Source organism: Rhizobium esperanzae (assembly GCF_002204185.1).
In the GTDB taxonomy this organism is placed as follows: Bacteria; Pseudomonadota; Alphaproteobacteria; order Rhizobiales; family Rhizobiaceae; genus Rhizobium; species Rhizobium esperanzae.
On the sequence record NZ_MXPU01000011.1, the window covers coordinates 54800 to 108733 of the forward strand.

Below are 53934 nucleotides of genomic sequence, written 5' to 3' on the forward strand. Positions count from 1 at the left end.
GACCTTGGAAGGGTCCCGGGCAATGGCGGTGACGGTGTGGCCGCGAGCTGACAATTCGGGCAGGATGCGGGAGCCGGCCTGACCGGAGGCTCCGATAAGTGCGATTTTCATGATCATATTCCTGGTTGGGGTTGATGTTTCATGCGTCTGCACAGAGCTCGTCGAGCGTTGCGACGAGCCGAGCCGGACCTTGATAAAGCGCCTCGCCGCTAAGGACGTGGGCCTCGCCGTTGATGCGAGCGACGAACTGAGGGACGCCGCGAATGCCGAGGATATTCATCTGACGCTGGGCATCTTCCACCCGCTCCAGCATGCGCTCCCTGAGAGCGGAGTCGTCCCGGAGCCTCTCGCCGAAGGTTTCGGCGGTCAGTTCGACGCCATATTCGCTGGCGACCTGCACGGCGACCGTCGCCACCTCCGGAACCCTGGAAGTGTCGCGCCCCTCGATATAACGGGCGATCTGGATCGCGTGCAGAAAACGAGGCTCGAGCTTCCTATCGTGTTCTCCAAGCGCGGTGAGCGCCAGCGTCGCGGGACCGGAGTCAAAAATGCCGTTCGGCGCGAGCAGGACGTTCTGATGATATTCCTTGGAGAAGCGCTGCCCCGTCAGAACCTCGATTCTCTGGTCGTTGCGCCATGCATGATCTGCGATCGACGAGATCGGCCTTGCTCCGACGAAAAGGCCGGAGGGAAGCACCCTGAGCCGATCTGAAAATTTATTGACAAGACCTGCCAGTGCGGGGGCGCTTGCGTAACACCAGCCGCAGAAAGGATCGAAGAAATATTGAAGCTCGATGTCGGTGGTCATTGCGATCTCCTTCGTGTCGAGGAGGATATACTGTTGCGTGGATCGCAGATAAACGTCACTGTGGTCGACAGAATGTTGCATCAATCGAGCGGATGAATGGACCGGATAGTCGCGGCGAAAGTGCTCTTGAAGACTGTCGAGCGCGGCAGCGCTTCTGCTGCAGCCGAAGAATTGGGCATGTCCCGAGCGATGGCCTCGCGCTACATCGCGGCCATGGAAGACTGGTCGGGAACACGGCTTCTCCACCGCACGACGCGACAGCTCAGCCTGACATCGGCGGGCGAACGCGTTCTCGACATGTGTCGGGAAATCGTCCGTGTTGCCGACGCGGTGAGGGAGGTCGCAAGCCATGCAGAGACTCCGCACGGTCTTCTCAGGGTGACGGCACCTGCCATCCTCGCCGAGGCGCAGCTCATTCCACTTCTTGCCGATTTTGCCGACGTCTATCCGCGCATCAAGGTGGATTTACAGATTTCCGATCGGACGATCGACCTCGTGCAGGACCGCATCGATCTGGCGATAAGGATCGCCAATCGCCTGGACCCATCCTTGATCGCAAAACGGCTGGGACAGTGCTCGTCGCTGCTCTACGCCTCGCCGCGCTATCTCGAGCAATACGGAATTCCCTCGGGACCGGAGGATCTCGGTAGCCACCGGTGCCTCACTTACACCCACCTTGGAGGGACGGAATGGTCGCTGAGAAATTTCGAATCTCAGATCGTTACTTCGGTGGAAGGAACCTTCCAGACCAATGACGCTGTTGCCCTGCGCCGTGCCGCTCTATCGGGTCTCGGCATCGCCATGCTGCCGCGTTTTGCCGCCGATCAGGAGGTTCGGACAGGCAATCTGGTGGTCGTCCTGCCGGCATGGCAGCCGGCCACGCTTGGAATCCATGCTCTTTATGTTTCCCGAAAGCACCTGCCGATGGCTGCGCGAGTCCTTATCGACTTCCTGGCAACGAGACTGCCGGACCTATAGGATTGGGTTTGGGTTAACTGGGCGTCGGCCTGTCCGGCACGAGCCTACCCAGGGTCCGTTCGCTGTTTATCACAGTGTTTTTATAGTGATCCGGCAAAACGTGACTGCCTTGCGCCATGGATTTTGGCATGCTCCCGGTGCAGATTGGCCAGCGGCCGCCTTGGCCTTCAGAAAATTGGAGAGGAACGAATGAATTGGAAAGCAGTAGCTGCCGCCGCAGCGATCGCAGGAATTGCCTTCGGATCGGTGACCGCCGCCGATGGCACCCATGATTCGCGCATTGCGCTGATGAAGAAGATCGGCGGTTCGGCGGGTGCCATGGCCGCCATCGCCAAGGGTGAGAAGCCCTATGACGCCGAGACGGTTAAGACAGCGCTGACGACGATTGCCGCAACGGCCAAGGTTTTCCCCGATCAGTTCAAGCCGGGCAGCGATATGAACGATTCCGAGGTCAGCCCGAAGGTTTGGGAAAACATGGATGACTTCAAGGCGCGCGCTGCAAAGCTTTCCACTGACGCCGAAACCGCGCTGGCTCAGCTTCCGGCCGATGCCACCGCCGTCGGCGCCACCCTAAACACCCTCGGCGCCAATTGCGGAGGCTGTCACAAGGCCTATCGTATCAAGGAGTGATAAGCCGGCCTGAGCAACTTCCGCCGGTGCGGATTGCCTTATGTGGGATCGACGGCGGTAACGTCGGCAAGAGGGGAGGCGGCGCATGGTCCGCAGGTTCATCCGGTTACTGCTCTGTCTGATCGGCGTCGCCGTTCTCGGCGGCGGCGCCTTCTACCTCGTTACCGCGCCCGATCCGCTGCCGGAGAGCCATTGGGCCGGTCTCGGCGCGCCGGATCCGGCAAACGGTGAGATGGTCTTCTGGGCGGGCGGCTGCGTCAGCTGTCATGCAGCACCCGGTTCCAAAGGCGATGCCAGGCTGACGCTGGCGGGCGGTCTGGCGCTGAAGAGCCCCTTCGGCACCTTCCACGTGCCGAACATTTCTCCGGATGAAAAGGCCGGCATCGGCGCCTGGACGCTCGCCGAGTTCGGCAATGCGATGAAGCGCGGCGTCGGCCCGGGCGGAGAGCATCTCTATCCGTCTTTTCCCTATGGCTCCTATTCCCGGATGAGCGACAAGGACGTCAACGATCTCTTCGCCTTCCTGAAGACCCTGCCGAAGAGCGCCAACGTCGCGCCCCCGCACGAACTGCCCTTTCCCTACAACATCCGACCTGCACTCGGCGGCTGGAAATTGCTCTATTTCAATGATCAGCCGCGGGTCGCGCTCGCCAAGAACGATGACAAGATCAAGCGCGGGCAATATCTCGTCGAAGGCCCCGGCCATTGCGGCGAGTGCCACACGCCGCGCAATGCGCTCGGCGGCTTCCAGGCAGATCAGTGGCTTGCCGGCGCGCCCAATCCGGAAGGCAGGGGCCGCATTCCCGATATCACCCCGGCGTCGAAAAGCATCGGCGGCTGGAGCGAGGCCGATATCGCCAGCTACCTCGAAACCGGCTTCACCCCCGATTTCGATTCCGTCGGCGGTTCGATGGTCGACGTGCAGCAGAACATCGCCCGCCTGCCGGCTGCCGACCGCGAGGCGATCGCCGCCTATCTCAAGGCCGTGCCGGGGCGTTAGCACCTTTGCAAAACCGACGCCTCTTTACAGGGAGGTGGGGCCCGGCATCAGATCATAAGGATGGCGCCAGCCGGGCATGTTGCTGATCCGGTCTTTCCAGGCTGCGATGGCCGGATAAGAGCTGTGATCGATCCCGGTTTCCTCCGGCATGAAGACGTAGCCTGCCAAGGAGAGGTCTGCGATTGTCAGCCGGTTGCCGACCATAAAGGCCCGGTGGGCAAGGTGGCCGTCGACAATTGCATAGGCAGCCTTGGCCCGCAGCCTCAAAAACTCGACGACCGGTGTCTCGCCGCTCTTCTGAAGGCCGTAGATGAACCGCAACGTCGCGTAATAGCTCGTGAATTTATGATTGTCGAAAAGGATCCAGCGCATGATCTCGCGCCGTTCTTCGGCTGTCTGCGCCCCAAACTGCCCCGTTACCTCTGACAAGTAGTCGAGGATGACCCCCGATTGGCTGATCTTCGTTTGCCCATGTTCGAGCACGGGTGCCTCGCCCTGTTCGTTGATGGTTTCTCGCCATTGTTCGGTTCGCGTTTCACCGCCGAGATAATCGACGAAAATGCTCTCCCACTCGATGCCGGCAAGGGCAAAGAAGAGGGCGACCTTGTAGGCGTTCCCCGAGAGAGCGAAGCAATGGAGTTTGAAGTCAGGCATGAAATCTCCTCATAACAACAAAGGCTTGACCCGCAACGCCGTTAAGCGATCGACTGCATGTAACGCATGCCGGTCACCGGCCTCGGCGTGAAATCCATCTGTTCGTAGAAGCGGTGGGCGAGCACATTGCCGGTCGCGGCGCTGACGGAGAGGTAGCCGCAGCCGGCATTGCGCGCCGTCTCGCGGGCGCGGTCGACGAGCAACTGGCCGGTGCCGTGGCCGCGATGGCCGTCGCGCACGAAGAGATGGTGCAGGTCCATGCCCCGTTTGCCTTCCTGCGCCCTGTAGAGCGGCACGAGAATCGCATAGCCGATCAGCCCTTCGCCGGTTTCGGCGACAAGCGCAGTGATCCACGGCAACGGGCCGAACAAGTCGCGCTCCAATTGCTCCGGCGTCGCGGCGGCCGCATCGCCGTGATGGGCAGCAAGCAGGGCGATCATCTCGTTGAGCTCGGGCAGATCGCGCGGCTTGGCGGCGCGGATCGTCACTACCGATGGGCGCATCAGTGAAATTTCGCTGTCTTCAATTTCGGTCATGGTCTCGCGTCCTTTGATAATCTGCCGTCAGGACGCTGCCGATACAACAAAGCCGCCTGACGGCGGCTTGTTGACAATATGATCTGTCCGGCCGCCCTTTACAGGTACAGCCAAAAATACGAGCGGCTCTGGTGCACGTTCTTGATCATGCAGCATCCATTGCCGCAAACGCGGCATTTGTCAATGGCGTGAGCGCATGACGCTGAAACATGTAGACCCTTGAAGCCGGCCGAGAACCTCAATAGGATACCCCCCTATGCTACACGAAGGTCTGCGATGTCTCACACCAGCCTGCAGAAGAAGAAGCTTGTTGCCCGCGTCAGCCGCCTGAAGGGGCAGCTGGAAGCGGTCGAGCGGGCGCTCGAGGCTGAACGCCCCTGCGGCGAAATCCTGCAACTGCTCGCCTCCATTCGGGGCGCGCTGACCGGGCTGACTGGCGAGGTTTTGGATGATCACCTGCGCGAGCACGTGCTCAATGCCGAGGACGACGGAGCCCGGGCCGAGGCGGTCGAAGAAATATCTGAAGTGCTGAGAACCTATATCCGCTGATGAGAGAAGGACCCTGGGAATGAATGCCGGGATCGGGAAAGTCGAAGTGAAAACCCTCGAACACGATCATGTGTTCCTCGGCGCCAATCATCTGCGCAACGAGCGGCGCATCTGGCTGGTGATTGCGCTGACGACGGTGATGATGGTGGCGGAAATCGCCGCCGGCACCGTCTACGGCTCCATGGCCCTCGTCGCTGATGGCTGGCATATGTCCACCCATGCCAGCGCTCTTTTGATTTCCGCGCTCGCCTATCTCTTTGCCCGCCGGCAGGCGCGCAATCCGCGCTTCACCTTCGGCACCGGCAAGCTGGGCGATCTCGCCGGCTTCGCCAGCGCCATTGTCCTTGCCCTGATCGCCTTGCTGATGGCCTGGGAGAGCCTGCTGCGCCTGTCCAATCCGGTGCCGATCGGCTTTGCCCAGGCGATCGCCGTCGCCGTTATCGGCCTTGCCGTCAATCTCGCCAGCGCCTCGCTGCTGGCGGGCGGCGGTCATGCCGCGCATGCTCATCATGCGCACGCGAATGGGCACCACGCGCATCACCATGGCCATGGCAGCCACGGCGACCATGCCCACCACGGCGAGACCGGCGACAACAATATCCGCGCCGCCTATCTGCATGTGATGGCCGATGCTCTCACGTCAGTGCTCGCCATCGCGGCACTCACCCTCGGCAGCCTCTATGGCTGGCTCTGGCTCGATCCCATCATGGGCATCGTTGGCGGCCTGGTGATCGCCAACTGGTCCTGGAGCCTGCTGAAATCATCTGGCGGCGTCCTTCTCGACCTCGTGCCCGAAGGCGAGACGCTGCCCAGCGAAATCCGCCAGGCGATCGAGACCGAGGAGGATCGGATCACCGATCTGCATGTCTGGCAGGTCGGCCCCGGCCATCATGCGGCAATCGTCGCCGTCGTCACCTCGCAGCCGCGTGACCCGGCCTTCTACAAGGGCCGGCTTTCAGCGCTGGAAGAATTGTCGCATGTGACGGTCGAGGTCACGCGCGCCGCCTGATCGGCTGCGGTGGAGCACGAAATCGCCGCCGCCCAACAAGGCTGCGGCGGCTGACAACAAGTTGCAGCGGCTGACGACAAGTTGCAGCGGGGACGAGATGCCGCCGCAATCGGTCCTTAGCTCTATTCTCCGAATCGTCGGAGGAATTCATGGATCTCAGCCTTACTCGCCGCACGCTGATCGGCACGGCACTCTGCCTGCCTGCTTTGGGCCTGTCCACGCTGGCGCTTGCGGCCAATGCACAGGAAACTGCCGGGGAGGGCGACGACAATATCGAGCGGCGGCTTGCCACGCTGGAAAAACGCATCGGCGGCCGTCTCGGCGTCTCGGTGCTCGACACCCAGACGAGCATTTCCTTCGGCTATCGCGGCGGCGAGACCTTTCCCATGTGCAGCACCTTCAAGGCGCTCGCCGCAGGCTTCGTCCTTGCCCGCGTCGACAAAGGGCAGGAGAGCCTTGACCGTCGGGTGACCTATGGCAGGGACAAACTCGTCGATTATTCGCCGCTCAGCGAAAAACACGCCGGCGCCGATGGCATGACGATCGCCGAACTCTGCGAGGCGGCGGTGACGGTCAGCGACAACACGGCCGGCAACCTGCTGCTCGAAAGCTTCGGCGGCCCACCGGCGCTGACCGACTGGTTGCGCTCGATCGGCGACGGCACGACGCGACTCGACCGCACCGAACCGACGCTGAACGAGGGCCGGAAGGACGATCCGCGCGACACGACCAGCCCGGATGCGATGCTCGACACGCTTGGCAACCTGACGCTCGGCTCGGTGCTTGCCGAACCCTCCTCGGACAGGCTGATCGCCTGGCTGGTGGCAAGCACCACAGGCAAGGAGCGGCTGAGAGCCGGCCTACCTCAGGACTGGAAGGTCGGCGACAAGACCGGCACCGGCCCGAACGGTTCGCTCGGCGACATCGCCGTCATCTGGCCCCCCGACCGCGGCCCGATCGTCGCCGCCGTCTACATCGCCGAAGCGACCGCGCCGGCGAAGGAGCTCAATCCGGTCTTTGCCGAGGTTGGGCGGATGATTGTCGAGATGGTTTGAGTGCAAGTGCTAAGGGCATGATCGACAGCCGTCCGTTTCGCGGGAAAGCCCCTCCCCACAAGGGGGAGGGGCTGCCCGTGGGATGCCCGTCGCATTTTCATTTCTGCCGATGCAGCTTGTGACTCCGTATTTTCGTTGTAAGGCCCGCCGCGGGTTAGTCCCTCCCCCTTGTGGGGAGGGTTGGGGAGGGGTTTTGCTTCCGCAAGGAGCGCACCTCCCCATCACGGCAGCGTATAAGCAATCACATAGTCGCCGGGCTTGGTGCCGACCGAGCCGTGGCCGCCGGCGACCATGACGACATATTGCTTGCTGTCGTCGGTCGTATAGGTCATCGGCGTTGCCTGGCCGCCGGCCGGAAGGCGTGCCCGCCAGAGCTCGCGTCCGTTCGTCACGTCGTAGGCGCGAAGATAATTGTCGACCGCCGCACCGAGGAAGGCGACGCCGCCTTTGGTCAGCATCGGCCCGCCGATGCCGGGCACGCCGACCTTGAAGGGCAGCGGCAGCGGCGTCATGTCGTGGACGGTGCCGTTCTTGTGCATATAGGCGATCTTGCCGGTGCGCAGGTCGACGCCGGCGACATAGCCCCATGGCGGCGCCTGGCAGGGGATCTGCATCGGCCCGAGGAAGGGGCCCATGAAGACGCCGTAAGGGGCGCCGTCATTGCGGTTCAGCCCCTGTTCGCTGCCCTTCTCGTCCTGGCCTCGCGGCGGAATGTCGGCGGCCGGCACCAGGCGCGAGGTGAAGGCGAGATAGGTCGGCATGCCGAACATGATCTGCCGCTCGGGATCGACCGCCACCGAGCCCCAGTTGAAAGTGCCGAAATTGCCGGGATAGACGATCGTCCCTTTCAGCGACGGCGGCGTGTAGCGGCCCTCATAGCGATAGCGGTGGAAATCGATGCGGCAGAGGAGCTGGTCGAACAGCGACACGCCCCACATGTCCTTTTCCTTGAGCGGCTCGGGCGAGAAGGTGAGGTCGGAGATCGGCTGCGTCGGCGACGTATGATCGCCCGTAACCGCGCCGCCGGGCGCCGGAATTTCCTTGAGCGGGATGATCGGCTCGCCGCTGCGCCGGTCGAGCACATAGAGATCGCCCTGCTTGGTGGGGCCGACGAGGGCGGGAACCACGCTGCCGTCAGGCTTGGTCAGGTCGATGAGCGCCGGCTGCGCCGGCACGTCCATGTCCCAGAGGTCGTGATGCACCGTCTGGCGCACCCAGCGCAGTTGGCCGCTGGCGATATCGAGCGCGACGATCGAGGAAGAGAATTTCTCGACATTGTCGCTGCGATTGATGCCGAGCTGATCGGGCACCTGGTTGCCGAGCGGGATGTAGACCATGCCGAGCGCCTCGTCGACGCTGAAGACCGACCAGCTGTTCGGCGAGTTGGTCGTGTAGGTATGGCCTGAGGCGATCGGCGTCGTCACGTCGGGATTGCCGGAATCCCAATTCCAGATCAGGGCGCCGGTCTTGATGTCGAAGGCGCGGATGACGCCGGATTGTTCCTCGGTGGAATAATTGTCGTTCACCGCCCCGCCGACGATGATCTTGCCGGCCACCGCCACCGGCGGCGAGGTGGAATAATAATAGCCAGCCGGGTTGAAGCGCATGCCGATTTCCAGATGCAGCACGCCCTGATCGGCAAAGCCGGTGCAGACCTTGCCGTCGGCCGCATCGAGGGCGATCAGCCGGGCGTCCGAGGTCGGCAGGTAGACGCGCTCGGCGCAGGGCTGGCCGGCGGCGACATCAGGATCGGCGTAATAGGTGACGCCGCGGCAGGTCTGGTGCTGCCGGTTGGGGTTCATGCCGGAATTGGCGTCGTATTTCCATTTCTCCTTGCCGGTCTTGGCGTCGAGCGCGATCGCCCAGTTATGTGGCGTGCAGAGATAGAGCGTGTCCTTCACCTTGAGCGGCGTCACCTGATAGGTCGTCTCGCTGATATCTTCCGGCCGCTTGACGTCGCCGGTCTGGTATCGCCACGCTTCCGTCAGCGTCGAGACGTTCTCGACATTGATCTGATCGAGCGGCGAGTAGCGCTGGCCGAAGGGCGTGCGGCCATATTGGTGCCATTCGCTATCCGGCACGCTGCCGCCGAAGGCCGGATTGGCGGCGACCGCATCCTTCGGCAGATCGCCGGCCAGATCATGCGGATCCGTCGTCATCGAATAGACAGCGACGAGGATGGCGAGAATGACGGGCACGGCGAGCGGCCAGGGATTGGCGCCGTAGACGATGCCGGTTGGGCTGCGAAAGCCGAGCGGCCGGCGGATCCAGGGCGTCAGCAGCCAGAGCCCGAGAAGAATGATCACCCCGCCGCGCGGGCCCAACTGCCACCAGTCGAATCCCACCTCCCAGATCGCCCAGGCGAGTGCGGCGACGACGAGCACCGCATAGACCCAGAGCGCCACCGCCTTGCGCATCAGCAGCAGCGCTGCGGTGATGAGGAACATCAGGCCGGCAAACAGATAGAAGACGCTGCCGCCGAGCATGACGAGCCAGAGCCCGCCGCCGCCGAGCGCAACCCCGATGATGATGAAGAGAATGGAGGTGATGACGAGCGCCATAAGGCTGTCTCCCGCGTGGGTTAGCCGGGTGGGGAACGGCGGGAAAAGGCCCGCCGGTCAGGCAGATAGAGCGAGGGAGATGCCTTTCAACGGCCGCATTTGCCGCAGCCGGGCATCACGGTACGGTTGTATTGAAGCCGCTTACGTCCCGCAGAAAGTCTGCAGCACCCGTTCCTCCGGCTTCGGCGGCTCCATATAGGCGGCGAAATCCGGCTGGTCTTCGTAGGGCTTCGACAGCACGGTGAGCAGCGCCTCGAACAGCGAGAAGTCGCCGTTCTCGACCGCCGCCTCGATCGCCTGTTCGACCCGGTGATTGCGGGGAATGAAGGCTGGGTTGACGCGGCGCATAGCGCCGGCGCGTTCGACCGACGTCTGCGGATCGCGCGACAGTCTCTCGCGCCACTGCATGAGCCAAGGGCGACAGGCCTCCGGCTCCTGGAAGCTCCGGGCAAAGGCAGGCTCTGCATCGTCGTTGCCGGCAAGATCGGAGAGTCGCCGGAAGGCCAGGGTGAAATCGGCGCCCTGTGCCTGCATCAGTGAGAGCAGCGCTTGAACCAGCTCGAGATCGCCATCCTCTTGCCCTGCAAGGCCGATCTTTGCCCGCATGCCGGCCAGCCAATGCGCCTGGAACCGCTCGCCATAGGCGCGGATCACCGCATTGGCCTTGTCGACCGCCTTGTCCGGTTCGGTATCGATCAGCGGCAATAGCGTTTCGCCGAGCCGCGCAAGGTTCCACTGGCCGATGGCCGGCTGATTGGCATAGGCATAACGGCCGTGCTGGTCGATCGACGAGAAGACGGTTGCCGGATTATAGGCATCCATGAAGGCGCAGGGACCGAAATCGATCGTCTCGCCGGAGATCGTCATATTGTCGGTGTTCATCACGCCATGGATGAAGCCAACATGCAGCCAACGGGCAATCAGCGCAGCCTGGCGCTCCGAAACTGCCTCGAACAGTCGGAGATAGGGTGCCTCGGTCTCCTTCAGCGCGGGATAGTGCCGCTCGATCACGTAATCGGCGAGCGCCCGAACACCATCCGTGTCGCCCCGTGCCGCGAAATACTGGAAGGTGCCGACCCTGATATGGCTTGCCGCGACCCGGGTGAAGACCGCGCCCGGCAGCACTTTTTCGCGGTAGACCGGTTCGCCCGTGGTCACCGCCGCCAGCGCCCGCGTTGCGGGAATGCCGAGCGCGAACATCGCCTCGCTGATGATATATTCTCTGAGCACCGGCCCGATTGCGGCCCGGCCGTCGCCGCGACGCGAAAAAGGTGTCGGCCCCGCGCCCTTCAGCTGGATGTCGAAGCGCTTGCCGTCGCGGTCGACCACTTCGCCGAGCAGGATCGCCCGCCCGTCGCCGAGCTGCGGCGAGAAGCCGCCGAATTGGTGCCCGGCATAGGCCATCGCCAACGGCTCGGCCCCTTCGGGAACGAGATTGCCGGAAAAGATCGCCGCGCCGTCGCGGCGCAGTGCCTCGACGTCGAGCCCGAGCTCGGCGGCCAGCGGCTCATTGAGCTTGATCAGCCATGGCTCGGCCACCGGCGTCGGCGTTTGCGGCGCAAAGAAGCGCTCGGGCAAGCCGACATAGCTGTTGTCGAACGGAAAGGCCGCACCGGACCGGATTTTCTGCGGGGTTGAGGTCATTGTTCATAGGTAGGGCTGGGGTGCCCCGCGCGCAAGCAGGTCTTGCGCGCCGGATCCATCGGCCGTCACGCAGATCGCGCCGATGCAAGGAATCGTGATCCGCTTTTACCTCTCGTCAAAGCTGCTTTGCCATAAAGGACATAGCCCCGCCATGATCTCGGGCGTATAGCAGATCGTCTCCCCTTGGCCTTGCGCCATGTCATCCCCGCGGCCTTGCTGCTTCCTCTGCTCCGCCGCGCCACCGCGAGTGATTCCGCACGATGTCGGATCAGATTTACCAGGCGCCGATGGTTCGGCGCGCTGCGCCCAATTTTCGGGTGATCGCGATGATCGTCGCGAGTGCGATGCTGATGGAAAATATCGACGCGACCGTGCTGGCGACCGCGCTGCCCACCATGGCGCGCGATTTCGCCGTCAGCGCCCCGGCCATGTCGATCTCACTGACCTCCTATCTCCTCAGCCTGGCGATCTTCATTCCGGCCAGCGGCCGGATCGCCGACAGTTTCGGTTCGCGCACCGTCTTCCGCGCCGCCATCGCGGTCTTCGTCATCGGCTCCATCCTCTGTGCGCTGGCACCGACGCTGCCCTTCCTGGTGCTGGCCCGGCTGCTGCAGGGCATGGGCGGCGCGATGATGATGCCGGTCGGCCGGCTGGTGCTGATGCGCAGCGTCGCCCGCAAGGATATGGTCAGCGCCATGTCCTGGCTGCTGGTGCCGGCGCTGATCGGTCCGATCGTCGGTCCGCCGCTCGGCGGCTTCATCGTCACCTATCTCGACTGGCGCTGGATCTTCTACATCAACGTGCCGATCGGCATCATCGGCATGATCTTCGTCTCGATCTACATCGACGAGGTGAAAGGCAAGGCGACCGGCCCCTTCGATACGGTCGGCTTCATGCTCTCGGGCATTTCGCTTGGCTCGCTGCTCTTCGGCTTCGAAATGTCGAGCCATGACGGCGAGGCCGCCTTCTCGCTCTTCCTGATCGCGGTCGGCCTGTTCTTCGGCATCGGCTATTTGAGGCATGCCCGCAGGCATTCCTCGCCGATCATGGATTTTTCACTGATGAAGGTGCCGAGTTTCGGCACCTCTGTTATCGCCGGTTCGCTGACGCGCATCACCCAGGGCGCCCAACCTTTCCTGCTGCCGCTGCTGTTCCAGATCGGCTTCGGCCTTTCCGCCGCCGCAGCCGGCCAGATCGTCATTGCCACCGCGCTCGGCGCGCTCGCCATGAAGCCGATGGCGCGGTTCGTCTTCAGCCGGCTCGGCTTCCGCAGAAGCCTCGTCCTCAACGGCATCCTCGGCACGGCCGGCTATGCCCTCTGCGCCGCCTTTCGGCCGGATTGGCCGATGCCGCTGATCTTCGTCGTCCTGGTGCTCAGCGCCTTTTTCCTGTCGTTCCAGTTCACCGCCTACAACACCATCGCCTATGACGAGATCGAAAAGGAGCGGATGAGCTCGGCCACCAGCTTCTACACCACCTTCCAGCAGCTGATGTTGTCGCTCGGAATCTGCATCGGGGCCTTGGCGCTGCACGGTTCCATGGCCTTGTCAGGCACCGAAACGCCTGATCTCGGCGATTTCTCCGCCGCCTTCGTCGTCGTCACCCTCATCTCGATCACAGCGACCGTCTGGAACCTGCGTTTCTCGCCGACAGCAGGCGAGGAGATCAGCGGCTATAAGGCCAGACGGACGAAGGTTCCTGGAGAAACAAAGGCTTGACGCGCGTCGCTTGAATCAAATTCTGCGCGTCGCACTCAGTCCGTGTTCTCCATGTCGGCCGCCATGTCCGCGAGCTTGCGCACGGTGTTGAGATTGCGCGAGGTTCCGGGCTTCAGCGCCGGCAGCTTCAGCTTCGAGCGGCCGGATCCATTCGGATAATGCACATAGATCTCCCGGCCGGTGAGCTTCGCCTCCTCGCCATCGGGCGCCACCATTTTATCAAGCGCATCGGCGGGCGGCTTTTCGGGCAGGAAATAGACGAGCAGGAAGTTCGGCTTGGCGTCCGGGAAGGGCGCGTTGGCGGCAATCGCGTCGAGCTCTTTCCGGCTGCGCACCATCACGCCCGGGCGCTTGCCCATCTTCTGCCCGAGCGCCTCGTCGAGCTTTTCCTCAACGGTTTTCTCGGCTTCATCCGAGCGGAACAGCACATTGCCGCTCTGATAGGTTTTCACGTCGGTAAAGCCGAGACCTTCGCAGATCGCCTTGAGTTCAGCCATCGGCAGCGAGCCGGTGCCGCCGACATTAACGGCGCGGAGGAGGGCGATATAGACGGGCATTTCTGTCTCCCTTGACCTTGTGCCGTGTGGCACCCCCCTCTGCCCTGCCGGGCATCTCCCCCTCAGTTGGGGAGATTGGCTGGGGACGATGGCTTCCCCAAACAATCAACGTTCAGCACGGCGAAACACTAGATGGACGGCAAGGTTAAGCCACTTGTGATCTCCCCCCTTGTGGGGGAGATGCCCGGAAGGGCAGAGGCGAGCGCCACACGGCACGCCTCACCCATTCAGCCCCACCAAATCCACTCCCTCACATCTTTCCCGCCACCTTGATCGCAAACGCATACTCGAACGCAATCTCCTCCAGCCGCTGGAACCGCCCCGACGCCCCGCCATGGCCGGCGTCCATATTGGTCTTCAGCAGGATCGGCGCTTCGCCCGTTGTCTTGTCGCGCAGTTTCGCCACCCATTTGGCCGGCTCCCAATAGGTGACGCGCGGGTCTGTCAGGCCGCCGAGCGCCAGGATCGGCGGGTAGGGTTTTGCGCCGACATTGTCATAGGGCGAATAGACGGCGATCTGCTCGTATTCTTCGCGGCTTTCGATCGGATTGCCCCATTCCGGCCATTCCGGCGGCGTCAGCGGCAGGGTGTCGTCGAGCATGGTGTTGAGCACGTCGACGAAGGGAACGGCGGCGATGATGCCGGCGAACTTTTCCGGCGCCATGTTGGCAACAGCGCCCATCAGCATGCCGCCGGCCGAGCCGCCCTCGGCGATGATCTTCGCGTAAGAGGTGAACCTCTGTTGATTCAGATAGTCGGCCGCGGCGACGAAGTCCTTGAAGCTGTTTGTCTTCTTGTCCATCTTGCCGTCTTCGTACCAGGCAAAGCCCTTGTCCTTGCCGCCGCGGATGTGAGCGATGGCATAGACGAAGCCGCGGTCGGCGAGCGACAGGCAATTGGTGTTGAAACCGGCCGGAATAGTGATGCCGTAGGCGCCGTAGCCGTAAAGCAGGCAGGGGGCGCTGCCGTCGAGCGGCGTATCCCTACGATAGAGCAGGGTGACCGGCACCGTCTCGCCGTCCCATGCCGGGGCGAAGACGCGGCGGGTGACGTAGTCGTCGGGATTGTGGCCCGACGGCACCTCCTGCGTCTTCAAGAGCGTGCGCTCGCGCGTCACCATGTTGTAATCATAGAGCTGCGACGGCGTCGTCATCGAGGAATAGGAGAAGCGGATGACATCCGTGTCGTATTCCGCCGCGCCCGAAAGCCCCAGCGAATAAGCTTCCTCGGCAAAGGCGATCGCATGTTCCTCGCCGGTCTTCCGGTCGCGGATCATGATCCGCGGCAGCCCGTCCTTGCGCTCCAGCCAGAGGAGATGGCGGGCATAGGCCATGTGGCTGATGATGAGCGTGCCGGGCTTGTGAGCGACGACTTCGCGCCAGTTCTCCTTGCCCGGATTGTCCACCGGCGCTTCCATGATCTTGAAATCCTTGGCGCCGCCGTCATTCGTCAGGATGTAGAAGACGTCGCCGCCCTCGGTCAGCGAATATTCGATGCCTTCCTCGCGCGCCGCCACCAGCTTCGGCTCGGCCGTCAGATCTTTGGTCGACAGCAGCCGGTATTCGCTGGTCTCGTGATCGTGGATGTCGATATAGACGAAGTCATCAAGCAGCGAGCCGCCGACGCCCATGAAGAAGCCGGCATCGGCTTCCTCATAGACCAGCCGGTCTTCCGATTGCGGCCGGCCGACAATGTGGTGGAACACCTTCGATGGCCGGTGGTTCTCGTCGAGCGCCGAATAGAAGAAGCTCTTGCCGTCTGGCGCCCAGACGCCGCCGCCGCCGGTATTCTCGATCACGTCGTCGAGGTCCTGGCCGGTCGAGAGGTCGCGGACTTTCAGCGTGAAGAATTCCGAGCCCTTATCGTCATAGCCCCAGATGCCGCGGCTGTGGTCGGTGGAATGGTCGAGGCCGGCGAGACGGAAATAGGCTTTGCCGGACGCTTCCTTGTCGCCGTCGAGCAGCACGGTGCGGATCGCCTCGTCGGCAACGTCGCCGTCGCGAGGAATGCGGAAATAGCGCGGCTGTTCGCCGCCGGTCACGTAGGATGTGCCATAGGCATAGGCGCCGTCCTTCACCGGCACCGAGCTGTCGTCTTCCTTGATGCGGCCGCGCATCTCGGCAAACAGCGCCTTCTGCAGCGGCCTGGTGTCCTCCATCGCCGCATTCATATAGGCGTTTTCGGCTTCGAGATGCCGGCGGATCTCGGGCTCGAGGATCGAGGGATCCTTGAACATCGCCTGCCAGTTGTCGGCGCGCAGCCAGGCGTAATCGTCCGTGCGGGTAATGCCGTGGCGCGTATCGGAGAGGGGCTTCTTCGGTGCGGCGGGCGGTGTCGGCAGGTTCTTGAAAACGGACAAGGAATTGGCTCCGGTGGGAATGTCGGGTTGGCAACAGATAGAGGCGCACCGCCGCCGGATCAAGCGCCAAGGGACGAGGTGACCGTCCACAGTCGAGGAGGCGGCACCGCCTGGCTTGCCTTGATGTCACCACAATATTTAAGGAGGTCCGCTATCACAGAGCGAATTTTGCACGTGCCCAGCCCCCGGCAAGCCGCCGGCGGCAGGATGAAGACTGTACAACAGTAAGGGATTTCCTCCGCAATGCCGAAACGTCTGCTCCTGTTTGTATCCCTGGCCGGCTTGGCTGCCCCCGCGTTTGCCGTCGACCCGGCCATCAAGAAGCAGCTGGAAAAACTCGATCCCTCCACCCGCCTGGAACAGAGCTGCGACGCGGAAGCGATGAGCCGGATCAACAATGACAGCACTGGCTTCAAGCCCGACAAGGTGATCGCCTATACGTTCAAGGATCCGATCGCCGGCAACAATTCGCTGCAGGCGCCGGGCGCGGTCTTCCGCAGCAAGGGCGACTGGTACCATCTTTCCTACAATTGCATCACCGGCCCACAGCATATCAATGTGCGCGAACTCGACTATCAGATCGGCGAGAAGGTGCCGCGCGAGAAGTGGGACAAGTATTATCTCTACGATTGATGCGGTTTCCCGCCGGCGGCGGTGACATCCGGCCACATGGCGTGTGGCAAGGCTAGCGGCTAGAGTCGCGGCGCTCGAATCGTAAAGTTGATGACATGAACCGCATCCTGCTCACATCGGCGTTCCTTCTGGCCGCGATCTCGGCCGCATCGGCGGACGAGTTGTCGTTGGCGCTGCCGGCTGCTCCGCTCTCGAAGGCGCCGGCGATCAAACTTGTCGAGCCGCATCTGCATATCGCCCGTTCCAACATAGCGGGCCATGCCCGCATCGCGCTCACCTTCGACGCCTGCATGGGGCATGCGGACGAACGCATCGTTTCGACTCTGGTGCGCGAGCGCATTCCGGCAACGATCTTCGTCACCGCCCGCTGGCTGAAGCGTAACCCGCAAGCCCTTGCCGTCTTCCTGCAGAATCCCGATCTCTTCGAGCTCGAAAACCATGGCGAGAACCATATTCCAGCCGTCGATACGCCAACGCTCGTCTATGGCATAGCCTCGGCCGGCTCGCCGCAGGCGGTAAAGCAGGAGGTCGAAGGCGGGGCCGCTGCCATGGTCGCATCCGGCATTCCCGCGCCTCACTGGTTCCGCGGATCCACGGCCAAATACGATCTTTCCGCCATCGGCGAGATACGCACCATGGGCTATCGCATCGCCGGCTACTCGGTAAACGGCGACGGTGGCTCGTTGCTCGGCGCAGCGATCACCGAAAAACGCATCGCCTCCGCCAAGGACGGCGATGTCGTCATCTCCCACATCAATCAGCCCACCCATGCGGCGGGCGAGGGAGTGGCAAAGGCGCTGATCGATCTGAAAGCCAAGGGCACGGAATTCGTTCGTCTGCGGGACGTCGAGGATATGGGCGACGATCGGACGACGGAGTAGTTCTGCGGCCACGGCACGACAGCAAACGCAAGGCCCCTACCGCAACTCATCCGCAGCCCGCACTGCATCCTCTCCGAACCGCCGCAACCCCGGCCCCTCCCTGTCGAGCGCGAAATCCTCGAACCAGTCGCGATGGATCCCGGCAATCATTGCACCGATCATCTGGGCTGCGAGATAGGAAAAGGTGATGCCGTTGCCGCCGTAGCCATAGGCGGCGAACACATGAGCCACACCAGGCATCGGGCCGATCAGCGGCAGGCCGTCGGCCGTCTCTCCGAAGGTTCCACCCCATGCATGGGCGACGCGGGTATCGGCTGCCGGCCATAACCGCTTCATCTTCTCCCGAATCGCACTTATCTTGGCCGGCAGCTTGTGATTTCGCCCCGCGGGATCCGTCGTGCCGTCATCCTCGCCGCCGGCGACGATGCGGTTGTCCGCGGTTGTGCGCATGTAGAGATAGGGGTGGCTGTTCTCCCAGATCAGCGTCCTGTCGCGCCAGAGCCGCGCCGGGTCCTGAGGCACCGTGGCAAGCGCCCAGCTCGAACTGACGCGGTGCAGCTTCGGCATGTTAAGCCCCGGCATCGAATAGCCGGTCGCCAGCACCGCATGTCGGGCTTCGATGGCGTGGCCCCCAGCCGTCTCTGTCGTGACGCGATCGCCTTCGCTGTGCAGCGCGGTCACCGAAGCGCTGACGAGCTGCGCTCCACGCCGCACGGCCATCGCGATCAGCGCCCAGGTGAGCAGCAGCGGATCGGCCTCCGCCGAACCCGGCGAATAGATCGCGCCGTCGCGATCGAGCTCGAACTGGGTGAAGAGATCGGGATGTTCGAGATAGACACCGGGAAGACCCGCCCGGCGGCGCAGCTGGCGCTCCTCCTGCAGGTCCCGCGCACCTTCCTGATTGGCGGCGAGATAGAGCGTGTTGCGCGCCCGGAAGCCGCAGACGATGCCGTTTGCGGCGATCAGCTTGGAAAGGCCGGCGACGGCAGCGGCGCTGCGGCGATAGATGCCGGCCGCTCGTTCGAAGCCGTAATAGGTCTCGAGCTCGCTGAGCGTGCTGTCGATTTCCCATTGCAGCATCGCGGTGCTGGCGGCTGTGCTGCCGAAGCCCGGCTCCTCCCGGTCGATGATAACAACGGAAAAGCCACGCGCCGTCAGATGATCTGCGATCAGCGCGCCGGTGATGCCGCCGCCGATCACCGCGACATCGGTCGAAAAGCTCTGCGCCATCGGCCGCCATTGCGGAAGTATGGCATTCTTCCCCCAGAACGAACGGCCACTGACCACCTGGTCATGATCGGATTCGTCGAGATCGAGATCGGACGCCACTTATGTCTCCTCGCTTGATCACTTCGGCAATTGCGGCTGCGGTTTTTCCTCGATCAGCAGTTCCTCGATGATGGTCATGACGATCAGCGACAGCGGCAGCGCCAGCATTGCGCCGACGGCGCCCCACATCCAGGTCCAGAACAGGATGGCGAGAAAGACGATAAAGGGATTGATTTCCAGCCGCCGGCCCATGACCGCCGGAAAGATCAGGTTCTCCATGACGAGATGCACCGTGAAGAAGGCCGCCGCCGGCACCAGACCGACGATGAAGCCGTCATAGGTGATGATGCCGGCAATGGCGACGGAAAGCGTCATCAGCGTGATGCCGAGATAGGGAATGAAGCTCGACAGGAAGGCGAAGAAGCCCCAGAGCACCGGCGCCGACAATCCGCCTGCATAGGCGATGATCGTCATGACGACGCCAAGCCCGACATAGATCAGCGAGGCGGTGGCGAAATAGAAGCCGAGCACCTGCTCGACCGCGTTGATGACACGGATCGCCGCCAGCCGTTGTGGGCGGGTGCGGAAGGTCATGATGATCGTCTTGCGAAGATTGACCCGGCTGGCAAGGAAGAGCAGCAGCGCGGCGAAGAAGATTAGCCCCTGTACCAACGCCGGCGTCAGGCTTGTCGTTACCACATGCAGCACGTTACCGGTGTTTTCGAGCAGCGCGCCGATTGACATTGGCCCGCTTTCAAACGTCGCCGGCGTGATGTGCAGCCATTCGATGCGCTCCAGATAGGGCATGATGCGGCTGATCATCCGCTCGACGAAAGCCGGGGCTTCGTTGGCAAGCGTCGCCAGCGGATCGGCAAGCGAGCTGACCAGCAGGACGATGACCAAGGCGACGCTGCTTGACAGAAGGAAGGCGTTGGCAAGCCTTGGCACGCCCATTTTGCTCAGGTTTTCAGCGGCGAGGCCGAGAATCATGCCGACGACGACGGCAAGGGTGACGGGAATGAGGATCAGCGACATCGTGTAGACGGCGGCAAGGCCGAGGATGGCGAAGATGCCGATGATCGCCCAGGCCATGCTGATGTCGAGCCCGTCCTTCTCAAGCCGATGCACGGGCGGAGACGGCAGTTCCTCCGCCGTCTCCTGCAACGACTGAGCCCAGGCGCTGGTTTGGCGTTCGCCGATGGCGATCTTCTTTGCGTGTTTGCGGATGCCGTTGGCGATGCCCATGCGGTGAGGTCCCCGAAGCCCCATTGCTTCGCCACAAAAACGCGCCGATGCGGTTCCGGTTCCGCCGGCCTGCGGCGCTATCGCAAAGACATCGGTCCGCCTGCGGGCAAGGGCGCTGAAGCATCCGCCCTTTCATCGGCTCGCGCCGATTTGATCCTGCCGCTGGAACAAGCTCGCAGTTGCCGGCGTTCGACTTCGGAAGGAGAGTGCTCATGATTGCAGATCCCGATGAGACGAAAACCACCGAGACCTATTCGACCGATCCCCCCTATGCGGACGAGGCGAGGCTGAAAGCCGCCGATCAGCGGCGTTGGTGGGTTTGGACCGTTCTTGTGGCGGGCGCGGCAGTTCTCATCATTGCCGGCGTGAGCGTTGCGATCTGGCCCAATCCCAGCAACAATGATCCGACGGCAACGGCTTCGACCAAGCCTGATCCGATCAATACGCAGCCCTCCGGTCCCGCCGCCTTCAACAACGACCCGGCCTCCGGCCCTGCACGGCCGCCCGAAGCGACAGACCGGTCGCCAACGCCGAGCGGAAACGGCGGCGGACCGACGCAGGTGACGACGCCCTCAGGAACCGAGAAGGTCCAATAGTGCAGGGTCAGGCCGAAAGCGTCAGGCCAATGCCCCAGGGATCCTTGAGGAAAACGCCGCCATCGCGCTTCTCGCTGTTGATCTCCAGAGCGTCGAACCTGGAGACCGCCGCGTCGAGCATCGCCTTGTCGTTGAAACGGATCCGGTAATCCGACAGCCCGGTCATATTGTCGGCGCGGGCAGTGGCGCCCCGGCTGTTCCAGATGTTGGCTGCGAGATGGTGGTGATAGCCGCCGGTGGCAAAGAAGCTCGCGCCGGGATAACGGGCCATCAGCTTGAGGTCGAGCACGTCCCGATAGAAGGCGTCGGCCTGCGGGATATCGCCCACCTGCAGGTGCAGATGGCCGATCGCTGTTCCCTCAGCCATGCCGTCCCAGCGATCCTCCGATGCGCTATTATAGAGCGCCTGCAGGTCAAGGCGCTGCGTCGCCATTTCGACCATGCCGTCCTCAAGGAATTTCCATCCCTTGTGCGGCCGGTCGGCATAGATTTCGATGCCGTTGCCCTCGGGGTCGGACAGATAGATCGCCTCGCTGACGAGATGGTCCGAGGCGCCGTCGAGCACGACGTTGTTGTGGGCGGCGTGGCGCAGCCATCGCGCCAGTTCGGTGCGGTCGGGCACCAGGAACGCGGTGTGGAAAAGGCCTGCGGCATTGCGTGGCGCGACTGCCGCGTCCTTTGCCGTCGTCAGCGTCAGCAGCGGCTGCCCCCCGACACCCAACACTTCGCCGCTGGTCGTCTTCTCGATGACTTTCAGGCCGAGCATCGACTGATAGAAGCCGGACACGAGACCGAGGTCGGTAACGACGAGATGCGACTGGTCGATATAGGCAGGCCGCGTCAGCGCATAGGATGTTTCTCTCGTCATCAATGGGTCTCCTGCCTTGGCAGTTGAAGGCGTACCGGCGGCGGCGGCAACCATGCCGCCTGTAGCAAATCCGAGGAGGTGTCGCCGGTTCATGCGCCTGGTCTCCTCGGTGCCGTACTTGATCTCTATATGGCCCATCCCGATTGTTCACAGAAGGCTTGTTTTTGAGGATGAAGCGTTGAGCAGATGTTGACGATGACCTGCACCGGCTTGATCGCAGTCAATGCGTGCATATCTTCATCAGAGCAAGCTTATGCATCTCGGTCATGGAGGGAGCCATGTACAGGAAAATCATCGTGGCGATCGCGCTCGGCAGGCTCGACAGGGGAGAGAACATTCTCCGCAAGGCCGCCTCGCTGCTCGACACGGGCGGCCAGATCGTCGCGCTCAACGTCGTCGAGGATGTACCGACCTATGTCGCGATCGAACTGCCGGCCAATATGCTCGAGGACGCGATGAAGGACGGCCGCGACAAGCTGGAAGCGCTGGTCGCCGCAACCGGGGTCGCGGCAACGATCGACATCCGCAACGGCCCGCCGGCCAAGGCCATCATCGCGGCCGCCGAAAGCCACGGCGCCGACCTGATCATCCTCGCCTCGCATATTCCGGACTTTTCCAACTACTTTATCGGTGCCACGGCCGACCGCGTCGTGCGGCACGCCAAGTGCTCCGTGCTGGTCGAGCGGCAGAAGATCTGAATCCGTGCCGCCGTCGAGGGGGCGGGGCCTGTGCGGTCTGTCACGAAGATTTACTGCCCGCACGATGCGCCGCAGTTGCGCCCTCGCCGGTTCGGTGCGACCATCGCGATCGGGTACGAAACGGGTTGACGTGCATGGCCGAGTTCAACGGTATTCGCTGGGCTTACGACAGATATGAGCTGATCGCCGATGGCATCGTCCATGGCGTCGGCCTCGTGCTGGCGCTGATCGGCGCCACCGTGCTGATCTTCTACGCCACGGTCTGGAGCACCTACGGCGCGCTCGCCGCCGCCTGGATCTATGGCGTTGGACTGGTGCTGACGCTTGCCATCTCCTTTTCCTACAACGTCTGGCCGGTCTCGCGCACCAAATGGTTCCTGCGCCGGTTCGATCATTCGGCGATCTTCATCCTGATCGCCGCCACCTATACGCCATTCCTAGAACGCGGCGCCGACGATCCGCTGCTCTCCTTTATGCTGGTGGCGATATGGCTGTTCGCTGCCGTCGGCATCGTCCTGAAATGCGCCTTTCCAGGGCGATACGACCGTCTCGCCATCCTGCTTTACCTCGCCATGGGCTGGAGCGGCGTGCTGGTGGCGGGGCCTGTCGCCGCGCGCATTCCCTCCGCTTCGATGCTGCTGATCGTCATCGGCGGCGTCATCTATTCGCTCGGCGTCATCTTCCATGTCTGGGAGAAACTGCGTTTCCAGAACGCCATCTGGCACGGTTTCGTCGTCATTGCAGCGGCCGTGCATTATTCCGCCGTCTTCACCTGTTTCAGCCTGCCGACGCCAGAGTTCTGAGCTGCGGCATCCCCGAGGCCGACCCGCAAGCCTTTCTCTGCTGTATCAGCCGTTTACATCTTTTGAACCGCGGCGTATGCCAACCCGCGCAGTCAATCCGAACCGGGCCACCATGACAGACGCCATCCTTCTCCGCGACGCCACCGAAGCCGATCTTCCCGCCATCCGAGATATCTACAATCATGCCGTCGAGCACACGACGGCGATCTGGAACGAAACGCTCGTCGATCTCGAAAACCGACGAGAATGGCTGAGCGCGCGCAAGGTCCGCGGCTTTCCGGTCATTGTCGCCGAGAAGTCGGGCAAGGTGGCGGGCTACGCCTCCTATGGCGACTGGCGCGCCTTCGAGGGCTATCGCCACACGGTCGAACATTCCGTCTATGTCGACAAGGATCATCGCGGTGCCGGCATCGGCGAGGCCCTGATGCGCGGATTGATCGCGCGTGCGGCGGCCGCCAATATCCATGTGATGATCGCCGGCATCGAGGCCGACAACGCTGCTTCGATCCGGCTGCACGAAAAGCTCGGCTTCCGCGTCGCCGGCAGATTTTCAGAGGTCGGCACCAAGTTCGGCCGCTGGCTGGATCTGACCTGCATGGAACTCCGTCTGCCCGGCGAGGCCGATTGACCTGCCTGCTCGGGGCAAGGCCGACGGCCTGCCGGGGAAAGGAGGATGAGCGCTCGCCGGACGGAGTGAACCGGCAAATCATTGCCGGAGCGGTCACTATCTTTTTATTGTATTCTGAGCTGTGTAGAAAAGAGAGGCCGCCTGCTTCGCGAGAGGCGGCGTGATAAGCGTCATGGAGATCAACAGTTCAATGGCAATGCATCGATCGCCGCTCGGCCTCCTTGCCCTCATTCTTCTCGCCTCCGCTCCGATCTCCACACGCGCTGCCGATTGCAGCAGCACGGCCTCGCCGAAGCTCGACTGGCAGGAATGCACGAAGAAAAACCTGATGCTGCAGGGCAGTGATCTCCAAGGCGCCAACCTCTTCAGCACTGATTTCTCACTGACCGATCTCAGCGGTTCGAATTTCAAATCCGCCAACCTGGAAAAGGCGAGCTTGGTGCGTGCCTCGCTTGAGGGGTCACATGCCGAAGGGGCCAACTTCGCCAAAGTGGAGGCCTATCGCGCCAGCTTTGCCAACATTGCCGCCGAAGGCGCTTCCTTTGCCGGCGCCGAGCTGCAGCGGGCCAATTTTGCCGGCGCCCGGCTCTCCGACGCGAGCTTCGAAAAGGCCGAACTCGGCCGCGCCGATTTCGACAAGGCGGTGCTGACGGGGGTGAAATTCTCTTTCGCCAATCTCTCCCGCGCCGATCTCTCCAGCGCCGTCTTCGAAGGCCCGGCAACGTTCGAGCGCGCCTTCATGTTCTTGACCCGCATCGAAGGCCTGGACCTCTCGGCTGCCGCCGGGCTCGAACAGGCGCAGATTGACCTGGCCTGCGGCGATGCCTCGACCAAGCTGCCGTCCGGCCTCTCGACGCCGGCAACTTGGCCATGCCCTGCCGAGCACGAGTGATTTGTCGGGCTTTGCAGTTCACGCGGGCCGGATGATCGGGCTGCGATCAATGCCGGATTGAGCTAGTGGAGTTTGAACTCGCCCATGACGCGGCGCCATTCGTTCGGTCCGATCAGTCGCTGATGGGTGTAGCGAACCGAGTGCAGCGGCCCGTCGAGCGTGGACTGCCAGAAATCGAGAAACTTGTGCATCTCCGGACAGTCCGGGGCGAGGTCGTAATCCTGCCAGACATAGGTCTGCAGCACGGATTCAAAATCAGGAATGCGATAGAGGATATGGGCGGTGGTCAGTCCATAGCCGTTCAGCTGACGCTCCAGATCTGATGAAAATTGCATGCTTCATCTCCGTTTCATGACGCTCGAAAGGTGGCGCAAAATTTTGCGGCCATCAACGGATTTCCGAACGCGTCCACCCTGTTTATTGTTCCTTTACATGATGTTAGCAGCAACTTCGAGTGAGTGCTAATTTTTTTATGGCGCCCTCTTGAAATGGAAAAAGCGCAAAACCAGATCATTGCGCGCAGAACGCTCGATCGAGGTTTTGCACCCGCCCGGACTGGTCATCCGGTCCGGCCAGGGGAACAACATCATTATTGTTTGTCCATTGGAGGAAGACATGTCGTTCCGACCGCTTCATGACCGCATTCTCGTCCGCCGCGTCGATTCCGAGGAAAAGACCAAGGGCGGCATCATCATTCCCGACACTGCCAAGGAAAAGCCGCAGGAAGGCGAAGTCATCGCCGTCGGCCCAGGTGCCCGCAACGATGCCGGCCAGATCCAGGCGCTCGACGTCAAGGTCGGCGATCGCATCTTGTTCGGCAAGTGGTCCGGCACCGAGATCAAGATCAACGGCGAAGACCTGCTGATCATGAAGGAAAGCGATGTCATGGGCATTATTGAAGCCCAGGCCGCCGAAAAGATCGCCGCCTGAGGCGATTTCCGCGCATTAGTCAAAAAAGCTGCCTATTGAAGGAGTTACAGAATGGCTGCGAAAGAAGTCAAATTTCATAGCGATGCCCGTGAACGCATGCTGCGTGGGGTCGATGTGCTGGCCAATGCAGTGAAGGTGACGCTGGGTCCGAAGGGCCGCAACGTCGTGATCGATAAGTCCTTCGGCGCGCCGCGTATCACCAAGGACGGCGTTTCCGTCGCCAAGGAAATCGAACTTGAAGACAAGTTCGAGAACATGGGTGCCCAGATGCTGCGCGAAGTGGCATCAAAGACCAATGATCTCGCCGGCGACGGCACCACGACTGCGACGGTTCTCGCCCAGGCTATCGTCAAGGAAGGCGCCAAAGCTGTTGCCTCGGGCATGAACCCGATGGATCTGAAGCGCGGCATCGATCTCGCCGTCGACGCCGTCGTCAAGGAGTTGAAGAACAACGCCCGTAAGATCTCCAACAATTCCGAAATTGCCCAGGTCGGTACGATCTCCGCCAATGGTGATTCCGAGATCGGTCGTTACCTCGCGGAAGCTATGGAGAAGGTCGGCAACGAAGGCGTCATCACCGTTGAAGAAGCCAAGACCGCCGAAACCGAACTCGAAGTCGTCGAAGGCATGCAGTTCGACCGCGGCTACCTCAGCCCCTACTTCGTCACCAATCAGGACAAGATGCGGGTCGAACTGGAGGATCCCTATATCCTCATTCACGAGAAAAAGCTGTCGAACCTGCAGTCGATGCTTCCGGTTCTCGAAGCTGTCGTCCAATCCGGCAAGCCGCTTCTGATCATCGCCGAAGATGTCGAAGGCGAAGCCCTTGCCACGCTTGTCGTCAACAAGCTGCGCGGCGGCCTGAAGATCGCTGCCGTCAAGGCGCCCGGCTTCGGCGACCGCCGCAAGGCCATGCTCGAAGACATCGCCATCCTGACCGGCGGCACCGTCATCTCCGAAGACCTCGGCATCAAGCTCGAGAATGTGACGCTCAACATGCTCGGCCGGGCCAAGAAGGTGGCGATCGAGAAGGAAAACACCACCATCATCGATGGTGCCGGTTCGAAGGCGGAACTTGACGGTCGCACCGCTCAGATCCGCGCCCAGATCGAAGAGACCACTTCCGACTACGACCGCGAGAAGCTGCAGGAACGTCTTGCCAAGCTCGCCGGCGGCGTTGCCGTCATCCGCGTCGGCGGCTCGACGGAAGTCGAAGTGAAGGAAAAGAAGGATCGCGTCGACGACGCGCTGCATGCAACAAGGGCGGCGGTCGAAGAAGGCATTCTGCCTGGCGGTGGCGTGGCGCTGCTGCGCGCGGTCAAGGCGCTCGACGCGATCAAGACTGCCAATGACGACCAGCGCGTCGGCGTCGACATCGTTCGCCGGGCGATCGAGGCACCGGTTCGCCAGATCGCCGAAAACGCCGGTGCGGAGGGCTCCATCATCGTCGGCAAGCTCCGCGCGAAGAGCGAATTCTCCTATGGCTGGAACGCCCAGACAGGCGAATATGGCGACCTCTACGCGCAGGGCGTCATCGATCCGGCCAAGGTCGTTCGCACCGCACTGCAGGACGCAGCTTCGGTTGCCGGCCTGCTGGTGACGACAGAGGCGATGATCGCCGAGAAGCCGAAGAAGGAAGCTGCCCCGGCCGTGCCGGCCGGCGCCGGCATGGACTTCTAAGCGATCGCTCGGCCCGCTCTGCCATCGGGGCGGGCCGTTCTACGCACTATCGAATTAACAAGTTCCATCGGTCGACATCAATGGAGCCAAGCTATGAGAAAGGAACACATCAGCAATTCCGTACAGCAGAATGCCGTGGCAGCCATAAGCGCGGCGCATCTGCTTCATCCGGCGAAGCATTTCGGTCACCCGCGTGACGTGCTTGCCGCCGCCGAGATCGACAACGACGAGAAGCGGGCAATTCTCGCTTCATGGGCATCCGATATCTTCGCAGTCGAATCCGTACCAGCGCTCCGCCTTTACCCCGGTGCCGAAAGAGCTGTATCCTATGACGAGATCCTTGAAGCGCTGAAGGCTTTGGATAATGGCGATCGACCGCCCGCGAGGCAGGATACGTCCGCGTCCCTGAGTTGCCATAGGATCCGCCGTCGAAAACCGCCCGCACGCCGACTGCCCGGGCTTGGCTTGTGCAGTTACTGGAAAGGAGGACGGCGTCGACCGCTGTTCGAAACCTGACCCTCGTCTGACCCGCCGTGTGCCTCTCGAGGACGCGGGCATGATTTTTGCCGACGGCTCTTTGCTCAACTGAGGAGGTTTTGCCGATGAAGATCGCTCAGATTGCACCGCTCGCCGAGAGCGTTCCGCCGAAGCTCTACGGGGGAACGGAGCGGATCGTTTCCTACCTTACTGAAGAACTCGTCGCACAGGGGCACGAGGTCACGCTCTTTGCCAGCGGCGATTCCGTCACCCGGGCGAGACTCGTGGCGTGTGCGGACGTCGCCTTGCGGCTCAATCCGGCGGTCAGGGACCATCTGCCACATCAGGTCGTGATGCTGGAGGAGATCCGACAGCGGGCGCACGAGTTCGACGTGCTGCATTTCCACATCGACCTGCTGCATTTCCCGCTGATCCGCGATTTTGCCGATCGGACGGTGACAACGCTGCACGGGCGACTCGACTTGCCGGATCTCAAGCCGTTCTACGGCACGTTCCCCGATATTCCACTGGTGTCGATCTCCAATGATCAGCGCCGTCCGATGCCTCCGGTCGACTGGCGCGGAACAGTCTATCATGGTCTGCCGGCCGATCTTCTTCCCTTCACGGCGGATCCAAGGGGCAATTACCTTGCCTTCCTTGGTCGTATTTCGCCAGAAAAACGCCCGGACCGCGCCATTCAGATCGCGGCAAAGGTCGGAATGCCGTTGAAGATCGCCGCCAAGATCGATAATGTCGACAGGGCCTATTGGGAAACCGTCATCGAGCCGATGGTCAAGAGCCATCCTAATGTAGAATTTATCGGCGAGATCGACGAACGTGAGAAAGCTGACTTCCTGGGAAATGCAGGCGCTCTGCTCTTCCCGATCGACTGGCCGGAGCCATTCGGGCTGGTGATGATCGAAGCCATGGCCTGCGGCACACCGGTCATTGCTTTCGGCTGTGGCTCGGTTCCCGAGGTCATTGACAACGGCATCTCCGGCATCCTCGTCGACAGCGTCACCGAGGCGGCCGAAAACGTCGAATGGGCACTCCGCCTCGATCGGCAGAAGGTGCGTGCCGCGTTTGAAAAGCGCTTCACCGCACAGCGAATGGCGTGCGATTATCTCGACATCTATCGCAACCTGCCGGGCGTTCGCATCAAAGCCGCGCCGATCCGCCGGTCGAATGGTCAAGCGCTCGACCTGCAGGCTGTCGCCTGAGGCAAGGAGGAGACCATGTCGAACCTGTCTGCGGACAGCAACCCCGCCACAGCATCGTCGGGCCTGGCGGTGCCTGTCGCTCAGTTCTTCATTCCGGCCGCCGCATCGCTGCAGGAGCGCCGGCCGCGTACCTTGAAGCACGGCGATACTTTCGCCGTCTTCGACCATAATGGCGATGCTCTTTCCGGTCCCGGCAGTCCGGAAGGCCTTTTCCACCAGGACACCCGTCATCTCTCGCATCTTTATCTGACGATCAACGAACAGCGGCCGATGCTTCTGTCGTCGACGCTGCGGGATGACAATGCCACGCTGACCTGCGATCTCACCAATCCTGATCAGTTCGATGAGAAGGGAAGGCTGGTTCTGGGCCATGACGTGATTCATCTGCGCAGATCGCGCTTTCTCTGGAATGCCTGTTGTTATGAACGGCTGGCCGTGAGGAATTATGACGAGCGGCGGCAACATGTTCGCATTCAGATCTCTTTCGGGGCCGATTTCGCCGATCTTTTCGAAGTCCGCGGCACCGCAAGAGCAAGAAGAGGGCGCCATCTTCCCGCCGTCGTGGAACAGGATTGGATCCTGCTTTCCTATGTTGGCCTGGACGATCGCAAGCGGTCGACGCGCCTTTCCTTCATGCCGGAACCGGCCGAGATTCGTAGCGACATTGTTACTTACGACCTCCAGCTGGAGCCGCACGAGACCAAATCGCTCTTCATGCAGATCGGCTGCGACCATACCTCCGCCGAACGGCTGAGCCGCCTTTCCTTCTTCCTGACCTTGCGGGATGCCCGACGTGCGTTGCGTGCCTCCTCCTCACGCGCGGCGTCGGTCACAACCTCCAACGAGATCTTCAACGAAGTCGCGCGACGCAGCGCCTCCGACCTCTACATGCTGATCACCGACAAGCCGGAAGGCCCCTATCCTTATGCCGGTATTCCCTGGTTCAGCACCGTTTTCGGCCGCGACGCCCTGATCACGGCGCTTCAGACACTTTGGCTCGATCCGGAGATCGCTCGCGGGGTTCTCGGTCATCTTGCCGCCAATCAGGCGACGAACGTCGATCCCGCTTCAGACGCCGAGCCCGGCAAGATCCTGCACGAAGTCCGTTGCGGCGAAATGGCCGAACTCGGCGAGGTTCCATTCCGGCGTTACTACGGCAGCATCGACTCGACGCCGCTCTTCGTGATGCTGGCCGGCGACTATCTTAAACGAACCGGTGATCTTGCGACCATCGATCGCATCCTGCCTCATGTCGAAGCGGCACTGACCTGGATCGACGAACACGGCGATCGCGATGGTGACGGCTTCGTCGAATACGGGCGGCTGACGGAAGAAGGACTGATCAATCAGGCGTGGAAGGATAGCAACGACTCGGTCTTCCATGCCGATGGCACGTTGGCCCGAGGCCCGATCGCGATCGCCGAAGTCCAAGCCTATGTCTACGGCGCTTGGCAAAGTGCTGCCGAAATCTTCCGGTGGAGGGGCAAGCCGGAACGCGCGGCGAGCTTTCTTGCGCGCGCGGAAGGACTGCGCCGCGCCTTCGACATGAGCTTCTTCGATGAGGAACTTGGCACCTATGTATTGGCTCTCGACGGTGATAAACGGCCTTGCCGGGTCCGATCCTCCAATGCCGGCCATGCTCTGTTCACCGGTATTGCTTATCCTGAACGGGTCGCACAGGTGACCCGCACCCTTATGAGTGCTTCGTCCTTCTGTGGCTGGGGCATCCGGACCATTCCCTCGACCGAAGCACGTTATAATCCTATGAGCTATCACAATGGCTCGATCTGGCCGCATGACAATGCCATGATTGCCAGTGGTCTTGCCCGCTATGGCTATCGCGCCGAAGCCGCACGAATCTTCGAGGGGCTGTTTGCCGCTGCGACCTATATCGACCTGCGGCGGCTTCCCGAACTCCTCTGCGGCCTGCCACGTCAACGCGCACGCGGACCGACCTCTTATCCGGTTGCCTGCTCGCCGCAAGCATGGGCAGCAGCAGCCCCTTTGTCGCTGCTGCAATCCTGCCTCGGCCTCGACTTCGATCCGAATAGTTTGCAGATCAGCTTCAGCGTGCCGCGGCTTCCCTCGTTTCTCGACGAGGTGATCTTGCGGCGTCTGCTGATCGGCAATTGCTCGGCTGACGTGGCCATCCGTCGGTCTCGACACCAGGTTGTGGTCGATGTCATCAATCGACAGGGCAATGTCAGCGTGCTCACCACGGCCTGATGAAGGACGGTGCAGGCAAGGCGGATCAACCGCCTTTCTAATCCGGTTCCTCTTCGTCCGACCTCAGCAGGTCAACAAGCGCAGCAACCCTGCCGGTCGGTAGATGCCGGCCTTCACCCACCAGGGCCTCGTCGTTGTTGGCCCATGCAAACGCCTCGGCAAGCTCGGCTTGGGTTGCACCTGTCGCGACGATCTCGGCCACAAGCGTTTTGTCGGCGGGCCCAAGGACGGCGACGACATCGTGTAAAGTCAGTGTCATAACCATTGCTCCTCGCTCAAGCTCCAAAACATATGGTGGCGTCTTCGAAAAGATCAAATTTTTTCGCTGAGAAATTCGATCCCCTTGAAACTGTAAGGCACTGAATTATATCAGTATTGTGGATCGCCCAAAAGGGATCGACAGAAAGTCCAGGAGACGCCGGTCGCTCTTGGCGTCTCCTTGTGTCCATGTTGCTTGCAAGGAGGATATGGCTATGAGGACAAACCTCGATTTCTCTCCCCTGTTCCGGTCGAGCATCGGCTTCGAGCGGATGTTGAACGCGCTTGAGGCTGCAGGCCGCGCCGAGACAATCGACAACTGGCCGCCCTACGATATCGTCAAAACCGGTGAAGATGATTACCGGATTGCCATGGCAGTGGCCGGCTTCTCGCAGGACGAGCTGGTGATCACCCAAGAGCAGAACATGCTCATCGTGTCCGGGCACAAGGACAACGGCGAAGATGTTCAATACCTGCATCGCGGCATTGCCGGGCGCTCGTTCCAGCGTCGGTTCGAACTGGCCGACCACGTAAAGGTGGTCGATGCCGGGCTTGTCAACGGTCTGCTGACCATCGATCTCAAGCGCGAAATTCCCGAAGAGATGAAGCCGTGCCAGATCGAGATCAAGGCCGACGAGGTGCTGCCCAAGGCCGAGACAAAGCAGATCGAAGGTGAGAAGCAGGTAGCGGCCTAAGCGTCCAATAGCAGGGACGGGGCGCCAGGCGCCGACTGGCGCCAACCGTGCGAAAGAACCACCAGAAAGGAGTAGAGCCATGAGTGTTCGTGATTTGATTCCCTGGGGCCGCAACAACGGCAATCAGATGCCGAGTCTCCTTCGCGATGACGAGCGCGATCCTTTCCTGTCGCTCCACCGCGAGGTCAACCGGCTGTTCGATGATGTTTTCCGCGGCTTCGGCTCCGGCCTGCCGTCGCTTCGCGGCGCCAGCAGCTTTGGCGCCGGCTGGCCGAGCGTCGAGATCTCCGACACCGACCAGCAAATCAAGGTGACGGCCGAAGTACCCGGTCTTGAGGAAAAGGACATCGAGGTCTTCCTCAATGACGGCGTGCTCACGCTGAAGGGTGAGAAGCGTTCGGAAACCGAAGACAAGGAAAAGCAGTTTTCGGAGCGCTACTATGGCCGCTTCGAACGACGCATTCCGCTCGGCACCGAGGTCAAGGAAGACCAGGTCGACGCCACCTTTAAGAACGGCGTTCTGACCGTCACTCTGCCTAAGACCGAAAAGGCGCAGTCACAGGTCAAGCGCATCGCCATCAGAAGCTGACGAACGCGGCGGCCGGCCACTTGGCTGGCCGTCGCTCATCCTTCACCAGGTTGGGGAGGATAAACGATGAAGATTATCGGACGTATACATCGCGAAAACACAGCATCGATCTCCCGCTTCTGCGCCTCGAGCGACAATCGGCGCAGACATCTTCCTTTCACAGTTCCGCAGTTCCAAGGGAACAGCGCCTCCCGCATCTCATTTCTGGCTTCCCACTACACGATCACCGAGCTTTGCGGCGATGGTGATTTCAACGCTGCCGCCGCAACCGTCTTCTGCCCGCAGGAGGCGGCCATTGATGATGCAACCAACTAAGAAGGAGAAATGATCGATGCTGAAGTCTCTGTCTTCCAACAACCGGACGGCTTTCGATATCGTCAATATCGTTGCCGGTCTTGGCCTTCTGATCTCGCCATGGCTGTTCGGTTTCGCCGCTGAGACCTATGCCGCCTGGAATGCGTGGATCGTTGGCGCGGCCATCACCCTGATCGCCGTTGCCGCTCTCTACGCTTTCTATGAGGCCGAGGAATGGTGCAACCTGGTCCTGGGGCTATGGGCTGTGATAGCTCCGTGGCTCCTCGGCTTTTCAGCCGTGACAGCGGCCATGTGGGCGCATGTGATTGCCGGCCTGGTCGTTGCTGCCCTCGCAGCGGGCAGCATCTGGTTCAGTCATAACCATCCGTTGTCGGCCGCATGACTGAGTGCGAACGGGCTCGGGTGTCCGGGCCCGTTCTCCTTATCTCTTCGCCAGCCACTCCTGGAGGAAAGGCTTGGCGGCCGATCAGACTGGTTGACGGCGCGACGCGGTGATCGCCATTGACGGATGCGCGGCGCCACGGGCGGCAGATTGCCGATCATTGCCTCAGCGCCTATTCCCCCGGCTCGAACACCATGGCATGGCCGTTGATGCAGTAGCGCAGGCCGGTCGGCGGCGGGCCGTCGGGAAAGACGTGGCCGAGATGGGCGTCGCAGGTGCCGCAGCGGATTTCAGTGCGCACCATGCCGTAGCTCGTGTCGCGATGCTCGGTCACGGCATCGGGAGAGACCGCTTCGAAATAGCTCGGCCAGCCGCAGCCGGCGTCGAATTTCGTGTCGGAGCGGAAAAGCGGCGCGTTGCAGCCGACGCAGCGGTAGAGCCCCGTCTCGAAGGAATCCCAGTAGGGGCCGGTGAAGGCGCGTTCGGTGCCGTGCTGGCGAGTGATGCGGTATTGCTCGGGCGTGAGCTGCTCTTTCCATTCGGCGTCTGACTTATGGATCTTGGCGGTGGTTGCAGTTTCGGACATGACGTGCTCCTTTCGCCGAGGGGCGGTTCCGTTTCGCGAGAAATGTGGTGCGCCATCTTTGTTTCATCAAGCCTCCGGCGCCGGGCCGCGGGGATCGCGGCATGCAGCTATCAGGGAAGACGTCTGCTTTTACATCTATTAAGGGTTTTCTGTTAGGGTTAATGTTACGTGCATTGAGGAGCCATTGGTGTTTGAAGCCGCAATCGTCCTGCTCTACGGCCTCGTCGCCGTGACCGCCATGGCCGCCACGCTGCTGGAGGGCTGGGCCAATCATGCCGGTTTGACGTTCCATCGTCTCGCCGGACTTCTCGCCTGCCTGCTCTGGCCGCTGACGCTTCTGCTGTTCATCCTGCACGGTTCGGTCGTTCGGCTGCTGACGCGTCTCTCCCGCTCGCCGGCCTGATCACGGCAACTCTCTCAGCCCATGCTATTGGGGTCTTAACCTGTTTTACGCCGAACTTATGCACAGGAAGCTGTGAGTAAAGCTTGGGCTAAAGTCCTATAATTCTTCATCAGCCATTTTTTCTCAAGAAAAACGACAAATAATAATTGGCCTTTCGGCCAAACGATGGTATTTGAAAATGCAAGTAGAATTCTGATTGTGAACTACAATCGTACTGCTTCCAAGTCCCTCAGTTTTGATTTTTCAATGTCTAACTGGGGCCATCGCCTGGAGCAAGACGGTAGTGGTTTTCGGTCAGGCAGTATAAGAACAGGTCTCGGACTTCGGAATCTAGGGGTGGATTTCACGTTTTTCGAAACAGAAGATTGCTTCCTGTGCTTTTGCTGTTCGCTTCTACGAGGCGGGTCTTTGGCGTGACAGTCAAAGATCGTTTGAGCATGCTAACAGGAGAAAAAATATGACGGATATGGCGACCGGCAATGGGCCGGAGCTGCTTGTGGAACTGACGGCCGACATCGTCGCGGCTTATGTCAGCAACCATGTTGTCCCGGTCAGCGACCTGGCAAATCTGATTTCCGACGTGCATTCGGCACTGAGCAACACGTCCGTACCGCAGCCCGCTGCGGCTGTCGTCGAAAAGCAGAAGCCTGCAGTCTCTGTCCGCAAGTCCGTACAGGACGAGCAGATTACGTGCCTGGAATGCGGCGGCAACTTCAAATCCCTCAAGCGTCACCTCATGACGCATCACAGTCTCTCGCCGGAAGAATACCGTGAGAAGTGGGACCTGCCGACCGACTACCCGATGGTAGCGCCCGCCTATGCCGAAGCGCGTTCGCGCCTGGCGAAGGAGATGGGCCTGGGTCAGCGCCGCAAGCGCGGCCGCGGCTGAGCTTATCGAAGCAGTCAAGGACAAAAGCCGGGTCTTGTGCCCGGCTTTTCTGTCTGTACCGCAAACATGATGCCGAAAACCGGAAGCGTTTCCCGGCGCTGTCTGTCCCGGCCTGCTAAAGGAAAGCACGATTCAGGCTTTGGTCCGAACGGCCCAGAGTTCATCCTGTTCTGAATGAGGATAATAATCTCCCTGACTATTCCGCCGCTATCTCAAGTCATGCACGGGGGAGACGGGATATTATCAGGAAGCCTCTCTTACGCTTGGGAGGGCGGCGTAGAATGTATTCCTATACTATAAGAAAGTGTTAATATAGTCGATTGGCCGTTTCCGCAAATGCGCACTCGGCCGCGTCGCCGACCGAATCAATCGCGTTCAGGCCGCGGCGCGGACTTTCGCCTCTTCCCGGATTCGCTTCACCATCGAGCGCAGCCCGTTCGAACGCTGCGACGACAGGTTCTCCACCAGACCGATCTTCGAGAAGATCTCGAAGGCATCGAGCGCAGCGATCTCGGAAGCCGGCTTGCCGGAATAGGTGGCAAGCACGATGGCGACGAGGCCGCGCACGATATGCGCGTCGGAATCGCCCTCGAAACTCATGATTGGGTTTTCCGGATCGCCCGACGTATGCGTCACCAGCCACACCTGGCTGGCGCAGCCCATCACCTTGTTCTCCGAGGTGCGTTTTTCCTCGGCGAGTTCGGGCAGCGCCTTGCCGAGCTCGATGACATAGCGGTAGCGGTCTTCCCAATCGTCCAGGAAGGCGAAGTCATCGATGATCTGGTCGAGGGATGCCATAAAAAGCCTTTCACCTTTTGGCATGCTGGCAAAACGACACGGCAATTTTGCGTCCGGACATGCTCTAGGACTGCATATAGGTGATAGATCTGCAGATTTGAACCACTAAAGCGAGCCGTCTTAGTGACGCCGCGCTCCAGCTTTTATTTTTACGCATGTCGTTATCGAAAACCACTGCACATTCTTGTGCGACATGCTCTCAAAAAGAAACGCCGTGAGGATGGGCATCCTCACGGCGCAGCAATCTGCTGAATTAAACAGGGCAGGCACGTCAGGCATGGGACATTTCCGCGTCATGCGGACCACCGATGCAAGCTGTAGAATTCTCGTGAGACGCGTCCGGAACGTTGCTTATGCGCGGCGGGCCGGTTGCCCGCGCAAATTCGTCAGATCGCCGGCTTCGGCGTCGGCAGCGGGATCGCGCCGGTTACCACGGTCCCGGCTTCATCGTCGACCGGCGGACGATAAGGCATCGGCTGGTTGAGCACAGCCTTTGCCTCGCGGTCCTTCTCCTGAACGGAAGGAGAGGCGAGGGAGGGGGCGGCGGCTGCCACCCGGTTCGCCGGTTCGGCGGGGCTTGCGGTCGTCGTCGGTTCGTCGGTGAATTGGCTGTCGAGAAGTTCGTAAGCGACGCGGGCGCCCTCGCGGGCCCGGTAGCCGAGCGCCGTCAGGGTCTCGGCGCCTTTGACGCAGACCTCCGGCTTTTCCGAGCACATGCCGGTGAGATAGTCATAGGCGCCGCTCGCGGCCGTGAAGGCGTCGGAGAGCTGCAATTGCGGGCCGCCGGCGAGCTTGTCGGATCCCTCCGTGCTGAAGACGGAAAGAAGCACGAGCACAAGGCCAAACCAGAAGGATCCTTTGATCAGAAACCACATTGTCGTTGCCCATCCTGTTTTCCCGTCCGGTTCTTTTCGCCGAATCAGGCCGGTTGTCCGGTGTGCTTTCACCCTATCGGCAAGTTGCGAATGCCGCTTTTCGAAACTCGTGCGCATTTGCGGCAAATTTAATTCAAATTTTAGCGAAGCCCATTTGAGCGGCATTTAAGTCGAATGTGAGCGATTGCCGTTAAGCATCAGGGCAGCACCTGCCTGCAATTGCAGGGCTTTTGCCGGCTCGCCTTGCCACAGGAGTTAACGCGATGCTGAAATATGAAGGAAATCCGCCGCTTACCGGCCATTAACCACAAAAAGCAAAGGGGCGCACGGATGCTCCAAAACGGGAATTTCTGCCCTTTCTGGCTGTGAACAGCGCCTTTGCCTTATCCTTTCCTTAAGTCGCGGGGGCCTATTGTCCGGATCGACAGACAGCCTCTTTGGGCGGGTATTGCGTGCGAGTATTGAGTGACATTGGCGGCTGGGCGACGACCCTCGTAGACCGGGCGGCGACAAGCTGGCTTTCCCGGACGGGTGGCGGCGAAGCCGTGCGCCAGCGCGAGCTTGCGATTCTGCGCCGCCTCGTGCTGCTCTCCTCGGCCGCTCTCGTCGCCGCGCCTGTTGGCCTTTCGGCGGTCACCAGCCCGGCCGTCGCGCTGCCGGCCGGCGTCGCCATGGTCTGCGCCGCCTTTCTCTTTTCCGCCGTCGGCAGCATCGCGTTGGCCCGCCAGGGCTCGTCCGCCGGCGTTGCCACACAGTCGGCCGAGGATTTCTTCCTCGCCGTCACCCCCGGCCTCGTCTTCTTCCTGGATCCGCACGGCAGCGTCGCCACCATAGGCGGCCGCGACCGGCGCGATTTCCTTGCCTGGATGCGCGATCCGAAGGGCAGGGGCTTCCTGGAGCAGGTGCATGTCTCCGACCGTATCCTGTTCTTGCAGGCGCTCGATGAGCTCAGGCGCGGCGAAGATGCTGCAAGCGTCGATCTGCGCCTCGATCGGCCTTCGGTCTCGCGCGATCAGCGCCAGTTCGCCTATCTGAGAATGGACATGACGGCGCGACGCGATGCCGATGGCGAGCTTGCCGCCGTCATCGCCCAACTGCGCGATGTCTCCGTCGAGCAGCAGCTGCGGGCCGAAGCCCAGAACCGTGCGGCCGACGCCGAATCGGCAAATGATGCCAAGTCGCGCTTCCTCGCCGCGGTCAGCCACGAGCTGCGCACGCCGCTGAACGCTATCCTCGGCTTCTCCGATATTCTGATCGGCGAATATTTCGGCAAGTTCGAAAACGATCGCCAGCGTGAATATGTCGGGCTCGTCCGCGAATCCGGCGCGCATCTGCTCTCCGTCGTCAATACCATGCTCGACATGAGCAAGATCGAAGCGGGGCGCTACGAGCTGATTCTCGACGCCTTCGATATCTCGAGCTCCGTCAGATCCTGCGAATCGATGCTGGCATTGCAAGCCAAGACCAAGGGCGTCACGCTGACGAGCCGGATTCAGCGCGGGCTTGGCGAGATCGTCGCCGATCAGCGCGCCATCCAGCAGATCCTCATCAATCTCGTCGGCAATGCCGTGAAATTCACCGAAGCCGGCGGCGTCGTCTCGGTCGATGCGGCGGCGCGTGACGGCATTCTGAAGCTGACGGTCAGCGATACCGGCATCGGCATTGCCGCCGACAAGCTGGCGATGCTCGGCCAGCCTTTCGTCCAGATCCAGAACGATTACACCCGCCGCTTCGAGGGCAGCGGTCTCGGCCTCTCGCTGGTCAAGGGGCTGGTGGCGCTGCATGGCGGCAATTTTGCCATTGCCAGCCAGCCGGGCGAAGGTACGATCATCACCGTCGAGATCGCGGTGGATGGCTCGGGCGCCCGGCGCGCCGAAAATGCCGGCCATGGCGCAACCGTCGAATTTCCGCCGCGGCTGAAGGACGCGGTCGGTACCGGAGCAGTATTGGAAGAGGGGCTTTTCGATGGCCGCGCGCAAGCGAAAATCGCCTAAGGGAAAGAAGCGGCGGCAGCAGCCGGGCCTTATCGTGTCGGGTGCGGCCGCTCTCGGCGGCCTCGGCCTGCAGGGTGCATCCGTGCTGGGTGGTATCGGGCTGCAGGGCGCATCCGCGCTCGGCGGCGTCATCGGCCGCAATCCGTCGGTCGCCGGCGGCGCGATCGCCTTCTTCGTCATCTTCTCCTTCGTTGCGGCCAACGCCCTCTGGTATCAGCCTGGCTTGCATCCGCACCCGATTTTCCGCACCCGCGACCCGCAGTCTCCAAACGTGCTCGGTGCGCGCCGGGCGGCCGACGAACAGCCGGCTGATGTCACCACCTTCCGGATCGAACGGCCGGAGGATGCCGCCGCCACCACCAGCGGGACGCCGGCGCCGGCCGCAGCCGCTCCGCAGCCGAGCCAGCTGGTCATGGACATTCAGCAGCAGCTGGTGCGCCGCGGCCTCTATAACGGCACCGCCGACGGCATCATCGGCCCCCGCACCAGCGCTGCCATCCTGTTCTTCCAGGAGACCGTCGGCATGGCCCAGACTGGGGAAGCGACGCCGGAGGTGCTGGCGGCGCTGAAAACCGAAGCTGCCGGCCCCTCGACCGTGCCGGTGGAAAAACCGCGTGAGGATGTCACCTCGAAGGCGGCGGCGGAAGACCCGGTCGCCGCCGCGATCCGCAGCGCCGAAAAGACCGTCAAGACGGCGCCATCAGCCGCAAAGCAGCTTCCATCAAGCGAACTCACCACTGTCGACCTGGTGCTGAAGATCCAGAAGGGTCTGTCCAACATGGCCTATGCCAATGTCGGCGTCGACGGTGTTGCCGGCGAGCAGACCCGCGCCGCCATCCGCCATTTCCAGAAGCACTACAATCTGCCTGAAAACGGCGAGCCAAACGAGGCGGTGCTGAAGAAACTCAAGGAAATCGGCGCGATCTGAGACATATCGCGCAGCCCGAGGCTACAACCTAAGTCTAAGACGCTGGTGCCGTTTGCAACTTATTAACCATGTTGATCGAAGCTTTGCCGATTGAGGCGGGGGAGCGTCGGTCATGCATGCGCTGAAGACGATGGACGATCTGGCCGGAGAACCGGCAGTCGAAGCGGAAGGCCCGGATCGCACCGCCTTGCGCCACATCCTGCAGCGCCTTGCCGAGGAGGCCTCGACGCTCGGCATCGATCTCGTCGATATTGCCGGCGCCATTCAGGACATGGCGGCGATGTCGGCCCGCCATGCCTCCGCCTTCGATCATGTCACCAGCACCGCGCTTTCGATTGCCGAAACCAACCGTTCGGTCGCCTTGTCGCTGCGCGAGACAGACCGGACGGCCGCCGAAGCCCGCCAGATGCTCAAGGAATCGGCCGACCGCCTGTCCGGCTCCGTTGCCGAGATCGGCCATATGGTTCAGGCTTCAAATGTCATCGGCGCCGAAATCGCCGGCTTCTCGAAATCGCTTGCCGATGTCGACAAGATTGCCGAGGAGATCAGCACGATAGCCCGCCAGACCAACCTCCTGGCGCTGAACGCCGCGATCGAGGCGGCGCGTGCCGGCGATGCGGGCAAGGGTTTCGCCGTTGTCGCCGCTGAAGTGCGCGCACTTTCGCTGCAGACGTCAAAGGCGACCGGCTCCATTCAGGACACGCTGGATGAGCTGCGGGTGAAGATCGACCGGCTGTCGGCGGTCGGCGGCGATGCCCGCGACAGTGCCGCCGACGTGCGTGACAAGTCGGACGCGATGCGCGGCGCCTTCGAAAGCATGGAACATGTCATCACCCGCATTCTCGACAGTTCGACGGTCATGGCCAACACCACCGAGGCGGTCGACCAGCAATGCGCCGGTTTCGTCCAGAAGCTCGGCGAGATGTCCGGCGAGGTCGCCGGTTCGAATGTCAGGCTGCAGCAGGCGGCAAACCGCGTCGACAGCGTCGTCGGTCTCTCGGAAACGCTGATCCAGCTGACGGCGAGCGCCGGCGTCAAGACCGCCGACAGCCGTTGGATCGAGGAAGCACAATCGGTGGCAAGGCAGATATCAGGCGCTTTCGAACGCGCCGTCGCCGAGGGTAAAATCGGTTTCGATGCCCTCTTCGACCGACGCTACCGGCCGATGCCTGGCACCGATCCGGTTCAGATGATAGCCGCTTTCACCGAACTCACCGACCGTCTGCTGCCGCCGATCCAGGAGCCCGTCGTTGCCCTTGACGAGCGCATCGCCTTCTGCGCGGCGATCGACGAAAACGGCTATCTGCCGACCCATAACCGGAAGTTTTCGCAGCCGCAGCGGCCGGGCGATATCGTCTGGAACACTGCCAATTGCCGCAATCGCCGCATCTTCGCCGATCGCGTCGGTCTTGCCGCCGGCCGCAGCACCGCGCCTTTCCTCGTCCAGACCTATCGCCGCGACATGGGCGGCGGCAATTTCGTGATGATGAAGGATATCTCCGCGCCAATCACCGTCAGAGGCCGCCATTGGGGCGGCTTGCGGCTGGCGGTCATGGTTTGACGCACCCGTCAAAATATCACTGCGGATTGCCCGCGCCCGCGCGCCAGTCTATATCGCGTCGATGAGATTACGCGCCGACATTTTCGTTTCTTCGCTTCTGCGCCGCGTCTTCGCAAGCGGCGATTTCGCCGCTGTGGAGAAGAAGGGCGCGGAGGAGGCGGGCGCGATCTTCATCCGCCAACACTTTCGCGACGGCCTGGAGACGCTCTATGCGCCGGCGCCGCAGACCGCCTTCGATGAAGACGAGATCCGCGATCGGCTGTTCGAAGTCCGTCTTGCGCGCAGCGAGCCGGAAGCGGTGCGGGCGATGCTGGATCGCGAACGCCGCTTCGACCCCGATCTCTGGATCGTCGAGCTGGAGGCGGAGGAATTGGGGGACATGATCCCCTTGGCGGCGGATCGCTGAGGGTCAGGTCTTATTCGCCTCAACGTGACCGCCGCCCCAGCGCGCGCATGTCGCGCCGCGCCGGCGCCTGGCGGGCGAAGCGGTGGGTTTCAGTCTCCCGAGATGTGCGCGAATCGGATGCCTCGGCTTTGTAGGTGTAGCGATCAGCGCGCCGCCAGGCCTCCACCCTTTCGTGGCATTCTTCCGGATCGAGCGCATCGAGCACCATCCAGCCGCGCGTCACATTGTGCTGTTGTTCGGCAAGATGCGGATAGAACCGTTCCAGCACGAAGACGGCGTCGAGAAAGCCCATGCCGAGGCTCGTCAGCGTCGTGGCGAGCTGCTGGCCGGAGAGGTCGAGCATGATGCGTTCGGCAAGCCAGCGGCTGGCGGAAAGCGCATCGGCGAGTGCGGTGGCGAAGTGCGTCGCCTCCTGCGAGCGGGCGAAGCGCACTAGCAGCGCCTCCTGAATGTCGGTGAGGGTGCGCAGGCCGAGCCTGTCTTGATCGTCACGGCCCAGATGGCCGGCAAGATCCAGAATGCGCCCGCGCAAGGCTTCCTCATTGGCGATGCGCTGTTCCTCCAGCGCTTCGGCCTCGTTGCTCTCCACCTGGACTGGCGAAAGCGGGACGGCCACCGATTCCGTGATCGGCGCCGAAGCGGTCGCGGAGCGCGGCTGGGTCTGGCGCAACGCCACCAGCGCGTCGATGACCTTCGGCGAGAGCGAGTCGCGGCTGACGATCGCCTTGACATGCGCCGCACCCTGCATGCGCGCGATGGTGATCAGCGTGTCGTCGGCAACGGCCTTCGAGGCGATAAGGAAAGGCGCCGCGATTTCGACCGGCTGATTGCCGATGAACAGCGCCACGGCTGCCGGCATGGTCTCGCATTGGGAAAGGGCGGCGACCGCCTGGCGCTTGGCCTCGTCGGAGGAAGCCTGGAACAGCGGCGTGAAAAGCTCGGCGAATTGGCGCAGTTCGGATCGTGTCGGATGAGACAGGCTCTCGAAACTGCTCACAGTCGCCATCAACACCACGTCCTTTTTCCTGACGGCCAACGGGCCCTCTAGGTCTCGAAACCGGTCACGCACAAGCACACCCTGAAAACGCAGAACCAAGGGAAACCACGGGCCGATCGCGCTGGCGGGGACGCCTTTCGGACCACACGGATATGAACAAATCCTACACCGGTACGGTTAATGGATGCTGAAGATTTTATTAAAATCATACGGAAATATACCTGCCGAACGTGCGGCGGATGGTTAGCCGGCAATGGAAATGCGATCGGTTTTGAAAGAGCGCTGCGGCAGTTCCCACCGCCTGTGCGACGGCGGAAACAGCTCGTTCTCGGGTCGGGTCCGGCGCTGTGAACATGCCGCAACTGCAAAGATGACGGTCGGGCCGCTGCTTGCAGCCGTTTCGAGCGCAGCGGGAACTGCGATCGGTCCCTCTCCTGAAACGCGTGGCCGATGCAGGTCAAAGCAAAGCCGATCCGGATATGCCCCAACGAATATTTTTGTGCCGCATATTTGCAACACCGCCACCGCCTGCGGCAGACAGATACCGTCAACCATATGAATTATTTCTAGTTTTATATTGGCGGCGACCTTCCGCTCTTTCAGCGGGGGCATGAAACCAAATCGACTCCTCAAGCGTTGAAGAGGAAGTTACGGAAACTGTATTTGGCATCCGTCGAATATTAGTAAACTGTTAACTGTCATGTGTCTCAATTCGGACAGGAACGACGCGATTTGAGTGTTTGGATCGTCGAAACTCCGCATCACGGTATTTCAGTCAGGTGCCGTGGGAAAGGCGCGAATGCCCTCGGTTCGGCCATGCCGGCACCGCAGGACGCGCCGGCCCGCAGATTGGCGGGCAGGGTGAAATCCATCGCAAGTTCATCCGTCTCGGGCAGTGCATGGAGACGAGAATGGCAATAGTAGTCGCATTGGCGGATCGGCGGCCGCGGGCGCCGCGTCGTCCGGACAAGGAACCGCGCGAAGCCAAGATTCTCTGGTTCACCGGGGTCCGCTACGAGCGGCTCACCGAGAGCCCGAAACATGGACCGGCGCCTGCGCCGCGCGCCAGGAAGAAGTAAGCGCTCCTTCAACCCCAGAGCGTGATGCCGAAATTGTGAACAGACATCCCGCTTAATTGCCGGGGGTGAATTGCTCGCAGCCCGCTTCCGTCAGGAAGTTGCGTGCTGCTTCGTCGAAGCTTGCCTGCGGTGCCAGCGTCCGTAGCACGACATAACCGTCCGGCCGCGCCATTTCCACCAGGATCGCTTGGTCCAGTTCCTGCGGCAGGTTCTTGCGCAGGTCCGTCAACTGGATCGGGCTGCCCGCCAGAACGTCGAGCGCGCCGCCGACAGAGGTCCGGTCGTTCATGCTGAACACCTCGTTGGAGGCGCTGTCGTAGATGGCGATCGACCAGAAGGGCACATTGCCCTTGGCGGTGAAATGCACCGGCGCATCCTCGACATCGAAGGAACAGACGGCGGTCCGCAGGAAGGGGTCGCCATTGGCAAGGCCGGCCTCGTCGTACTGCTCGCCGAGCAGATAGAAATTGTTGAGATCGCCCTCTGCCGCCACGCGGGTCGCCGCATCCCTGCCGGTGAAATGCGGCAGCGACAGAATGATGACGAGATGCAGCAGCGCCGCACCGAAAAGCCCGGTCAGGATGGCGAAGAAGATCCTAAGCATTGCCGCACCCGGTCTTGGTGAGCTTCGGCATGGCCAGATCGATCACGCCGGAGCTGCCGGCGGTCGGCGTGTCGAACAGCGTCAGCACCAGCCGGAAGGTGCCGGCCTGCGGCAAGGCCAGCCAGTTGCCCGGCTGAGCGGCGGCGGAGATCTCGATCGAAAAGCTGCTGTCGGGCTGGCGCAGCACCGTCCAGGAATTGAGCGCCGCCGGAAGCCCGGTTTTCACCGCCGCCGGATTGCCGCCATTGTCGGCGGTAAACAGCGTCCAAAGCCGGGCGGGCGGCGTCTGTCCGCTGAGGCGGTAGCGGCAGCCGGCATTCAGCCGTCCGCCTTCGTCGTCGACGCTCGCCGTGAAGGTCAGGCCCTCGGCGCTGCCGTAGAGCAGCTTACCGGCGCGCGCCCGGTGCGACTTGGCGTAAGGATCGGCATCGACCGTCTGCAGCGCCGGAAAAGCCTCCCAGGCGCCGAGCTTGATCGCCCCGAAACCCTGTGTCGCATCCAGCGCATAAAGCGAAATCATGATGCCGCCGCCGAAGGCGACGATCAGCGTGATCAGGATGAAAAGGGGGAATCGAAACACGTCACGACCTTGGAAACCGGGATGACAGGGTTAGCACTGATTCTGGCAGGGTGGAATGCCGGGTGGCGAATGAACGCCGATCTGTCCAGAGGCGGCTGGTCTCGTCTGCATGCTCGCAGAGAGAGAGAAAGCGACACTTCCACGCAGCTTCTACTCCGCGCTCGCCACCTTCTGCGGCGTCAGCGGCGCGGCGGCCTTCAGCTTCTCTCCGAGCTTCTTGAGGATGTTTGTCGATTGCACCGAGAGCATGCGCGGCCGGATGAGCTGCGGCGGTCCATCCTGCGGCTTGGCGGCGGCGGTCTTGGCGAGATCCCTTTCCGAGGGTAGGGGGTTTTCGACGCCGGGGATGGGGCGCAACGTCACACCCTGATGGGCGTAGTCCATGGCGCGCTTGAAGGTCATTGCCGGTAGTGAGCCGCCCGTCATGTTGTTGGTCGAGGTATAGTCGTCATTGCCGAACCAGACGGCGCAGGTGTAATTGCCGGTAAAGCCGACGAACCAGGCATCGCGATAGGCCTGGGTCGTGCCGGTCTTGCCGGCGGTCAGGATGCCGTTGTCGAGTGCCGCCTTGCGCGCCGTGCCGACATAGGGGACGCGCGACAGCATCTGGTTCATATAGGTATCGGCCTGTTCGGACAGCACGCGTTTCGGCGCCGGCTCGTCGCGGTCGAAATCGTAGAGCACATCGCCTTCGTAATCGAGGACCTGGGTAATGCCGTGGCGGCGCGACTGATAGCCGCCGGCCGGGAAGGTGGCATAGGCCGTCGCCTGGTCGAGCACCGTCACCTCCGATGTCCCGATCGGGATGGTGACGTCGTCGCGGATCGGCGTTTCGACGCCGAGGTTCTTCGCCATTGCCCGGATGGGCTGGATACCGAGCTTCTCCTTGGCGAGCCGCACCGGCACGGTGTTGATCGACTGGGCGATGGCGGTCTCGAGCGTGATGCGGCCGACATAGCGGTTGGCGTAATTGTGCGGGCTCCAGTTGCCCCAGGAAATCGGCGCGTCGACGATCGTCGTCTGCGGCGTCATCCCACTCTCCATCGCCAATGCATAAGTATAGACCTTGAAGGAGGAGCCCGGCTGGCGCAGCGCCTTGGTGGCGCGGTTGAACTGGCTCTCGCCGTAGTCCCGCCCGCCGACCATGGCGCGCACGGCGCCGCCATTCTCGATCATCACCATGGCGCCCTGCTTGGCGTGATAGGCCTCGCCATATTCGCGCAGTGACGTCTCGACCGAATCCTCGGCCGCCTTCTGGATGCCCATGTCGATCGTCGTGCGCACGATCAGCGAATGCTGGTGGAACCGCGGCGAAAGCCGCTGCACCTCATCGAAAGCCCAGTCGAGGAAGAAATCAGGCGATTCCACCTCGTTGCGGTCGACGACGGTGGCCGGATTGCGTCGGGCGGCGATCACCTGGCCCTCTGTCATCAGCCCGCTTTGCACCAGGTTGGTCAGCACCTCGTTGGCGCGCGCACGCGCGGCCGGCAGGTTGACATGCGGCGCATATTTGGCCGGCGCCTTGAACAGGCCGGCAAGCATCGCGGATTCGGCAAGGTTCACATCGGTAATATTCTTGCCGAAATAGAACTGCGCCGCCGCCGCCGCACCAAAGGTGCCGCCGCCCATATAGGCGCGGTCGAGATAGGTGGAGAGGATCTCCTTTTTCGAAAGGTTGGCCTCGAGCCACAAAGCGAGGAAAGCCTCGGTGATCTTGCGGTCGATCGAGCGCTCGTTGGAAAGGAACAGGTTCTTGGCGAGCTGCTGGGTCAGCGTCGAGCCGCCCTGCACCACTTCGCCGGCTTGGGCGTTGGTGACCATGGCGCGGAAGAGACCGATGGCGTCGATGCCGAAATGGTCGAAGAAGCGCCGGTCTTCGGTGGCGAGGACGGATTTGATCAAGGAATCCGGCAGCTCGTCGATCGGCACGGAATTCTGGTGGATGACGCCGCGATGGCCGATAACGTTGCCGTAGCGGTCGGTGAAAGTGACGGCGAAATCGCCGCGATTGCGCCAGTCCTCCTTGGTTGCCTCGAAGGCCGGCTGGGCAAGCACCAGCATCAGCACCGCGCCGACCGCCCCGAGGGTCAGCCCTTCGCCGGCAAGTTCGAAGACCATGCGTTTCCAGCCGCGCACGCGGAAGCGGCGGAAGAAAATGGTTGTGTCTTCCCAGATCTCGGCGGCGCGGAAGCCGGCATTCCAGACAGTCGAGTCGATCCAGGAATCGATGCGCAGCAGAATATGACGGCTCTTGGCCGGCCGCCGGTTCGCTGGGTCACCCGCCTCTTTTCCTGGCCCCTTTTCTGGCTTGTCCGGATCCTGCACGTCCTGTATTCCCGCCTGATCGCGCGTCATTCATGTCCGGTGCGCCGGAAAGCGATGAAAGCGCGAGGCCCGATGGGCCTGTAGCGCTCCAATACCAGGAGCATGCTGAAGAATTGATTGATTTTGTCGCGGATAACAAGAGAGATAGAGTGGCGGTCACGTGAATTTGCGGGCCGCTGTTGCAAGAAACGGACGATGAACGATCTGCCCTTCTGGAAGAGCAAGACGCTGGCTGAAATGACCACCGCCGAATGGGAAAGCCTCTGCGACGGCTGCGGTCTCTGTTGCCTCAACAAGCTCGAGGAATGGGAGAGCGGCGATGTCTATTTCACCTCGGTCCGCTGCAAGCTGCTCGACGGTCACAGCTGTCGCTGCTCCAGCTACGAGAACCGTTGGGATTTCGTGCCGGATTGCGTGCAACTGACCAGGGAGAATGTGCCCGAGATCGCCTGGCTGCCGCCGACCTGCGGCTACCGCCTGATCAACGAGGGTCGCGATCTCTACTGGTGGCATCCGCTCGTCTCCGGCGATCCTGAGACGGTTCACGCCGCCGGCATCTCCGCCCGCGGCCGCACGATCAATGAAAACGAGATCGATATCGACGATCTCGAGGATTACGTCGTTGACTGGCCGCTGACCGTGGGCGCGGAAAAGCATGAAGAAGAAGCGTGAGCGGCGGTCATAATTCCACTGCTGATAGGAAGCGCCGCAATTCCGTCTCCACATAAGCGGCCACCGGGCCGCCTGCGCCAAACCCCCACCAGGTGAGCGATCCCTGCCATTGTGACAGCATCAGCCGGGCGATCGTTTCGGGTGCCTTCGCCGAGCCGAAACATTGTGCGACCGCCGCCGTCAGCGTCGTTCCCCAGGCCGCACCTCGGGCGCGCAGCACCGGATCGCGAAAATCCTCGCGCAGCACCAGCAATCCCTCGCCATAGGCGGCGGCATCGTCGCCGTAATCCTGCGACAGGCCGACGAGCAGCGCGACGGCGCCCTCCGGCGTTTTCGCCACGCTGTCGGCAAGACGCGCCGTCTGTGCATCCAGCCGGTCCCAGGCATGGAGCAGGGCGGCGCGCAGCATGGCGGCCTTCGTCGCAAAGCGCTGCACCAGCGTTGAACCGGAAAGCCCGCTCGCTTTCGCCACCGCGGCAAAGGTCGCCGCATCCGGCCCTTCGGCATGGATCAGCGCCAGCACCATGGCGAGAAGCTGTTCGTCAGAAAGGGTGCGGCGGCGCGGCATGAAATTCCTCTTGCGTTCATTTTGAATATGAACGAACATTCGTTTATATTCAACTGGGGCCAGTCACAATCGGCCGGCTCTCGGTTCTAGCGTGGAGGATGGAGACGTGACAGCGGATTTGCGGGGGAAAGTGGCCTTGGTAGCGGGCGCGACGCGCGGTGCCGGCCGAGGCATTGCGGTCGAACTCGGCGCTGCCGGCGCCACCGTCTATGTCACCGGCCGCACGACACGCGCCGAGCAGTCCGATTATGCCCGGCCGGAAACGATCGAGGAGACGGCCGAGTTGGTGACGTCGGCGGGTGGCAAGGGCATTGCCGTGCAAGTGGATCATCTCGTTCCGCATGATGTCGAGGCGCTCGTCGCGCGGATCCGGGCGGAAGCCGGCCGGCTCGACATCCTCGTCAACGACATCTGGGGCTGCGAGAAACTGTTCGAATGGGACAAGGCGGTCTGGGAGCATTCGCTGGACAAGGGCCTGCGCATGCTGCGGCTCGGCATCGAGACGCACCTGATCACGGCCCATTACGCGCTGGCGCTGATGATCGAGCGACCGGGCGGGCTGCTGGTGGAGGTAACCGACGGCACGGCTGAATACAATGCCACGCATTACCGGCTCTCGCCCTTCTACGACCTCGTCAAGACGGGCGTCACCCGCATGGCCTGGGCGCATGCTCAGGACCTCGCCAAACACGGCGCCACCGCCGTTTCGATCACGCCCGGCTGGCTGCGCTCCGAAATGATGCTGGAGGCCTATGGCGTTGGCGAGCAGAATTGGCGTGACGCGACCAGGGCACAGCCGCATTTCGCCATTTCCGAAACCCCGCGCTTCATCGGCCGTGCGGTCGCGGCCCTGTCAGCCGATCCCGACCGCGCCCGCTGGAACGGCCAGTCGCTGTCGAGCGGCGGACTGGCCAAGGCTTACGATTTCGACGACATCGACGGTTCGCGGCCGGATTGCTGGCGCTATCTGGTGGAAGTGCAGGAGCCGGGCAAACCGGCTGATGTAACCGGCTACCGGTGAGGCTGACCGCCGCCCTTGGGCGCGCTGCTGCCGTGAGGCGCGGTTTGGGCCGCCGTCTTCATCTGTCCGGCGAAGCTGGTTTCCGGCTTTGTCGCCAGCTTGTCCTTCTTCGGCTTGCGGGCCTCGCGATTGCTTCTCAATTGTCCCTTTGCCATGGATAGATCTCCCTTTGGATCGGAATTGAAAGCCGCGCGCTACCGGCCCGCGGAATTGCCCCGCCGCGTCGTTCGGCGCTCGCGCGGCAATCCCTGGATCGCATAGCGGTTACAGACGGGGGTGACAGGTTTCGGTTGCTTCTTCGGTTTACCGAAATGGTATTCGAGCGCCCGCAAGAGCATGGCCGGCGAGGTGACGCCGTCCTGGAACAGCTTGATCAGCAGTATGGCTGCGGCGTTGCAGGTCTGTTCGTCGCCGGCCGGGATTCTTGCTTTGTAGCCGGCGGCATCGAGCACGCCCTGAAGCATGTCGAGATCGGATGATGTCAGATAGGGCTTATCGGAAGTGGAAGACATCGAAGTCCTCCTTTCGTCGGGGCGGGGTTATAAACCCTCAGTCGGCAGCGCCCCTGCGATGGCTGCCGAAGCTCAGACAATGCGCCTTTCGCCGGGGCAACGCAACGGGATTTTTGCGGCTGGCGGACGGGCGAGGGCTGCCCTCACCCGGCGGCCGCAAGCAGGGAGATGCCGATCCCAGAGCTGCGGCCTGACGGCCGTTATATCTCGCCTTTGTTGAAGTAGGCTTCGAGGCGATAGCCGTCCGGATCGATGACGAAGGCGGCGTAATAGAAGCGGCCGTAATCCGGCCGGATGCCCGGTTCGCCGTTATCCGTGCCGCCGGATTCAATCGCGGCCGCAAAAAACGCGTCGACCGCGGCCTCGTTCGGGGCGACGAAGCAGAAATGCAGCCCGGACCGCATATCGGCGACAACGGGATGCGCAACCTGCATCACCCAGAGGCCGACCTGTTCGGAACCGTAGCCGATCATGCCGTCGGAATTCGACAGGCGCTCATATCCGAGCGGCGCCAGCGCCGCGTCGTAGAAGCGGCGGGCTCTTTCGAGATCTTTGACACCGATGGAGATATGATCGAACATGGACCGAAAGCTCCCTGACTTCTCTTAGTCTCCGAAGGACTGCTCATCCCCAAGATGACTAAGATGCCAACATCTTTCAACCGCCGTCCTAAGTCAACGAAAGGGCGTCATTCAAGGCTGGCGATCCGGTCCAGCGTCTTGTCGCAGAATTCGGCGCGCCGAAATTGCCGCCGTTCAGCGCAAGTCCTGCGACGCTGTCACGTGATTTGGGGAAGGGCGGAGCAGGGTTCGGTTCCTAGCGCCATGGTTGAACCGGGGTCTCACGAGGGATCTGCGCGGCGTCCGACAGTCTGAGCCATTCCTTCCGGTATCCTATGTTGAGAAGATTGACGGACAGGATGTCTCTCCTGCCCTGCGAGCGGCTCGCGCCGATCACGGCCTGGTCCGTATGCGCCGGAACGTTCGCATGGTAGACGGTCCACAAACGGGCGGGTTCGATCCGGCGATCGCATCCGATGTCCATGGAGTAGCGGCCGGCCGCCCCACCCTTGCTTTTGCCGCCAGTAAAGGCGTTCTGTCGTCCTTCGTCTTCATGGCTGTTCACGATGTCAACCTTCCATTATTCGGCCATGGCCAAGCGTAGTCTCGATCAGTGTTGCGCCGCTGCCGGGCGATGGTTTTACGGGCTTCAGGCTGTCTTCCGTCGTCACCCGCTCGTCACGCTCGTCGTCGCAGCGGATGCGGTATTGCAGCAGATTGCCTCTCGGAGGCAGCGTGGCGGTAATGCGGTATGTATGGGGGAGCTTGGAGGGACGGTCTGCCCCACCTTGAAGATGTGTGTTGCTGCCTCGCGTCGGATCGAGAGTCCACTGCGCTGCGGGATGCCCGTTGCGGTCATAGTTGCTGGTGGTCCGTTTCGAGTGCCGTTTCGAGATCTGACGGTAGGATGGCCATCATCTGCTGCGTCGAACTCTGCGCGCCGATCGCCGGTAAATGGATGAAGGCGCCGACCCGCATCCAGGCGAGCCTGGAAACGCCTTCGATCAATTCCTCATCGTAATCGATGCGGTATTCTCCGGCTGGCTGTGCCTTATCGAAACCCGGCAGGCGGAATGGAGATGAAAAACGGACGACGGTTTGTGTGGTGCGACTTGTCATAGCTGGCCTCCCCAGGAATACACCGATGCGTTTCCTGTAGCGTTGAGATCCGAACCGGACGAACGCGATGCTGCCGGTACATCCGCGGTCAGCGCCAGGTTCATCCGGATCGGAACAAGCGAATGCACGCCGGAACGACGTCACATATTCGCTATCGAGAATTCGGTGGTGTATGGCGGGTCGTAGGTCTCCGACACCGCGGTCGGCCAAATCGACGAGGCCTATCGTTACACCTAGATTGAGTGTAAATCAAGATAAATACGGATTTGTTTATGAAAAACACTGAAGTAATTCTTTGATAGGCCGAATAAAAATGTATCGTGATGGCGCATAGTTTCTATTTTTACAAAATATCAGGTTGGATCGATTTCAGATTTTTTTCGAAAAATTTCCTGCCGTGAACAATATTTCTTGGCACTCCTATCATTCGAGTGCCACGAGTGCTATTTATGGATTGCAGCCGCCATACGCGCCGGCAGCAGAAAGACCTCAATGAAATTCCGTTCACTTCACGACCGCGTCGTCATTCGGCGTGCAGAAGGCGATGTCACATCCAAGGGCGGGATCATCATTCCAGACGCCGCCAAGGAAAAGCCGCAGGAAGGCGAAGTGGTTGCAGTCGGCCCTGGCCTGCGTGACCAAAGCGGCAATCTATCCCCGCTCGATGTCAAGGTGGGTGATCTGATCCTGTTTGGAAAATGGTCGGGGACGGAGGTCACGATCGATGGCCAGACCCTCCTGATCATGAAGGAGGCCGACATCATGGGCATCGTGGAAAAGGCCGAGGCGGCCGCCGACAAGGCCGCCTGACGGTCGGATTTCCGACCCTCCATCTCAAGACCGAACTGGATAGAAATCATGTCTGCCAAGGAAATCAAATTCTCCACCGATGCGCGCGATCATTTGCTGCGTGGCGTCGAATTACTCAACAATACGGTCAAGGTGACGCTTGGTCCGAAGGGCCGCAACGTCGTCATCGACAAGGCCTATGGCGCGCCGCGCATTACCAAGGACGGCGTCACCGTCGCCAAGGAGATCGAGCTCGCCGACAAGTTCGAGAACATGGGCGCGCAAATGGTGCGCGAGGTGGCTTCGAAGACCAATGATCTTGCCGGCGACGGCACGACGACGGCGACGGTGCTCGCCGCCTCCATTTTTCGTGAGGGCGCAAAGCTCGTCGCGGCCGGCATAAATCCTATGGATCTCAGGCGCGGCATCGATCTCGGTGTTACCGCTATCGTCAAGGAGATTCAGGCGCGGGCGAGGAAGGTCAAATCATCAGGTGAGATCGCGCAGGTCGGCACCATTGCCGCCAATGGCGACGCCGCCGTCGGCGAGATGATCGCCAAGGCGATGGACAAGGTCGGCAATGAGGGTGTCATCACCGTCGAAGAGGCGCGGACCGCCGAGACCGAACTCGACGTCGTCGAGGGCATGCAATTCGACCGTGGGTATCTCTCGCCGTATTTCGTCACCAATGCCGAGAAGATGCGCGTGGAACTCGAGGATCCTTACATCCTCTTGCACGAGAAGAAGCTCGGAAGTCTGCAGGCGCTGCTGCCCATTCTGGAGGCCGTTGTGCAGACCGGCAGGCCGCTTCTGCTCATCTCGGAGGATGTCGAAGGCGAGGCGCTGGCGACGCTTGTCGTCAACAAGCTGCGCGGCGGCCTGAAGGTCGCGGCCGTCAAGGCGCCAGGCTTCGGCGACCGCCGAAAGGCCATGCTCCAAGACATTGCCGTGCTCACATCAGGTCAGATGATCTCCGAGGATCTCGGCATCAAGCTCGAGAACGTCACGCTCGATATGCTCGGCCGCGCCAAGCGCGTGCTGATCGATAAGGACAGCACCACGATCATCGACGGCTCCGGCGAGAAAGCGGCTATTCAGGCGCGCATCCAGCAGATCAAGGCGCAGATCGAGGAGACCACTTCCGACTACGACAAGGAAAAGCTGCAGGAGCGCCTGGCGAAACTCGCCGGCGGCGTCGCGGTCATCCGTGTCGGCGGCGCCACCGAAACGGAGGTCAAGGAAAAGAAGGATCGCATCGAAGACGCGCTGAACGCCACCCGTGCGGCGGTCGAAGAGGGCATCGTGCCCGGCGGCGGCGTGGCGCT

The 53934-nt window shown here is 61.8% G+C and carries 61 protein-coding genes and 1 pseudogene (2 of these 62 only partly in view); 34 read left to right on the top strand and 28 right to left on the bottom strand.

The genetic code is table 11. The features are described 5' to 3' along the window. A protein-coding gene (locus B5E41_RS17350) for an NAD(P)-dependent oxidoreductase (protein ID WP_088395505.1) crosses the window boundary here: on the bottom strand, positions 1 to 111 show its start. The gene continues 498 nt to the left of window position 1, outside the view; 111 of the gene's 609 nt are visible here — the first part of the coding sequence; it begins with the start codon at positions 109 to 111; its stop codon lies beyond the left edge, outside the window. A 28-nt stretch (positions 112 to 139) separates the two neighbouring features. Beyond that, entirely contained in the window at positions 140 to 808 is a 669-nt protein-coding gene (locus B5E41_RS17355; RefSeq protein ID WP_088395376.1) for a DsbA family protein, read from the bottom strand. A 96-nt stretch (positions 809 to 904) separates the two neighbouring features. On the opposite strand from B5E41_RS17355, the gene B5E41_RS17360 reads away from it, so the two are divergent. From B5E41_RS17360 to B5E41_RS17370, 3 genes are all read left to right on the top strand, one after another. Further along, positions 905 to 1786: a LysR family transcriptional regulator gene (locus B5E41_RS17360; RefSeq protein WP_088395377.1), complete on the top strand. Its 882-nt coding sequence runs from the start codon at positions 905 to 907 to the stop codon at positions 1784 to 1786. Positions 1787 to 1975: 189 nt separating this feature from the next. Beyond that, complete coding sequence (locus B5E41_RS17365) at positions 1976 to 2416, top strand: c-type cytochrome (RefSeq protein ID WP_088395378.1); 441 nt, start codon at positions 1976 to 1978, stop codon at positions 2414 to 2416. Positions 2417 to 2501: 85 nt separating this feature from the next. Then, the gene (locus B5E41_RS17370) at positions 2502 to 3416 is read left to right on the top strand and encodes a c-type cytochrome (RefSeq protein ID WP_088395379.1); all 915 of its coding nucleotides are present in this window, start codon (positions 2502 to 2504) and stop codon (positions 3414 to 3416) included. A gap of 24 nt (positions 3417 to 3440) precedes the next feature. Here the strand turns inward: B5E41_RS17370 and B5E41_RS17375 are convergent, their stop codons facing one another. Both B5E41_RS17375 and B5E41_RS17380 read right to left on the bottom strand, forming a co-directional pair. Then, a complete protein-coding gene (locus tag B5E41_RS17375) occupies positions 3441 to 4070 on the bottom strand; it encodes a glutathione S-transferase family protein (protein ID WP_088395380.1) in 630 nt (209 codons plus the stop codon). A 41-nt stretch (positions 4071 to 4111) separates the two neighbouring features. Then, on the bottom strand, positions 4112 to 4606 hold the full coding sequence (locus B5E41_RS17380) for a GNAT family N-acetyltransferase (protein WP_064801253.1): 495 nt from the start codon (positions 4604 to 4606) through the stop codon (positions 4112 to 4114). Between the two features lie 276 nt (positions 4607 to 4882). Between B5E41_RS17380 and dmeR the strand changes: the two genes are divergently transcribed. The 3 genes from dmeR (at position 4883) to bla (ending at position 7219) form a co-directional block, all read left to right on the top strand. Continuing rightward, a complete protein-coding gene (gene dmeR / locus B5E41_RS17385) occupies positions 4883 to 5155 on the top strand; it encodes a Ni(II)/Co(II)-sensing transcriptional repressor DmeR (RefSeq protein ID WP_088395381.1) in 273 nt (90 codons plus the stop codon). Between the two features lie 19 nt (positions 5156 to 5174). Beyond that, positions 5175 to 6164, top strand: a complete 990-nt coding sequence (gene dmeF / locus B5E41_RS17390; RefSeq protein WP_088395382.1) for a CDF family Co(II)/Ni(II) efflux transporter DmeF — start codon at positions 5175 to 5177, stop codon at positions 6162 to 6164. Between the two features lie 149 nt (positions 6165 to 6313). Beyond that, a complete protein-coding gene (gene bla, locus B5E41_RS17395; protein ID WP_088395383.1) occupies positions 6314 to 7219 on the top strand; it encodes a class A beta-lactamase in 906 nt (301 codons plus the stop codon). Between the two features lie 221 nt (positions 7220 to 7440). Here the strand turns inward: bla and B5E41_RS17400 are convergent, their stop codons facing one another. After that, positions 7441 to 9780 carry a glucose/quinate/shikimate family membrane-bound PQQ-dependent dehydrogenase gene (locus B5E41_RS17400; RefSeq protein ID WP_088395384.1) on the bottom strand — a complete coding sequence of 780 codons (2340 nt, stop codon included), beginning with the start codon at positions 9778 to 9780 and terminating at the stop codon, positions 7441 to 7443. A 141-nt stretch (positions 9781 to 9921) separates the two neighbouring features. Continuing rightward, positions 9922 to 11424, bottom strand: a complete 1503-nt coding sequence (locus B5E41_RS17405) for a protein adenylyltransferase SelO (protein ID WP_088395385.1) — start codon at positions 11422 to 11424, stop codon at positions 9922 to 9924. 260 nt (positions 11425 to 11684) lie between these two features. Here B5E41_RS17405 and B5E41_RS17410 point away from each other — a divergent pair, with 260 nt between their 5' ends. After that, positions 11685 to 13142: an MFS transporter gene (locus B5E41_RS17410; protein ID WP_088395386.1), complete on the top strand. Its 1458-nt coding sequence runs from the start codon at positions 11685 to 11687 to the stop codon at positions 13140 to 13142. 35 nt (positions 13143 to 13177) lie between these two features. On the opposite strand, the gene B5E41_RS17415 is transcribed toward B5E41_RS17410, so the two are convergent. Together B5E41_RS17415 and B5E41_RS17420 are read right to left on the bottom strand one after the other, a co-directional pair. Continuing rightward, positions 13178 to 13699, bottom strand: a complete 522-nt coding sequence (locus B5E41_RS17415; protein WP_088395387.1) for a DUF1697 domain-containing protein — start codon at positions 13697 to 13699, stop codon at positions 13178 to 13180. Positions 13700 to 13949: 250 nt separating this feature from the next. Next, positions 13950 to 16058: a S9 family peptidase gene (locus B5E41_RS17420; RefSeq protein WP_088395388.1), complete on the bottom strand. Its 2109-nt coding sequence runs from the start codon at positions 16056 to 16058 to the stop codon at positions 13950 to 13952. 243 nt (positions 16059 to 16301) lie between these two features. On the opposite strand from B5E41_RS17420, the gene B5E41_RS17425 reads away from it, so the two are divergent. Both B5E41_RS17425 and B5E41_RS17430 read left to right on the top strand, forming a co-directional pair. After that, positions 16302 to 16691, top strand: a complete 390-nt coding sequence (locus B5E41_RS17425) for a DUF930 domain-containing protein (RefSeq protein ID WP_088395389.1) — start codon at positions 16302 to 16304, stop codon at positions 16689 to 16691. Between the two features lie 95 nt (positions 16692 to 16786). Next, positions 16787 to 17572: a polysaccharide deacetylase family protein gene (locus B5E41_RS17430; protein WP_088395390.1), complete on the top strand. Its 786-nt coding sequence runs from the start codon at positions 16787 to 16789 to the stop codon at positions 17570 to 17572. 36 nt (positions 17573 to 17608) lie between these two features. Here the strand turns inward: B5E41_RS17430 and B5E41_RS17435 are convergent, their stop codons facing one another. Together B5E41_RS17435 and B5E41_RS17440 are read right to left on the bottom strand one after the other, a co-directional pair. After that, positions 17609 to 18901 carry an NAD(P)/FAD-dependent oxidoreductase gene (locus B5E41_RS17435; RefSeq protein ID WP_088395391.1) on the bottom strand — a complete coding sequence of 431 codons (1293 nt, stop codon included), beginning with the start codon at positions 18899 to 18901 and terminating at the stop codon, positions 17609 to 17611. An 18-nt stretch (positions 18902 to 18919) separates the two neighbouring features. Then, entirely contained in the window at positions 18920 to 20086 is a 1167-nt protein-coding gene (locus B5E41_RS17440; protein WP_088395392.1) for an AI-2E family transporter, read from the bottom strand. Positions 20087 to 20298: 212 nt separating this feature from the next. On the opposite strand from B5E41_RS17440, the gene B5E41_RS17445 reads away from it, so the two are divergent. Next, positions 20299 to 20682, top strand: a complete 384-nt coding sequence (locus B5E41_RS17445) for a hypothetical protein (protein WP_088395393.1) — start codon at positions 20299 to 20301, stop codon at positions 20680 to 20682. Between the two features lie 7 nt (positions 20683 to 20689). On the opposite strand, the gene B5E41_RS17450 is transcribed toward B5E41_RS17445, so the two are convergent. Further along, positions 20690 to 21550, bottom strand: a complete 861-nt coding sequence (locus B5E41_RS17450; protein ID WP_088395506.1) for a VOC family protein — start codon at positions 21548 to 21550, stop codon at positions 20690 to 20692. Positions 21551 to 21828: 278 nt separating this feature from the next. On the opposite strand from B5E41_RS17450, the gene B5E41_RS17455 reads away from it, so the two are divergent. The 4 genes from B5E41_RS17455 to B5E41_RS17470 all read left to right on the top strand — a co-directional run bounded on the left by B5E41_RS17455 (position 21829) and on the right by B5E41_RS17470 (position 24571). Continuing rightward, positions 21829 to 22248, top strand: coding sequence for a universal stress protein (locus tag B5E41_RS17455; protein WP_088395394.1), 420 nt, complete (start codon positions 21829 to 21831; stop codon positions 22246 to 22248). A 134-nt stretch (positions 22249 to 22382) separates the two neighbouring features. Beyond that, positions 22383 to 23051 (top strand): PAQR family membrane homeostasis protein TrhA, encoded by a 669-nt coding sequence (gene trhA, locus B5E41_RS17460; RefSeq protein WP_088395395.1) that lies wholly within the window; start codon positions 22383 to 22385, stop codon positions 23049 to 23051. A gap of 76 nt (positions 23052 to 23127) precedes the next feature. Next, on the top strand, positions 23128 to 23679 hold the full coding sequence (locus tag B5E41_RS17465) for a GNAT family N-acetyltransferase (protein ID WP_088395396.1): 552 nt from the start codon (positions 23128 to 23130) through the stop codon (positions 23677 to 23679). 190 nt (positions 23680 to 23869) lie between these two features. Continuing rightward, positions 23870 to 24571 (top strand): pentapeptide repeat-containing protein, encoded by a 702-nt coding sequence (locus tag B5E41_RS17470; protein ID WP_088395507.1) that lies wholly within the window; start codon positions 23870 to 23872, stop codon positions 24569 to 24571. A gap of 62 nt (positions 24572 to 24633) precedes the next feature. On the opposite strand, the gene B5E41_RS17475 is transcribed toward B5E41_RS17470, so the two are convergent. Continuing rightward, entirely contained in the window at positions 24634 to 24906 is a 273-nt protein-coding gene (locus tag B5E41_RS17475) for an usg protein (RefSeq protein WP_088395397.1), read from the bottom strand. A 280-nt stretch (positions 24907 to 25186) separates the two neighbouring features. Here B5E41_RS17475 and groES point away from each other — a divergent pair, with 280 nt between their 5' ends. The 5 genes from groES to B5E41_RS17500 all read left to right on the top strand — a co-directional run bounded on the left by groES (position 25187) and on the right by B5E41_RS17500 (position 31104). Then, a complete protein-coding gene (gene groES, locus B5E41_RS17480; protein ID WP_064706626.1) occupies positions 25187 to 25501 on the top strand; it encodes a co-chaperone GroES in 315 nt (104 codons plus the stop codon). Positions 25502 to 25552: 51 nt separating this feature from the next. After that, entirely contained in the window at positions 25553 to 27181 is a 1629-nt protein-coding gene (groL, locus tag B5E41_RS17485) for a chaperonin GroEL (protein WP_088395398.1), read from the top strand. A gap of 93 nt (positions 27182 to 27274) precedes the next feature. Continuing rightward, positions 27275 to 27697 carry a hypothetical protein gene (locus B5E41_RS32290; protein ID WP_088395399.1) on the top strand — a complete coding sequence of 141 codons (423 nt, stop codon included), beginning with the start codon at positions 27275 to 27277 and terminating at the stop codon, positions 27695 to 27697. A gap of 86 nt (positions 27698 to 27783) precedes the next feature. Continuing rightward, complete coding sequence (locus B5E41_RS17495; RefSeq protein ID WP_088395400.1) at positions 27784 to 28878, top strand: glycosyltransferase family 4 protein; 1095 nt, start codon at positions 27784 to 27786, stop codon at positions 28876 to 28878. Between the two features lie 15 nt (positions 28879 to 28893). Continuing rightward, on the top strand, positions 28894 to 31104 hold the full coding sequence (locus B5E41_RS17500; protein WP_088395401.1) for an amylo-alpha-1,6-glucosidase: 2211 nt from the start codon (positions 28894 to 28896) through the stop codon (positions 31102 to 31104). A 37-nt stretch (positions 31105 to 31141) separates the two neighbouring features. Here B5E41_RS17500 and B5E41_RS17505 read toward each other — a convergent pair whose 3' ends face one another. Continuing rightward, on the bottom strand, positions 31142 to 31363 hold the full coding sequence (locus tag B5E41_RS17505; protein WP_088395402.1) for a hypothetical protein: 222 nt from the start codon (positions 31361 to 31363) through the stop codon (positions 31142 to 31144). Between the two features lie 214 nt (positions 31364 to 31577). Between B5E41_RS17505 and B5E41_RS17510 the strand changes: the two genes are divergently transcribed. The 4 genes from B5E41_RS17510 (at position 31578) to B5E41_RS17525 (ending at position 33343) form a co-directional block, all read left to right on the top strand. Continuing rightward, positions 31578 to 32057, top strand: coding sequence for an Hsp20 family protein (locus tag B5E41_RS17510; protein WP_088395403.1), 480 nt, complete (start codon positions 31578 to 31580; stop codon positions 32055 to 32057). 79 nt (positions 32058 to 32136) lie between these two features. Continuing rightward, positions 32137 to 32646 (top strand): Hsp20/alpha crystallin family protein, encoded by a 510-nt coding sequence (locus B5E41_RS17515; protein ID WP_088395404.1) that lies wholly within the window; start codon positions 32137 to 32139, stop codon positions 32644 to 32646. A 66-nt stretch (positions 32647 to 32712) separates the two neighbouring features. Next, complete coding sequence (locus B5E41_RS17520; RefSeq protein ID WP_088395405.1) at positions 32713 to 32961, top strand: hypothetical protein; 249 nt, start codon at positions 32713 to 32715, stop codon at positions 32959 to 32961. 16 nt (positions 32962 to 32977) lie between these two features. Next, positions 32978 to 33343, top strand: a complete 366-nt coding sequence (locus B5E41_RS17525; RefSeq protein ID WP_088395406.1) for an SPW repeat protein — start codon at positions 32978 to 32980, stop codon at positions 33341 to 33343. 172 nt (positions 33344 to 33515) lie between these two features. Here B5E41_RS17525 and msrB read toward each other — a convergent pair whose 3' ends face one another. Further along, positions 33516 to 33929, bottom strand: coding sequence for a peptide-methionine (R)-S-oxide reductase MsrB (gene msrB, locus B5E41_RS17530; RefSeq protein ID WP_064801305.1), 414 nt, complete (start codon positions 33927 to 33929; stop codon positions 33516 to 33518). 187 nt (positions 33930 to 34116) lie between these two features. On the opposite strand from msrB, the gene B5E41_RS17535 reads away from it, so the two are divergent. Both B5E41_RS17535 and B5E41_RS17540 read left to right on the top strand, forming a co-directional pair. Further along, entirely contained in the window at positions 34117 to 34332 is a 216-nt protein-coding gene (locus B5E41_RS17535; RefSeq protein ID WP_088395508.1) for a hypothetical protein, read from the top strand. A 457-nt stretch (positions 34333 to 34789) separates the two neighbouring features. Continuing rightward, positions 34790 to 35221: a Ros/MucR family transcriptional regulator gene (locus B5E41_RS17540; protein ID WP_010060045.1), complete on the top strand. Its 432-nt coding sequence runs from the start codon at positions 34790 to 34792 to the stop codon at positions 35219 to 35221. Between the two features lie 375 nt (positions 35222 to 35596). Here the strand turns inward: B5E41_RS17540 and B5E41_RS17545 are convergent, their stop codons facing one another. After that, the gene (locus B5E41_RS17545) at positions 35597 to 36019 is read right to left on the bottom strand and encodes a SufE family protein (protein ID WP_064801307.1); all 423 of its coding nucleotides are present in this window, start codon (positions 36017 to 36019) and stop codon (positions 35597 to 35599) included. A 386-nt stretch (positions 36020 to 36405) separates the two neighbouring features. Further along, positions 36406 to 36894, bottom strand: a complete 489-nt coding sequence (locus B5E41_RS17550) for a DUF5330 domain-containing protein (protein ID WP_088395407.1) — start codon at positions 36892 to 36894, stop codon at positions 36406 to 36408. Positions 36895 to 37346: 452 nt separating this feature from the next. Here B5E41_RS17550 and B5E41_RS17555 point away from each other — a divergent pair, with 452 nt between their 5' ends. The 4 genes from B5E41_RS17555 to B5E41_RS17570 all read left to right on the top strand — a co-directional run bounded on the left by B5E41_RS17555 (position 37347) and on the right by B5E41_RS17570 (position 41783). Beyond that, positions 37347 to 38888: a sensor histidine kinase gene (locus tag B5E41_RS17555; RefSeq protein WP_088395408.1), complete on the top strand. Its 1542-nt coding sequence runs from the start codon at positions 37347 to 37349 to the stop codon at positions 38886 to 38888. Continuing rightward, complete coding sequence (locus tag B5E41_RS17560; RefSeq protein ID WP_088395409.1) at positions 38860 to 39816, top strand: peptidoglycan-binding domain-containing protein; 957 nt, start codon at positions 38860 to 38862, stop codon at positions 39814 to 39816. The genes B5E41_RS17555 and B5E41_RS17560 overlap by 29 nt, the downstream gene beginning before the upstream one ends. 112 nt (positions 39817 to 39928) lie before the next feature. Continuing rightward, positions 39929 to 41377: a methyl-accepting chemotaxis protein gene (locus B5E41_RS17565; RefSeq protein WP_088395410.1), complete on the top strand. Its 1449-nt coding sequence runs from the start codon at positions 39929 to 39931 to the stop codon at positions 41375 to 41377. A 61-nt stretch (positions 41378 to 41438) separates the two neighbouring features. Then, entirely contained in the window at positions 41439 to 41783 is a 345-nt protein-coding gene (locus B5E41_RS17570) for a DUF1491 family protein (protein ID WP_088395411.1), read from the top strand. A 19-nt stretch (positions 41784 to 41802) separates the two neighbouring features. Here B5E41_RS17570 and B5E41_RS17575 read toward each other — a convergent pair whose 3' ends face one another. After that, on the bottom strand, positions 41803 to 42852 hold the full coding sequence (locus B5E41_RS17575; RefSeq protein ID WP_176439422.1) for a hypothetical protein: 1050 nt from the start codon (positions 42850 to 42852) through the stop codon (positions 41803 to 41805). Positions 42853 to 43023: 171 nt separating this feature from the next. Next, the gene (locus B5E41_RS31340) at positions 43024 to 43392 is read right to left on the bottom strand and encodes a hypothetical protein (RefSeq protein ID WP_141098779.1); all 369 of its coding nucleotides are present in this window, start codon (positions 43390 to 43392) and stop codon (positions 43024 to 43026) included. A 299-nt stretch (positions 43393 to 43691) separates the two neighbouring features. Here B5E41_RS31340 and B5E41_RS31750 point away from each other — a divergent pair, with 299 nt between their 5' ends. Beyond that, a complete protein-coding gene (locus B5E41_RS31750) occupies positions 43692 to 43859 on the top strand; it encodes a hypothetical protein (protein WP_176439423.1) in 168 nt (55 codons plus the stop codon). 52 nt (positions 43860 to 43911) lie between these two features. Here the strand turns inward: B5E41_RS31750 and B5E41_RS17580 are convergent, their stop codons facing one another. From B5E41_RS17580 to B5E41_RS17590, 3 genes are all read right to left on the bottom strand, one after another. Then, the gene (locus tag B5E41_RS17580) at positions 43912 to 44463 is read right to left on the bottom strand and encodes a DUF1254 domain-containing protein (RefSeq protein ID WP_088395413.1); all 552 of its coding nucleotides are present in this window, start codon (positions 44461 to 44463) and stop codon (positions 43912 to 43914) included. Continuing rightward, positions 44456 to 45043 carry a DUF1214 domain-containing protein gene (locus B5E41_RS17585; protein WP_088395414.1) on the bottom strand — a complete coding sequence of 196 codons (588 nt, stop codon included), beginning with the start codon at positions 45041 to 45043 and terminating at the stop codon, positions 44456 to 44458. Before B5E41_RS17585 ends, B5E41_RS17580 begins: the two co-directional genes overlap by 8 nt. 150 nt (positions 45044 to 45193) lie before the next feature. After that, complete coding sequence (locus tag B5E41_RS17590; protein WP_176439424.1) at positions 45194 to 47398, bottom strand: transglycosylase domain-containing protein; 2205 nt, start codon at positions 47396 to 47398, stop codon at positions 45194 to 45196. Positions 47399 to 47563: 165 nt separating this feature from the next. Between B5E41_RS17590 and B5E41_RS17595 the strand changes: the two genes are divergently transcribed. Beyond that, complete coding sequence (locus tag B5E41_RS17595) at positions 47564 to 48040, top strand: YcgN family cysteine cluster protein (RefSeq protein WP_088395415.1); 477 nt, start codon at positions 47564 to 47566, stop codon at positions 48038 to 48040. 7 nt (positions 48041 to 48047) lie between these two features. Here B5E41_RS17595 and B5E41_RS17600 read toward each other — a convergent pair whose 3' ends face one another. Next, complete coding sequence (locus B5E41_RS17600) at positions 48048 to 48608, bottom strand: TetR family transcriptional regulator (protein WP_088395510.1); 561 nt, start codon at positions 48606 to 48608, stop codon at positions 48048 to 48050. A 106-nt stretch (positions 48609 to 48714) separates the two neighbouring features. On the opposite strand from B5E41_RS17600, the gene B5E41_RS17605 reads away from it, so the two are divergent. Further along, a complete protein-coding gene (locus B5E41_RS17605; protein WP_088395416.1) occupies positions 48715 to 49629 on the top strand; it encodes an SDR family oxidoreductase in 915 nt (304 codons plus the stop codon). Here the strand turns inward: B5E41_RS17605 and B5E41_RS31755 are convergent. The 6 genes and pseudogenes from B5E41_RS31755 to B5E41_RS17630 form a co-directional block, all read right to left on the bottom strand. Then, positions 49620 to 49784, bottom strand: coding sequence for a hypothetical protein (locus B5E41_RS31755; protein WP_176439425.1), 165 nt, complete (start codon positions 49782 to 49784; stop codon positions 49620 to 49622). The two genes, B5E41_RS17605 and B5E41_RS31755, sit on opposite strands and share 10 nt — an antisense overlap. Positions 49785 to 49823: 39 nt before the next feature. Next, positions 49824 to 50141 (bottom strand): hypothetical protein, encoded by a 318-nt coding sequence (locus tag B5E41_RS17610; protein ID WP_088395417.1) that lies wholly within the window; start codon positions 50139 to 50141, stop codon positions 49824 to 49826. Positions 50142 to 50341: 200 nt separating this feature from the next. After that, entirely contained in the window at positions 50342 to 50722 is a 381-nt protein-coding gene (locus B5E41_RS17615; protein ID WP_088395418.1) for a VOC family protein, read from the bottom strand. Between the two features lie 235 nt (positions 50723 to 50957). Then, positions 50958 to 51266 (bottom strand): hypothetical protein, encoded by a 309-nt coding sequence (locus B5E41_RS17620; protein ID WP_088395419.1) that lies wholly within the window; start codon positions 51264 to 51266, stop codon positions 50958 to 50960. Positions 51267 to 51270: 4 nt separating this feature from the next. Next, a pseudogene (locus B5E41_RS32680) lies at positions 51271 to 51560 on the bottom strand (hypothetical protein). Next, entirely contained in the window at positions 51557 to 51820 is a 264-nt protein-coding gene (locus B5E41_RS17630; protein WP_088395420.1) for a hypothetical protein, read from the bottom strand. The pseudogene B5E41_RS32680 and the gene B5E41_RS17630 overlap by 4 nt, the downstream one beginning before the upstream one ends. A 492-nt stretch (positions 51821 to 52312) precedes the next feature. On the opposite strand from B5E41_RS17630, the gene B5E41_RS17635 reads away from it, so the two are divergent. After that, positions 52313 to 52630: a co-chaperone GroES gene (locus B5E41_RS17635; RefSeq protein WP_088395421.1), complete on the top strand. Its 318-nt coding sequence runs from the start codon at positions 52313 to 52315 to the stop codon at positions 52628 to 52630. Positions 52631 to 52678: 48 nt separating this feature from the next. Then, positions 52679 to 53934, top strand: partial view of a chaperonin GroEL gene (groL, locus tag B5E41_RS17640; RefSeq protein WP_088395422.1) — the 5' portion only. Its footprint extends 379 nt past the window's final position; only the first 1256 of its 1635 coding nucleotides appear in the window; the start codon lies at positions 52679 to 52681; its stop codon lies beyond the right edge, outside the window.

What these genes read in the sequence shown, in the direction of transcription:
- msrB (WP_064801305.1), bottom strand. Translation starts at nt 33,929, where the DNA reads ATGTCCGAAACTGCAACCACCGCCAAGATCCATAAGTCAGACGCCGAA.
- B5E41_RS17445 (WP_088395393.1), top strand. Translation starts at nt 20,299, where the DNA reads ATGATTGCAGATCCCGATGAGACGAAAACCACCGAGACCTATTCGACC.
- B5E41_RS17560 (WP_088395409.1), top strand. Translation starts at nt 38,860, where the DNA reads ATGGCCGCGCGCAAGCGAAAATCGCCTAAGGGAAAGAAGCGGCGGCAG.
- B5E41_RS17510 (WP_088395403.1), top strand. Translation starts at nt 31,578, where the DNA reads ATGAGGACAAACCTCGATTTCTCTCCCCTGTTCCGGTCGAGCATCGGC.
- B5E41_RS17540 (WP_010060045.1), top strand. Translation starts at nt 34,790, where the DNA reads ATGACGGATATGGCGACCGGCAATGGGCCGGAGCTGCTTGTGGAACTG.
- B5E41_RS17360 (WP_088395377.1), top strand. Translation starts at nt 905, where the DNA reads ATGGACCGGATAGTCGCGGCGAAAGTGCTCTTGAAGACTGTCGAGCGC.
- groES (WP_064706626.1), top strand. Translation starts at nt 25,187, where the DNA reads ATGTCGTTCCGACCGCTTCATGACCGCATTCTCGTCCGCCGCGTCGAT.
- dmeF (WP_088395382.1), top strand. Translation starts at nt 5,175, where the DNA reads ATGAATGCCGGGATCGGGAAAGTCGAAGTGAAAACCCTCGAACACGAT.
- B5E41_RS17465 (WP_088395396.1), top strand. Translation starts at nt 23,128, where the DNA reads ATGCCAACCCGCGCAGTCAATCCGAACCGGGCCACCATGACAGACGCC.
- B5E41_RS17410 (WP_088395386.1), top strand. Translation starts at nt 11,685, where the DNA reads ATGTCGGATCAGATTTACCAGGCGCCGATGGTTCGGCGCGCTGCGCCC.
- trhA (WP_088395395.1), top strand. Translation starts at nt 22,383, where the DNA reads ATGGCCGAGTTCAACGGTATTCGCTGGGCTTACGACAGATATGAGCTG.
- B5E41_RS17355 (WP_088395376.1), bottom strand. Translation starts at nt 808, where the DNA reads ATGACCACCGACATCGAGCTTCAATATTTCTTCGATCCTTTCTGCGGC.
- B5E41_RS17515 (WP_088395404.1), top strand. Translation starts at nt 32,137, where the DNA reads ATGAGTGTTCGTGATTTGATTCCCTGGGGCCGCAACAACGGCAATCAG.
- B5E41_RS17630 (WP_088395420.1), bottom strand. Translation starts at nt 51,820, where the DNA reads ATGACAAGTCGCACCACACAAACCGTCGTCCGTTTTTCATCTCCATTC.
- B5E41_RS17520 (WP_088395405.1), top strand. Translation starts at nt 32,713, where the DNA reads ATGAAGATTATCGGACGTATACATCGCGAAAACACAGCATCGATCTCC.
- B5E41_RS17430 (WP_088395390.1), top strand. Translation starts at nt 16,787, where the DNA reads ATGAACCGCATCCTGCTCACATCGGCGTTCCTTCTGGCCGCGATCTCG.
- B5E41_RS17425 (WP_088395389.1), top strand. Translation starts at nt 16,302, where the DNA reads ATGCCGAAACGTCTGCTCCTGTTTGTATCCCTGGCCGGCTTGGCTGCC.
- B5E41_RS17440 (WP_088395392.1), bottom strand. Translation starts at nt 20,086, where the DNA reads ATGGGCATCGCCAACGGCATCCGCAAACACGCAAAGAAGATCGCCATC.
- B5E41_RS17470 (WP_088395507.1), top strand. Translation starts at nt 23,870, where the DNA reads ATGGCAATGCATCGATCGCCGCTCGGCCTCCTTGCCCTCATTCTTCTC.
- B5E41_RS17400 (WP_088395384.1), bottom strand. Translation starts at nt 9,780, where the DNA reads ATGGCGCTCGTCATCACCTCCATTCTCTTCATCATCATCGGGGTTGCG.
- B5E41_RS17365 (WP_088395378.1), top strand. Translation starts at nt 1,976, where the DNA reads ATGAATTGGAAAGCAGTAGCTGCCGCCGCAGCGATCGCAGGAATTGCC.
- B5E41_RS17495 (WP_088395400.1), top strand. Translation starts at nt 27,784, where the DNA reads ATGAAGATCGCTCAGATTGCACCGCTCGCCGAGAGCGTTCCGCCGAAG.
- groL (WP_088395398.1), top strand. Translation starts at nt 25,553, where the DNA reads ATGGCTGCGAAAGAAGTCAAATTTCATAGCGATGCCCGTGAACGCATG.
- B5E41_RS17370 (WP_088395379.1), top strand. Translation starts at nt 2,502, where the DNA reads ATGGTCCGCAGGTTCATCCGGTTACTGCTCTGTCTGATCGGCGTCGCC.
- dmeR (WP_088395381.1), top strand. Translation starts at nt 4,883, where the DNA reads ATGTCTCACACCAGCCTGCAGAAGAAGAAGCTTGTTGCCCGCGTCAGC.
- B5E41_RS17375 (WP_088395380.1), bottom strand. Translation starts at nt 4,070, where the DNA reads ATGCCTGACTTCAAACTCCATTGCTTCGCTCTCTCGGGGAACGCCTAC.
- B5E41_RS17610 (WP_088395417.1), bottom strand. Translation starts at nt 50,141, where the DNA reads ATGTCTTCCACTTCCGATAAGCCCTATCTGACATCATCCGATCTCGAC.
- B5E41_RS17415 (WP_088395387.1), bottom strand. Translation starts at nt 13,699, where the DNA reads ATGCCCGTCTATATCGCCCTCCTCCGCGCCGTTAATGTCGGCGGCACC.
- B5E41_RS17580 (WP_088395413.1), bottom strand. Translation starts at nt 44,463, where the DNA reads ATGCTTAGGATCTTCTTCGCCATCCTGACCGGGCTTTTCGGTGCGGCG.
- B5E41_RS31755 (WP_176439425.1), bottom strand. Translation starts at nt 49,784, where the DNA reads ATGGCAAAGGGACAATTGAGAAGCAATCGCGAGGCCCGCAAGCCGAAG.
- B5E41_RS17380 (WP_064801253.1), bottom strand. Translation starts at nt 4,606, where the DNA reads ATGACCGAAATTGAAGACAGCGAAATTTCACTGATGCGCCCATCGGTA.
- B5E41_RS31750 (WP_176439423.1), top strand. Translation starts at nt 43,692, where the DNA reads ATGGCAATAGTAGTCGCATTGGCGGATCGGCGGCCGCGGGCGCCGCGT.
- B5E41_RS17405 (WP_088395385.1), bottom strand. Translation starts at nt 11,424, where the DNA reads ATGACCTCAACCCCGCAGAAAATCCGGTCCGGTGCGGCCTTTCCGTTC.
- B5E41_RS17615 (WP_088395418.1), bottom strand. Translation starts at nt 50,722, where the DNA reads ATGTTCGATCATATCTCCATCGGTGTCAAAGATCTCGAAAGAGCCCGC.
- B5E41_RS17600 (WP_088395510.1), bottom strand. Translation starts at nt 48,608, where the DNA reads ATGCCGCGCCGCCGCACCCTTTCTGACGAACAGCTTCTCGCCATGGTG.
- B5E41_RS17595 (WP_088395415.1), top strand. Translation starts at nt 47,564, where the DNA reads ATGAACGATCTGCCCTTCTGGAAGAGCAAGACGCTGGCTGAAATGACC.
- B5E41_RS31340 (WP_141098779.1), bottom strand. Translation starts at nt 43,392, where the DNA reads ATGCCCCCGCTGAAAGAGCGGAAGGTCGCCGCCAATATAAAACTAGAA.
- B5E41_RS17570 (WP_088395411.1), top strand. Translation starts at nt 41,439, where the DNA reads ATGAGATTACGCGCCGACATTTTCGTTTCTTCGCTTCTGCGCCGCGTC.
- B5E41_RS17500 (WP_088395401.1), top strand. Translation starts at nt 28,894, where the DNA reads ATGTCGAACCTGTCTGCGGACAGCAACCCCGCCACAGCATCGTCGGGC.
- B5E41_RS17475 (WP_088395397.1), bottom strand. Translation starts at nt 24,906, where the DNA reads ATGCAATTTTCATCAGATCTGGAGCGTCAGCTGAACGGCTATGGACTG.
- B5E41_RS17565 (WP_088395410.1), top strand. Translation starts at nt 39,929, where the DNA reads ATGCATGCGCTGAAGACGATGGACGATCTGGCCGGAGAACCGGCAGTC.
- B5E41_RS17505 (WP_088395402.1), bottom strand. Translation starts at nt 31,363, where the DNA reads ATGACACTGACTTTACACGATGTCGTCGCCGTCCTTGGGCCCGCCGAC.
- B5E41_RS17455 (WP_088395394.1), top strand. Translation starts at nt 21,829, where the DNA reads ATGTACAGGAAAATCATCGTGGCGATCGCGCTCGGCAGGCTCGACAGG.
- B5E41_RS17545 (WP_064801307.1), bottom strand. Translation starts at nt 36,019, where the DNA reads ATGGCATCCCTCGACCAGATCATCGATGACTTCGCCTTCCTGGACGAT.
- B5E41_RS17550 (WP_088395407.1), bottom strand. Translation starts at nt 36,894, where the DNA reads ATGTGGTTTCTGATCAAAGGATCCTTCTGGTTTGGCCTTGTGCTCGTG.
- B5E41_RS17525 (WP_088395406.1), top strand. Translation starts at nt 32,978, where the DNA reads ATGCTGAAGTCTCTGTCTTCCAACAACCGGACGGCTTTCGATATCGTC.
- bla (WP_088395383.1), top strand. Translation starts at nt 6,314, where the DNA reads ATGGATCTCAGCCTTACTCGCCGCACGCTGATCGGCACGGCACTCTGC.
- B5E41_RS17635 (WP_088395421.1), top strand. Translation starts at nt 52,313, where the DNA reads ATGAAATTCCGTTCACTTCACGACCGCGTCGTCATTCGGCGTGCAGAA.
- B5E41_RS17450 (WP_088395506.1), bottom strand. Translation starts at nt 21,550, where the DNA reads ATGACGAGAGAAACATCCTATGCGCTGACGCGGCCTGCCTATATCGAC.
- B5E41_RS32290 (WP_088395399.1), top strand. Translation starts at nt 27,275, where the DNA reads ATGAGAAAGGAACACATCAGCAATTCCGTACAGCAGAATGCCGTGGCA.
- B5E41_RS17590 (WP_176439424.1), bottom strand. Translation starts at nt 47,398, where the DNA reads ATGACGCGCGATCAGGCGGGAATACAGGACGTGCAGGATCCGGACAAG.